Source organism: Shewanella xiamenensis, from assembly GCF_024971755.1.
GTDB classification, from domain to species: domain Bacteria; phylum Pseudomonadota; class Gammaproteobacteria; order Enterobacterales; family Shewanellaceae; genus Shewanella; species Shewanella xiamenensis.
In genome coordinates this window covers 749,730-807,400 of the sequence record NZ_CP079718.1, presented here as the reverse complement: position 1 = coordinate 807,400, position 57,671 = coordinate 749,730, and the positions used below count along the sequence as shown (strand labels likewise).

The 57,671-nt window shown below is 44.9% G+C and carries 57 protein-coding genes (1 of these 57 only partly in view); 25 read left to right on the top strand and 32 right to left on the bottom strand.

The annotated features are described in order from the left end of the window. On the bottom strand, nucleotides 1-677 hold the start of the coding sequence (gene leuA, locus KXJ80_RS04635; protein ID WP_047534488.1) for a 2-isopropylmalate synthase. The gene continues 892 nt to the left of window position 1, outside the view; 677 of the gene's 1,569 nt are visible here — the first part of the coding sequence; its start codon is at nucleotides 675-677; the stop codon falls past the left edge of the window. Between the two features lie 495 nt (nucleotides 678-1,172). On the opposite strand from leuA, the gene KXJ80_RS04630 reads away from it, so the two are divergent. Beyond that, complete coding sequence (locus KXJ80_RS04630) at nucleotides 1,173-2,960, top strand: diguanylate cyclase domain-containing protein (protein ID WP_218737918.1); 1,788 nt, start codon at nucleotides 1,173-1,175, stop codon at nucleotides 2,958-2,960. On the opposite strand, the gene recQ is transcribed toward KXJ80_RS04630, so the two are convergent. Continuing rightward, nucleotides 2,942-4,765, bottom strand: a complete 1,824-nt coding sequence (gene recQ / locus KXJ80_RS04625) for a DNA helicase RecQ (protein ID WP_047534485.1) — start codon at nucleotides 4,763-4,765, stop codon at nucleotides 2,942-2,944. The genes KXJ80_RS04630 and recQ overlap by 19 nt on opposite strands. Before the next feature lie 275 nt (nucleotides 4,766-5,040). Between recQ and KXJ80_RS04620 the strand changes: the two genes are divergently transcribed. Continuing rightward, nucleotides 5,041-5,505, top strand: coding sequence for a thioesterase family protein (locus tag KXJ80_RS04620; protein ID WP_218737917.1), 465 nt, complete (start codon nucleotides 5,041-5,043; stop codon nucleotides 5,503-5,505). A 216-nt stretch (nucleotides 5,506-5,721) separates the two neighbouring features. Further along, nucleotides 5,722-6,609, top strand: a complete 888-nt coding sequence (gene rarD, locus KXJ80_RS04615) for an EamA family transporter RarD (RefSeq protein ID WP_037422891.1) — start codon at nucleotides 5,722-5,724, stop codon at nucleotides 6,607-6,609. A 52-nt stretch (nucleotides 6,610-6,661) separates the two neighbouring features. Here rarD and KXJ80_RS04610 read toward each other — a convergent pair whose 3' ends face one another. The 5 genes from KXJ80_RS04610 to radC (KXJ80_RS04590) form a co-directional block, all read right to left on the bottom strand. Further along, complete coding sequence (locus KXJ80_RS04610) at nucleotides 6,662-7,180, bottom strand: PH domain-containing protein (RefSeq protein WP_047534474.1); 519 nt, start codon at nucleotides 7,178-7,180, stop codon at nucleotides 6,662-6,664. Nucleotides 7,181-7,283: 103 nt separating this feature from the next. Continuing rightward, the gene (gene argA, locus KXJ80_RS04605; RefSeq protein WP_055647679.1) at nucleotides 7,284-8,603 is read right to left on the bottom strand and encodes an amino-acid N-acetyltransferase; all 1,320 of its coding nucleotides are present in this window, start codon (nucleotides 8,601-8,603) and stop codon (nucleotides 7,284-7,286) included. 313 nt (nucleotides 8,604-8,916) lie between these two features. Continuing rightward, nucleotides 8,917-9,090: a 50S ribosomal protein L33 gene (rpmG, locus tag KXJ80_RS04600; RefSeq protein ID WP_006079871.1), complete on the bottom strand. Its 174-nt coding sequence runs from the start codon at nucleotides 9,088-9,090 to the stop codon at nucleotides 8,917-8,919. 6 nt (nucleotides 9,091-9,096) lie between these two features. After that, nucleotides 9,097-9,333, bottom strand: a complete 237-nt coding sequence (gene rpmB / locus KXJ80_RS04595) for a 50S ribosomal protein L28 (protein WP_006079870.1) — start codon at nucleotides 9,331-9,333, stop codon at nucleotides 9,097-9,099. A gap of 121 nt (nucleotides 9,334-9,454) precedes the next feature. Continuing rightward, the gene (radC, locus tag KXJ80_RS04590) at nucleotides 9,455-10,132 is read right to left on the bottom strand and encodes a RadC family protein (protein ID WP_011073923.1); all 678 of its coding nucleotides are present in this window, start codon (nucleotides 10,130-10,132) and stop codon (nucleotides 9,455-9,457) included. Between the two features lie 119 nt (nucleotides 10,133-10,251). On the opposite strand from radC (KXJ80_RS04590), the gene coaBC reads away from it, so the two are divergent. From coaBC to folE, 5 genes are all read left to right on the top strand, one after another. After that, complete coding sequence (coaBC, locus tag KXJ80_RS04585) at nucleotides 10,252-11,484, top strand: bifunctional phosphopantothenoylcysteine decarboxylase/phosphopantothenate--cysteine ligase CoaBC (RefSeq protein ID WP_203433707.1); 1,233 nt, start codon at nucleotides 10,252-10,254, stop codon at nucleotides 11,482-11,484. Beyond that, nucleotides 11,481-11,939: a dUTP diphosphatase gene (dut, locus tag KXJ80_RS04580; protein ID WP_011624324.1), complete on the top strand. Its 459-nt coding sequence runs from the start codon at nucleotides 11,481-11,483 to the stop codon at nucleotides 11,937-11,939. Before coaBC ends, dut begins: the two co-directional genes overlap by 4 nt. A gap of 31 nt (nucleotides 11,940-11,970) precedes the next feature. Further along, nucleotides 11,971-12,564 (top strand): nucleoid occlusion factor SlmA, encoded by a 594-nt coding sequence (gene slmA / locus KXJ80_RS04575; RefSeq protein WP_011073926.1) that lies wholly within the window; start codon nucleotides 11,971-11,973, stop codon nucleotides 12,562-12,564. Between the two features lie 134 nt (nucleotides 12,565-12,698). Further along, nucleotides 12,699-14,684, top strand: coding sequence for a S9 family peptidase (locus tag KXJ80_RS04570; RefSeq protein ID WP_218737916.1), 1,986 nt, complete (start codon nucleotides 12,699-12,701; stop codon nucleotides 14,682-14,684). 550 nt (nucleotides 14,685-15,234) lie between these two features. Beyond that, nucleotides 15,235-15,885, top strand: a complete 651-nt coding sequence (gene folE / locus KXJ80_RS04565) for a GTP cyclohydrolase I FolE (protein ID WP_037422910.1) — start codon at nucleotides 15,235-15,237, stop codon at nucleotides 15,883-15,885. Nucleotides 15,886-15,971: 86 nt separating this feature from the next. Here folE and pyrE read toward each other — a convergent pair whose 3' ends face one another. Beyond that, the gene (gene pyrE, locus KXJ80_RS04560) at nucleotides 15,972-16,619 is read right to left on the bottom strand and encodes an orotate phosphoribosyltransferase (RefSeq protein ID WP_218737915.1); all 648 of its coding nucleotides are present in this window, start codon (nucleotides 16,617-16,619) and stop codon (nucleotides 15,972-15,974) included. Between the two features lie 96 nt (nucleotides 16,620-16,715). Next, complete coding sequence (gene rph / locus KXJ80_RS04555; protein ID WP_011073930.1) at nucleotides 16,716-17,429, bottom strand: ribonuclease PH; 714 nt, start codon at nucleotides 17,427-17,429, stop codon at nucleotides 16,716-16,718. 209 nt (nucleotides 17,430-17,638) lie between these two features. On the opposite strand from rph, the gene KXJ80_RS04550 reads away from it, so the two are divergent. The 3 genes from KXJ80_RS04550 to KXJ80_RS04540 all read left to right on the top strand — a co-directional run bounded on the left by KXJ80_RS04550 (nucleotide 17,639) and on the right by KXJ80_RS04540 (nucleotide 20,335). Then, entirely contained in the window at nucleotides 17,639-18,502 is an 864-nt protein-coding gene (locus tag KXJ80_RS04550; protein ID WP_218737914.1) for a YicC/YloC family endoribonuclease, read from the top strand. A gap of 210 nt (nucleotides 18,503-18,712) precedes the next feature. Further along, nucleotides 18,713-19,942 (top strand): tyrosine-type recombinase/integrase, encoded by a 1,230-nt coding sequence (locus KXJ80_RS04545; protein ID WP_218678261.1) that lies wholly within the window; start codon nucleotides 18,713-18,715, stop codon nucleotides 19,940-19,942. A gap of 105 nt (nucleotides 19,943-20,047) precedes the next feature. Continuing rightward, on the top strand, nucleotides 20,048-20,335 hold the full coding sequence (locus KXJ80_RS04540) for a hypothetical protein (RefSeq protein ID WP_218678260.1): 288 nt from the start codon (nucleotides 20,048-20,050) through the stop codon (nucleotides 20,333-20,335). 105 nt (nucleotides 20,336-20,440) lie between these two features. On the opposite strand, the gene KXJ80_RS22485 is transcribed toward KXJ80_RS04540, so the two are convergent. The 13 genes from KXJ80_RS22485 to KXJ80_RS04485 all read right to left on the bottom strand — a co-directional run bounded on the left by KXJ80_RS22485 (nucleotide 20,441) and on the right by KXJ80_RS04485 (nucleotide 34,883). Further along, nucleotides 20,441-20,707, bottom strand: coding sequence for a YkgJ family cysteine cluster protein (locus tag KXJ80_RS22485; RefSeq protein ID WP_218678259.1), 267 nt, complete (start codon nucleotides 20,705-20,707; stop codon nucleotides 20,441-20,443). Further along, complete coding sequence (locus KXJ80_RS04535; protein WP_218678258.1) at nucleotides 20,704-22,275, bottom strand: hypothetical protein; 1,572 nt, start codon at nucleotides 22,273-22,275, stop codon at nucleotides 20,704-20,706. The genes KXJ80_RS22485 and KXJ80_RS04535 overlap by 4 nt, the downstream gene beginning before the upstream one ends. Nucleotides 22,276-22,329: 54 nt before the next feature. After that, complete coding sequence (locus KXJ80_RS04530; RefSeq protein ID WP_218678257.1) at nucleotides 22,330-23,403, bottom strand: hypothetical protein; 1,074 nt, start codon at nucleotides 23,401-23,403, stop codon at nucleotides 22,330-22,332. A 21-nt stretch (nucleotides 23,404-23,424) separates the two neighbouring features. Beyond that, nucleotides 23,425-24,330, bottom strand: coding sequence for a helix-turn-helix transcriptional regulator (locus KXJ80_RS04525; protein ID WP_218678256.1), 906 nt, complete (start codon nucleotides 24,328-24,330; stop codon nucleotides 23,425-23,427). A 356-nt stretch (nucleotides 24,331-24,686) separates the two neighbouring features. Next, complete coding sequence (gene darG, locus KXJ80_RS04520; RefSeq protein ID WP_218678255.1) at nucleotides 24,687-25,727, bottom strand: type II toxin-antitoxin system antitoxin DNA ADP-ribosyl glycohydrolase DarG; 1,041 nt, start codon at nucleotides 25,725-25,727, stop codon at nucleotides 24,687-24,689. 13 nt (nucleotides 25,728-25,740) lie between these two features. Continuing rightward, on the bottom strand, nucleotides 25,741-26,379 hold the full coding sequence (gene darT, locus KXJ80_RS04515; protein WP_218678254.1) for a type II toxin-antitoxin system toxin DNA ADP-ribosyl transferase DarT: 639 nt from the start codon (nucleotides 26,377-26,379) through the stop codon (nucleotides 25,741-25,743). A 3-nt stretch (nucleotides 26,380-26,382) separates the two neighbouring features. Continuing rightward, nucleotides 26,383-27,219: an ATP F0F1 synthase synthase gene (locus KXJ80_RS04510; protein WP_218678253.1), complete on the bottom strand. Its 837-nt coding sequence runs from the start codon at nucleotides 27,217-27,219 to the stop codon at nucleotides 26,383-26,385. A gap of 2 nt (nucleotides 27,220-27,221) precedes the next feature. Beyond that, nucleotides 27,222-27,779, bottom strand: coding sequence for a KwaA family protein (locus tag KXJ80_RS04505; protein ID WP_218678252.1), 558 nt, complete (start codon nucleotides 27,777-27,779; stop codon nucleotides 27,222-27,224). Then, nucleotides 27,776-28,957, bottom strand: coding sequence for a restriction endonuclease subunit S (locus KXJ80_RS04500; protein ID WP_218678251.1), 1,182 nt, complete (start codon nucleotides 28,955-28,957; stop codon nucleotides 27,776-27,778). Before KXJ80_RS04500 ends, KXJ80_RS04505 begins: the two co-directional genes overlap by 4 nt. Next, nucleotides 28,950-30,584: an HsdM family class I SAM-dependent methyltransferase gene (locus tag KXJ80_RS04495; protein WP_218678250.1), complete on the bottom strand. Its 1,635-nt coding sequence runs from the start codon at nucleotides 30,582-30,584 to the stop codon at nucleotides 28,950-28,952. Before KXJ80_RS04495 ends, KXJ80_RS04500 begins: the two co-directional genes overlap by 8 nt. A gap of 61 nt (nucleotides 30,585-30,645) precedes the next feature. Next, nucleotides 30,646-33,747, bottom strand: a complete 3,102-nt coding sequence (locus tag KXJ80_RS04490) for a type I restriction endonuclease subunit R (protein WP_218678249.1) — start codon at nucleotides 33,745-33,747, stop codon at nucleotides 30,646-30,648. A gap of 220 nt (nucleotides 33,748-33,967) precedes the next feature. Next, the gene (locus KXJ80_RS22480) at nucleotides 33,968-34,102 is read right to left on the bottom strand and encodes an AlpA family phage regulatory protein (protein ID WP_374915489.1); all 135 of its coding nucleotides are present in this window, start codon (nucleotides 34,100-34,102) and stop codon (nucleotides 33,968-33,970) included. A gap of 583 nt (nucleotides 34,103-34,685) precedes the next feature. Further along, nucleotides 34,686-34,883 (bottom strand): helix-turn-helix transcriptional regulator, encoded by a 198-nt coding sequence (locus tag KXJ80_RS04485; RefSeq protein ID WP_037459496.1) that lies wholly within the window; start codon nucleotides 34,881-34,883, stop codon nucleotides 34,686-34,688. Nucleotides 34,884-35,015: 132 nt separating this feature from the next. Here KXJ80_RS04485 and radC (KXJ80_RS04480) point away from each other — a divergent pair, with 132 nt between their 5' ends. From radC (KXJ80_RS04480) to KXJ80_RS04455, 6 genes are all read left to right on the top strand, one after another. Continuing rightward, a complete protein-coding gene (gene radC, locus KXJ80_RS04480; RefSeq protein ID WP_256929835.1) occupies nucleotides 35,016-35,522 on the top strand; it encodes a RadC family protein in 507 nt (168 codons plus the stop codon). A gap of 43 nt (nucleotides 35,523-35,565) precedes the next feature. Further along, nucleotides 35,566-35,928 carry a hypothetical protein gene (locus tag KXJ80_RS04475; RefSeq protein WP_218678248.1) on the top strand — a complete coding sequence of 121 codons (363 nt, stop codon included), beginning with the start codon at nucleotides 35,566-35,568 and terminating at the stop codon, nucleotides 35,926-35,928. Nucleotides 35,929-35,990: 62 nt separating this feature from the next. Beyond that, entirely contained in the window at nucleotides 35,991-36,371 is a 381-nt protein-coding gene (locus KXJ80_RS04470) for a type IV toxin-antitoxin system YeeU family antitoxin (protein ID WP_218678247.1), read from the top strand. 144 nt (nucleotides 36,372-36,515) lie between these two features. After that, a complete protein-coding gene (locus tag KXJ80_RS04465) occupies nucleotides 36,516-36,929 on the top strand; it encodes a DUF2787 domain-containing protein (protein WP_218678246.1) in 414 nt (137 codons plus the stop codon). A gap of 122 nt (nucleotides 36,930-37,051) precedes the next feature. Continuing rightward, nucleotides 37,052-37,612, top strand: a complete 561-nt coding sequence (locus KXJ80_RS04460; RefSeq protein ID WP_218678245.1) for a tyrosine-type recombinase/integrase — start codon at nucleotides 37,052-37,054, stop codon at nucleotides 37,610-37,612. A 144-nt stretch (nucleotides 37,613-37,756) separates the two neighbouring features. Continuing rightward, complete coding sequence (locus KXJ80_RS04455; RefSeq protein WP_218678244.1) at nucleotides 37,757-38,479, top strand: lecithin retinol acyltransferase family protein; 723 nt, start codon at nucleotides 37,757-37,759, stop codon at nucleotides 38,477-38,479. A 143-nt stretch (nucleotides 38,480-38,622) separates the two neighbouring features. On the opposite strand, the gene KXJ80_RS04450 is transcribed toward KXJ80_RS04455, so the two are convergent. Further along, on the bottom strand, nucleotides 38,623-39,291 hold the full coding sequence (locus KXJ80_RS04450) for an inovirus Gp2 family protein (protein WP_218678243.1): 669 nt from the start codon (nucleotides 39,289-39,291) through the stop codon (nucleotides 38,623-38,625). 312 nt (nucleotides 39,292-39,603) lie between these two features. Then, nucleotides 39,604-41,037: a hypothetical protein gene (locus KXJ80_RS04445; RefSeq protein ID WP_218678242.1), complete on the bottom strand. Its 1,434-nt coding sequence runs from the start codon at nucleotides 41,035-41,037 to the stop codon at nucleotides 39,604-39,606. Nucleotides 41,038-41,203: 166 nt separating this feature from the next. Between KXJ80_RS04445 and KXJ80_RS04440 the strand changes: the two genes are divergently transcribed. The 3 genes from KXJ80_RS04440 (at nucleotide 41,204) to KXJ80_RS04430 (ending at nucleotide 44,973) form a co-directional block, all read left to right on the top strand. Next, nucleotides 41,204-43,123 (top strand): transposase, encoded by a 1,920-nt coding sequence (locus KXJ80_RS04440; protein WP_218678241.1) that lies wholly within the window; start codon nucleotides 41,204-41,206, stop codon nucleotides 43,121-43,123. Nucleotides 43,124-43,624: 501 nt separating this feature from the next. Beyond that, nucleotides 43,625-44,371 carry an iron-sulfur cluster repair di-iron protein gene (ric, locus tag KXJ80_RS04435; RefSeq protein WP_099457349.1) on the top strand — a complete coding sequence of 249 codons (747 nt, stop codon included), beginning with the start codon at nucleotides 43,625-43,627 and terminating at the stop codon, nucleotides 44,369-44,371. Nucleotides 44,372-44,469: 98 nt separating this feature from the next. Beyond that, the gene (locus KXJ80_RS04430; RefSeq protein ID WP_099457348.1) at nucleotides 44,470-44,973 is read left to right on the top strand and encodes an AlbA family DNA-binding domain-containing protein; all 504 of its coding nucleotides are present in this window, start codon (nucleotides 44,470-44,472) and stop codon (nucleotides 44,971-44,973) included. 8 nt (nucleotides 44,974-44,981) lie between these two features. Here KXJ80_RS04430 and KXJ80_RS04425 read toward each other — a convergent pair whose 3' ends face one another. From KXJ80_RS04425 to lptM, 7 genes are all read right to left on the bottom strand, one after another. Next, complete coding sequence (locus KXJ80_RS04425; RefSeq protein ID WP_099457347.1) at nucleotides 44,982-45,560, bottom strand: HupE/UreJ family protein; 579 nt, start codon at nucleotides 45,558-45,560, stop codon at nucleotides 44,982-44,984. A gap of 114 nt (nucleotides 45,561-45,674) precedes the next feature. Beyond that, nucleotides 45,675-46,397 carry an HAD-IA family hydrolase gene (locus KXJ80_RS04420; protein WP_099457346.1) on the bottom strand — a complete coding sequence of 241 codons (723 nt, stop codon included), beginning with the start codon at nucleotides 46,395-46,397 and terminating at the stop codon, nucleotides 45,675-45,677. Continuing rightward, a complete protein-coding gene (gene xerC, locus KXJ80_RS04415) occupies nucleotides 46,397-47,296 on the bottom strand; it encodes a tyrosine recombinase XerC (RefSeq protein ID WP_161808790.1) in 900 nt (299 codons plus the stop codon). Before xerC ends, KXJ80_RS04420 begins: the two co-directional genes overlap by 1 nt. 41 nt (nucleotides 47,297-47,337) lie before the next feature. Further along, nucleotides 47,338-47,973, bottom strand: coding sequence for a DUF484 family protein (locus KXJ80_RS04410; protein WP_037430216.1), 636 nt, complete (start codon nucleotides 47,971-47,973; stop codon nucleotides 47,338-47,340). Beyond that, the gene (dapF, locus tag KXJ80_RS04405) at nucleotides 47,970-48,797 is read right to left on the bottom strand and encodes a diaminopimelate epimerase (RefSeq protein ID WP_069454111.1); all 828 of its coding nucleotides are present in this window, start codon (nucleotides 48,795-48,797) and stop codon (nucleotides 47,970-47,972) included. The genes KXJ80_RS04410 and dapF overlap by 4 nt, the downstream gene beginning before the upstream one ends. Nucleotides 48,798-48,866: 69 nt before the next feature. Beyond that, nucleotides 48,867-50,111 carry a diaminopimelate decarboxylase gene (gene lysA / locus KXJ80_RS04400; protein ID WP_099457344.1) on the bottom strand — a complete coding sequence of 415 codons (1,245 nt, stop codon included), beginning with the start codon at nucleotides 50,109-50,111 and terminating at the stop codon, nucleotides 48,867-48,869. A 42-nt stretch (nucleotides 50,112-50,153) separates the two neighbouring features. Then, on the bottom strand, nucleotides 50,154-50,348 hold the full coding sequence (lptM, locus tag KXJ80_RS04395; RefSeq protein WP_037422991.1) for an LPS translocon maturation chaperone LptM: 195 nt from the start codon (nucleotides 50,346-50,348) through the stop codon (nucleotides 50,154-50,156). A gap of 67 nt (nucleotides 50,349-50,415) precedes the next feature. Between lptM and cyaY the strand changes: the two genes are divergently transcribed. After that, nucleotides 50,416-50,748: an iron donor protein CyaY gene (gene cyaY / locus KXJ80_RS04390; RefSeq protein ID WP_037422994.1), complete on the top strand. Its 333-nt coding sequence runs from the start codon at nucleotides 50,416-50,418 to the stop codon at nucleotides 50,746-50,748. 36 nt (nucleotides 50,749-50,784) lie between these two features. On the opposite strand, the gene KXJ80_RS04385 is transcribed toward cyaY, so the two are convergent. Further along, nucleotides 50,785-53,199 carry a class I adenylate cyclase gene (locus KXJ80_RS04385; RefSeq protein ID WP_218737913.1) on the bottom strand — a complete coding sequence of 805 codons (2,415 nt, stop codon included), beginning with the start codon at nucleotides 53,197-53,199 and terminating at the stop codon, nucleotides 50,785-50,787. Between the two features lie 202 nt (nucleotides 53,200-53,401). Here KXJ80_RS04385 and hemC point away from each other — a divergent pair, with 202 nt between their 5' ends. The 4 genes from hemC to KXJ80_RS04365 are packed head-to-tail and all read left to right on the top strand — an operon-like array spanning nucleotide 53,402 to nucleotide 57,532. After that, on the top strand, nucleotides 53,402-54,334 hold the full coding sequence (hemC, locus tag KXJ80_RS04380) for a hydroxymethylbilane synthase (protein WP_037430190.1): 933 nt from the start codon (nucleotides 53,402-53,404) through the stop codon (nucleotides 54,332-54,334). Between the two features lie 4 nt (nucleotides 54,335-54,338). Beyond that, on the top strand, nucleotides 54,339-55,079 hold the full coding sequence (locus KXJ80_RS04375) for a uroporphyrinogen-III synthase (RefSeq protein WP_037423004.1): 741 nt from the start codon (nucleotides 54,339-54,341) through the stop codon (nucleotides 55,077-55,079). A gap of 60 nt (nucleotides 55,080-55,139) precedes the next feature. After that, on the top strand, nucleotides 55,140-56,369 hold the full coding sequence (locus KXJ80_RS04370) for a uroporphyrinogen-III C-methyltransferase (protein WP_099457342.1): 1,230 nt from the start codon (nucleotides 55,140-55,142) through the stop codon (nucleotides 56,367-56,369). Then, nucleotides 56,366-57,532, top strand: coding sequence for a heme biosynthesis HemY N-terminal domain-containing protein (locus KXJ80_RS04365; protein ID WP_099457341.1), 1,167 nt, complete (start codon nucleotides 56,366-56,368; stop codon nucleotides 57,530-57,532). Before KXJ80_RS04370 ends, KXJ80_RS04365 begins: the two co-directional genes overlap by 4 nt. The last annotated feature ends 139 nt before the right edge of the window (nucleotides 57,533-57,671 follow it).

Here is a 57,671-nt window from a genome sequence, read left to right as displayed (position 1 = left end):
TCGATTTGGCGCGCGCCATGCTGCACAGCAGTAATCGAATTGGCGACCGACAGACCTAAGTCATCGTGGCAGTGAACCGAAATAATGGCTTGGTCGATATTCGGTACGCGATTAAACAGGGTTTGAATAATGCCACCAAACTCGCTTGGCACTGTGTAACCCACGGTATCTGGGATATTGATAGTGCGAGCCCCCGCATGAATCGCCGCTTCCACCATACGGCACAAATTATCAATCGGTGTACGCCCCGCATCTTCGCATGAAAATTCAACATCATCGGTAAAACGACGGGCATATTTCACTGCACCGACCGCCATTTCCAACACTTGCTCGAATGAACGTTTTAATTTGCTCTCAACATGGATGGTCGAGGTGGAGATAAACGTATGAATGCGGAACTGATCAGCCACCGATAATGCTTGAGCGGCGGCATCAATATCTTTTTCCAAGGCGCGGGATAATGCGCACACTCGGCTATTTTTAATGGTGCGAGCAATGGTTTGCACCGACTCAAAATCACCGGGGGAAGATACGGGAAATCCCACTTCCATGACGTCAACACCAAGACGTTCCAGCGCCATGGCGATCTGTAACTTTTCTTTGACTGACAAGCTAGCGGCTAATGCCTGCTCGCCATCACGTAACGTGGTATCAAATATAATGACTCTGTTAGACATCGGGTTTCTCCATGGAACGTCACCGTTCATTATTTAACTTTTGCTGTATTCAGATACAAAAAACCCCGCAACATCGGTGCGGGGTTTATGAGTGTTTTGCCTATCTATCGAGCGAGCAACACTAAGACCTCCGCGTTTGTGGCGCGAGAGATAGAAGGAGGAGGTCGAGTTTGCTGCTAATTCTATTCATTTAAATTAAATATTTATTCTGTTGATTGAATATTGCTTTGGTTAATATTTAACTTGCTTGGCTAAATGTGTCAACCCCAATTTTTTTCATGTTCCTTAATATATCTGCTGCAAAATGGCAGAAACAGATATGTTTGTCTCAAGGTTGTATTGTTAATCCCTTGCAATACAAGATAAATAAATTAAATGCTGCACCTCAAACTTTTAACAAAAAAATCATTTTTTATGCAAAAATAACCTGAGACACGTTATAATCCTCGCCCGAAGTTACGGATACTAGAATAAATGCACGGTATGGAGCAAAAAATGGATTTTCGCGTCTTAGCGCTGAGCCTATTATTGTGGCTTGTGCCATTATGGGCTTGCGCTAATGAGCAGTTAGATAAATTGACATGGGAAGTTTATCAGTATCCAACAAAGGCTTTGGCACAAATTACCGCATTAGAAAAACTGCAATCCACTCAATCCACTGATAATAAAAACGATATCGATAGGCTCCGCCTCAGTATATTGAAGTGTCAAAACCTGTTACAACTCGGTGAAAATGAAGCGGCGATTAATCTTGCGCAAATGGGTGAAGCCCATGCTAAACAGCTTAAATTAGATCAAGCACGCCCCTATTTTTTGAATTGTCAGGCCGATGCCTATCTAAATTACGACAATATTAAAGATGCATTACCCATACTGGACTCCGCAATCACTCTTGCTAGACGCTACCAGCAACCCCAAGCCCTTATCGATGCACTCCGCTTAAGAGGGCAACTGGATACCAATACGGAGAATTTTTCCTCCGCAATTGAAGATTTACGCATCGCTATTGATATCTATCCCGATATCCATACTCAAACGCAAAATTGGGTCTGGCCGCCAGAGGGATATGTCTATGCTGCGATGGGGAATTTACTCTATGCCACCGAAGATTTACCCCAAGCCATGTATTACGCCAAGCTCGCGCTAAAAAGCGCTGATGCCCAAGGAAAAGTCCGGCATATATTACTGCGAAATGCCGCGCGGATTGCACTAGATAATGGTGAGCGTGAATACAGCGATCAACTAGAAAAACAAGCCAAAACTTTACTACCAGAAATAGGCTCCCCACTTGAACTCGCCTACAGCTATGCCATTCTGGCTTCAATTTCCCTTGATAAAGGCAAAATTGATACAGCCGAAGAGTATATCTCCATTGCAATGAACACTTTTAAGCAGCAAAAGCAACAGGTTGCCATGATGCGTTCGACTCGTTTACTCGCTCAAGTACGATTTGCACAACATAGGGATGAAGCAGCGCTAACACTCATGCACTCTGCCATTGAACAAGGCGAAACGCTTAAGCAATATACTGATCTTAAATGGTTTTATGGTATATTGAGTGATTATTACCACACTCAAGATAACTACAAACTCGCCTACGAATTTTTACAAAAGCGCTTCGATGCCGCAGAACTGGCTAACGAATCAATAAACAACATGCGAATTTTGCAGTTTAAAGCCAGATTAAATCAGCAGGGATTACAGCAACTCAGCGCAGATGATCCACAGAGCAATCCCACCTTAATGGATGAGCTGAATGTAGATTGGGCCTTTAGTACCTTGTTTTTAGTGAGCATGACACTCTTAGGTGGCGCCATTTGGTACTTTATTGATAAGCAAAATAAACATGCCCCATCACCTGACACCAAATCCAAGCGCCTTGCACCTATTCAGCAGCTTGAGCTCACCCTGCATAGTGCCAAACAGGGCGCTTATCCACTGACATTATTACTTTTTAATGCTAGCCAAATTCGCCAAGTCGATCTGCCAACCTTGATCGATAAATTACAAGATAAACTCCGTGAGCAAGACATACTATTACGGTATTCGATGGATGAAATTGTGATAGTGCTACCTTACACCTCCGCCCGCGGCGCACAACGAGTCGTCAACCAATTAACGCCCACAATTCAAACATCACAAGGATCAAGCAAGGTCAATATCGGGATTGCAGTGATGCAACAGTTTGATACTTTGGATTCTTTAGTGAAACGTGCCAATATCAATCAACTCAGCAAACTCAAGGTGACCGATACACAAAGCGACTACTCCCCCGCTAAATAAGCCGCGATTTCATCAAGGAACTCACCGCCAAATCGACTGAGTTTACGTTCCCCCACGCCATTAACTGCCAGCATTTCCCCAGGGCTTGTCGGCATCATAGCCGCCATTTCCGCTAAAGTAGCATCGTTAAACACCAGATAAGGCGGCACATCCTGCTCTTCGGCAATGGTGCGGCGCAGTGTTTTAAGGCGGGCAAATAACTTGCGATCATAGTTAAGCGGCACTCTCGACTGTGTCGTTTTACGCTTTATGCTGGTGAGTTGGATACGCGGCTCAGCCAACATCAACGCCACCTCTCCCTTCAATATTGGCCTTGCAGAGGGATTTAAGGTGATGGATGAGCCACGAGTAATATCTTGACTCGCTAAGCCTAAATGGATCAGTTGGCGAATAACACTCAGCCAATACTCATGGCTCTTATCTTTACCAATCCCCCATGTACTGAGCTTATCGTGGCCACGGTCAACAATCGCGGCCCCCTTGGAGCCACGCAACACTTCAATCAAATGATTAATACCAAAGCGTTGCCCGAGACGATAGATGCAAGAAAGCACCTTCTGCGCATCTTCGGTGCCGTTATAACGCTTAGGCGGGTCAAGACAAATATCACAGTTACCACAGGGTTCTAATGCGCTTTCATCGAAGTAATGCAACAGCACTTGGCGCCGACAGGTTTGCGCCTCGGCAAAGGCGGCCATGGTATTGAGTTTATGGAAATCCACCTGCTGCTGCGGCCCTGGCTCCGATTGCTCGATAAGATGGCGCACTCGACCAATATCAGCGGGATCGAACAGCATAAAGGCTTCGGCCTCGAGTCCATCACGGCCCGCTCGGCCAGTTTCTTGATAATAAGCTTCGATACTCTTCGGGATATCGTAATGCACCACAAAGCGCACGTTGGATTTGTTAATCCCCATACCAAAGGCGACGGTCGCAACGACAATATCAATTTGATCTTTAAGGAAGCTATCCTGCACTTCGCCGCGCTCTTCTGCCGTCATGCCCGCATGGTAAGCCTTAGCATGAAACCCTTGCAGGGTGAGCCTTTCTGCCACCTCATCCACGCGGCGTCGACTGCTACAGTAGACAATGCCGCTACTGCCATTTTGTTGCAGTAAAAACTGTCGTAATTGATTCGCGGCATTGAGTTTTTCGGCAACCGTATAGCGAATATTGGGCCGATCGAAACTCGATAGTAATTTAAAGGGATTAATCCCTAGGCGCTCGCAAATATTTTGTCGCGTCGCCTGATCCGCGGTGGCGGTGAGCGCCATCATTGGCACATGGGGAAAAAGCTGCTTTAACTGCCCAAGGGCGGCATATTCGGGTCTAAAATCATGCCCCCACTGGCTGATGCAGTGCGCCTCGTCAATAGCAAACATCGACAGCGGCAGTGACTGCATGCGCTCGATAAAATCAGCCGTTAGCAACCGCTCGGGGGACACATACAGCAGTTTGAGCTCGCCGCGATGCAACTGCCTAAGCACCTCTACACTCTGCTCCCGCGGCTGCGATGAGTTTAAATAAGCGGCATTAACCCCCGTCTGTAACAGGCTGTCGACCTGATCTTTCATCAATGAAATCAGTGGTGAAACCACGATAGTGATGCCAGGCATCAGCAGTGCGGGCAACTGGTAACACAGACTCTTACCGCCGCCGGTGGGCATGATCACCAGGCAGTCCTCACCACTGCATACACGTTCGATAATCTCGCGTTGACCGTCCCTAAAGTCACGGTAACCAAACACCTGCGCTAGGCGTTGGGACAGCGGATCATCATGTATGTCGAGTAACTGAGTTTCCATGGATCTTCTAGCTAAAAAGTAAGGGCGCCTATTCTAAAGGACAGAATCGCTCCTGTCTTGCGCCATCTTGCCCAAACTGACCCACGCTAACAACCAGAGGATAGACTTAGCCTACTTCCACTGCTCATCACAACACCGAAGACGATTTGCCAGCACAGCGGCTTAAGTTGCATTAGGCATAGGCTTAGCGGTAGATTAATTGCTCTAAGTCGAATGCCATTACGCACACTTCGACCCTATTCTAAGAAGCCCTACAGCCTACAAGGACGAACTGCATGACAAACCCAATTCAAGCCGAAGTACTCAAACGTGTTGCCGAAGTGTTTGACCAGCACGTGCCGTTTCATAATTTATTGGGTCTGGATATCAAGCGCTACGACATAGATGGCGTTGAAGTGGTGATCAATATGAAGCCAGAGCTCATTGGCAATATTCATCAACAAATTCTCCACGGTGGTGTCACCGCCACAGTGCTTGATGTCGTAGGAGGGCTCACCGCCTTTGCAGGACTGGTCGCTAGCCGTGATGATTGGACGCTTGAAGAGTTACAGCAACGGCTGCAAACCTTAGGCACTATTGATATGCGTGTCGATTACCTGCGCCCCGGGCGTGGACAGATTTTCACTGGCACTGGCAGTGTGATCCGAGCTGGCAATCGCGTCTCGGTCTGCCGAATGGAGTTACACAACGAGCAAGGAACCCATATCGCCTTCGGCACTGGCACTTATATGGTGGGATAGTCCGTTGTCACCCATGGTTTTTCAAGATTTCTTTATCGCATTCAACATCAATAAACAAAAGGGAAACACCTTGATTATTCAGGTTTTTCCCCTATTCTTTTTGTTGAGCACTCGCCATTAGAGACATCCTGTAACGAAAAAGGCGGCTGTACACACCTTGAGTCAATTCCCATAGCCTCCTACAATCGCCGTCCTGTTGTCCTTCGAAGATGTCTCATGCCTGATACCGAATACCGCAAAGGGATCCTACTTGCCGTCAGTGCTTACTGTATGTGGGGATTTGCGCCCTTATATTTCAAACTACTCCACCATGTTTCGGCGACCGAAATTTTACTGCATCGGGTGATCTGGTCATTTGTATTTATGGTGATCATCATGCTGTTTATCGGTGGCTTTGGAAAACTGCGCCAGCTGTTTAAACAGCCAAAACAGCTACTCGTACTCACCATCACCTCCCTATTAATTGCAGGTAACTGGTTGATTTTTATCTGGGCAGTGAATAATGATCATATGCTCGATGCTAGCCTAGGCTATTTTATTAACCCATTACTCAATGTGCTGCTCGGCATGCTGTTTTTAGGGGAAAGATTACGTAAGTTGCAATGGTTTGCTGTCGCGCTGGCGAGTACTGGCGTGCTGATCCAATTAGTCTCATTCGGCTCAATCCCCATTGTCTCCCTCGCCTTAGCGGGCACCTTCGGGGTATATGCTCTGCTACGTAAAAAGGTCAACGTGGATGCTAAATCGGGTCTGCTAGTCGAAACCGCCATTCTGCTACCGGTCGCATTGGTTTATCTGGTTGCGACCTTAGATAGCGCCACGGCGAATATGCTCACCAACGATTGGCACCTTAATTTATTGTTGATGGCAGCCGGGATTGTTACCACGATTCCACTATTGTGTTTTGCTGGTGCAGCGGTACGCATTCCATTGTCTATGCTCGGCTTTTTCCAATATATCGGCCCGAGTATTATGTTTATTCTCGCAGTAACCTTATTCAATGAACCCTTCGATGCAGAGAAGAGCATCACCTTTGGTTTTATCTGGAGCGCCCTGCTGGTGTTCACCTTCGATATGGCCTATAAACGCAAAACGGCGCGATAATATCGCGCTGTAGCCAATGGTTACAAAAGTAGTGGTAAGTGTACTGGACCTGCTACTTTTGTAGTTGGGCTAAAAATTTCTCGCCCTCGGGTACAGATAAGAGCAGATTGTAGCCTCGCGTCGTTGGCACTAACACTAGCTCGGATTTATCCGTCACTGCCACAAATGCCTTGCCCTTCCCCTTCAAATTAAACCAGCCGAGTTGAAACCCTGGCATACCGATACCATTGGTTTTAAAGCTGGGTACCAAATCCGCCTCCAGCTTCAAGTCGATAAGACGCGCCTGCTCGACTAACAGTTCGGAACGCGCTAATTGCACTTTATAGAAGGGAATATCGAGTTTTAGCTCGGTGTCGGTTAGCGCGATTTCAGCATTATGGGATTGATAAAACACCCAAGAAAATCCGCCAATCATTACTAACAAGATGCCTAAGCTCGCAGATTTAGCCACTTTCGGCATAGGTTTAACCCACAACATCCACAGTACGCCAGCTAAACCTAACAGCAAGATAATAAAGCTTAAAATTGAAGTTTGAGTCAGAGGCGCGAGGGAGAAAAACTGAGTCACCATGGTGGGCAGTCCTTAAGGAAGAAAAGCTTAATCTGCCAACAAAGACATATTATGTCAACAAAAATGCCAGCGCTAGGCTGGCATCTTATCAAGCGTAAAAAGCTTACAGATCAAGGGCGAGAATTTTAGAGCGGCGCTGATAGTTATACAGCTGCTTTTTCTTCTGTGGCAATGCATCAACATCTTCGATCACAAAGCCATGTTCTAAGAACCAGTGAATGCTGCGGGTAGTCAAGGCAAACAAACGGGAATAACCCCGATGACGCGCCTGACCTATGATGTTTTTCAGCAGCAGACTGCCCCTATCCGCATCACGATAATCAGGGTGCACCACAAGGCAAGCAAACTCACCGGCATTATCTTCTTCGAACGGATACAGAGCCGCGCAGCCAATCACTAAGCCGTCTCGCTCAATCAACATAAACTGCTCGATCTCAATCTCAAGCTGCTCACGACTCCGGCGCACCAAAATCCCTTGCTCTTCCAGAGGACGGATTAAATTCAATATGCCGCCAATATCGCTAATCGATGCGCGGCGCAGGCGCTCAGCGCTCTCTGTTACGATTTGCGTACCTATGCCTTCGCGGGAGAACAACTCCTGCAGCAAGGCACCATCATCAAGATAGCTAACCAAATGACAACGGGGCACCCCATTACGGCACGCATCAATACTTGCCTTGAGGAAAGCCATCGTGCCCACACAGGCAGAACCTTGCTCAGCAAGCTTAGTCAGAATATTTTGCGCATCATTTGGCATTAATTCAGCAATCACATCACCATTGCGATCGAGAATGCCGTTTTGCGAACTAAAGCCAATCATCTTGTCAGCCTTCAGCTTGATAGCAACCTGAGTGGCAATCTCTTCAGCCGTGAGGTTAAAGCTTTCGCCAGTGACGGATGCAGCAATCGGCCCCATCAACACGATACAGTGGTTATCGAGCTGACGCTTAAGCCCTTGAGTATCGATACGGCGCACTTTGCCGCTTAGACAAAAATCCACACCATTATCGACGCCCAGTGGCTGAGCAATCACAAAGTTACCGCTGACTAAGTTAATTTGCGCACCTTGCATCGGCGTATTGCTTAAACTCATCGATAAACGCGCGGTAATATCAAACTGTAATGCACCCGCGACTTGCTTAATGACTTTGAGTGAGTCTTCATCCGTGATACGTACACCTTCGTGGTAGGCAGGTTCAATCCCATTGGCGGCTAACGCTGCATCGATTTGCGGCCTCGCGCCATACACCAACACCACTTTAATACCCAAACTGTGTAACAACGCCACGTCATTCAAAATGCCGCGAAATTGATTTTGTGCTAAAGCCTCGCCACCCAACATCACCACAAAGGTTTTCCCTCTATGGGCATTAACGTAAGGGGCGGAATGACGAAATCCATCAACCAGTTCAGTGGTACGCACGCGTTGTTTACACCTCATATTTAAGCTGGTAACCCCAAAATGGCTTACCAGGAGTGAATAACGAAAACCCGCGTATAGTATTGCATTTTAATTCACCAATAAAGAATTTATTCTCATTAAAATGCAGTTTTAATACAATAAAGTGCTTATATTTTCAAAAAATTGCACTTTTGATAAATGATCACATTTTTTTAACTAGATATGCTTTAGTCGCACTCGCCAAGTATGGGACAGATTTATCTCATCTTGATGACGAAAAGCCAAAAAAAAAGCCCCTTAGATAAGGGGCTTTTCTCGAAACACTAAACAAGGATTACTTGATTTTTGCTTCTTTGTAGATAACGTGCTGACGAATAACTGGATCAAATTTTTTGATTTCCATTTTTTCTGGCATGTTACGCTTGTTTTTTTCAGTTGTGTAGAAGTGACCAGTTTTAGCTGTAGAAACTAATTTGATCTTCTCACGATTACCTTTAGCTTTAGCCATGATCTATTACACCTTCTCGCCACGGGCACGAAGTTCAGCAACAACAACTTCAATACCTTTCTTATCGATCAGACGGATACCTTTAGTAGATACACGTAACTGTACGAAACGTTTTTCTTCTTCTAACCAAAAACGGTGGTTTTGTAGGTTAGGTAAAAAACGACGACGGGTCGCGTTTTTTGCGTGCGAACGGTTGTTACCAACCATCGGCTTCTTGCCAGTAACTTGGCATACTCTTGACATGTCAATCTTCTCCAAAAACAATTTTAACGCTCGAGCATTAATGTGCCTCGTATGGCCGTCGCCCGAGGCACAAAGAGGGCGCATTTTATACACGATCACAGAGTGAAGATCAAGTGTTAGATTAATTAATCCAGCCTCGTTCCGCGAAGGAAACTATCTCTCGATCACCAACAACCATATGATCCAACAGGGATACATCTATGGTTGCCAACGCATTTTTTAATCGCTCAGTTATTCGTCTGTCAGCCTGACTGGGCTCGGCAATACCAGACGGATGATTGTGACACACTATGACGGCAGCAGCCTTTTTCTCCAGCACTAAGCTCACCACTTCACGTGGGTACACTGAGGCTGAATCTATTGTTCCGCGGAATAATTCGACGAACTGAATCACTCTATGCTGGCTATCCAGCAGCAAAATTGCGAACACTTCATAGGAGCGGTCAGCTAATTGTCTCATTAAATAATCCCGAGTTAAATCGGGATTTGTCAAAACCTGACCTCTCTGCAGGTTTTCTTGTGCCACACGCCTCGCTAATTCAGCCGCGGCTTGAAGCTGGGCGTATTTTACAGGTCCCACGCCAGGAAGTCGACACACCTGATGCTTTGGTGCACAAAGTAAGCTTCTTAAACCACCAAATTCTTGAATAAGTGAGCGGGCAAGGTCTACGGCATTCAGCCCAGACAGGCCATTACGCAACAACACCGCCAGTAATTCGGCATCCGAGAGATGACTAGCGCCTTTTAGCAATAACTTATCCCGCGGCCCTTCGCCCTCTGGCCAATCCTTAATCGCCATGTGACCTCCTGTCGTCGCATATTTTTACTTTAGCAAGTATGGACGAGATTTTTTGAACTGGGACAGTCACGCCAATTCATCGCTTTGTGGTATGGTTGGCGACATTATTTCAATCTCGGATGATGTCTGTGAGCCTGATAACGAAAAACGTCCTGCTGGGTATTGGTGGCGGCATTGCGGCCTACAAAAGTGCGGATTTAGTGCGCCGCTTAAAAGAACGCGGCTTTGATGTACGTGTGGTCATGAGCCAAAGTGCGATGGAATTTATTACCCCACTCACACTGCAAGCCTTATCAGGACATCCTGTATCATCGAGCTTACTCGATCCCGCTGCCGAAGCGGCGATGGGGCATATTGAACTGGCGCGCTGGGCCGATTTAGTCATTATCGCCCCTGCAACGGCGAATTTACTGGCCCGTATCAATGCAGGCATGGCGGATGAGCTTATCACCACCACTTGTCTTGCCACTGAAGCGCCAATTGCGCTCTGCCCTGCGATGAATCAGCAGATGTATCGTAATCTCGCCACTCAAGCCAATTTAGCCAGTTTACAAAGCCGTGGTTACACCCTTTGGGGACCGGCAAGTGGCAGTCAAGCCTGCGGTGAAGTGGGCCCAGGCCGCATGCTCGAACCGCTCGAAATTGCCGAACTTGCGAGTCGCTTTTTTGCAACAAAAGATGTCTATGCTGAACAGGAATCACAACCGCTAGCAGGCCAATCGGTACTGATCACCGCAGGCCCAACCCGCGAAGCCATCGACCCTGTACGCTATATCTCTAATCACAGCTCTGGCAAGATGGGCTTTGCCTTAGCGAAGGCCGCGGCCGATATGGGCGCCGATGTGACCTTGGTCGCAGGACCCGTAAATTTAGCCACGCCTGAAGGGGTGAGGCGCATCAATGTCGAATCGGCACAGAATATGCTCGATGCTGTGATGGAGAATGTTGATAATAAAGATATTTTTATCGGCTGTGCGGCGGTTGCTGACTACCGAGTCAGCGATATTGCCACCAGTAAAATCAAAAAGTCAGCGGAAGAAATGCAACTTGCGCTGGTGAGGAATCCTGATATCTTAGCGACGGTCGCAAGCTTGGCAAACCGTCCTTTTATGGTGGGATTTGCCGCAGAAACCCATGATGTAGAGACCTACGCCCGCGATAAACTCAAACGTAAAAATTTGAATATGATCGCGGCAAACGATGTATCCGTTGCTGGTCTAGGCTTTAACGCCGATGCCAATGCCCTGCGCGTATTCTGGCCACAGGGTAGTCAAGATTTGCCTGCTACCGATAAACTCACGTTGGCTCGCCAATTACTTTCGTTGATAGTGAAAGAAAAACAACACAAATGAAAACACCGATTGAATTAAAGATCCTCGATTCCCGTATTGGCTCTGAATTCCCGCTGCCTGCCTATGCCACACCAGGCAGCGCAGGCATGGATCTTCGCGCCATGATAGATACCACAATGACCATAGCCCCAGGTGAGACGCAGTTAATCCCCACAGGTATCGCCATCCACGTAGCCGATCCAGGCCTTGCCGCCGTGATCCTGCCCCGTTCAGGCCTTGGCCACAAACACGGTATCGTCCTTGGAAATCTGGTTGGGCTTATCGATTCGGATTATCAAGGTCCCTTAATGGTCTCTTGTTGGAACCGCAGCGATACCCCATTTACCTTAGAAATCGGTGATCGTCTCGCACAACTGGTGTTTGTCCCTGTGGTACAAGCACAATTCAAACTCGTTGATGAGTTCGATAGCTCAGACCGTGGTGAAGGTGGATTTGGCCATTCTGGCACTAAATAACCTGAATCGTTATTGAGCGAAGGATACTGCAATGGCTGTAAGCCCAAAAATTAATCGTCGTGAACACATACTGCAATGCCTAGCACAAATGCTAGAAACCAGCCCAGGACAACGTATTACCACCGCTAAACTCGCCTCAGAAGTCGGCGTATCGGAAGCGGCACTCTATCGGCACTTCCCGAGTAAAGCGCGGATGTTTGAAGGGTTAATTGAGTTTATTGAAGAATCATTACTCTCCCGTATCAACATCATCATGGATGATGAAAAAGACACCATGAAACGCTGTCAATTAGTACTACAGTTGTTATTGATTTTCGCCGAACGTAATCCAGGGATCTCGCGCGTCCTCAATGGTGATGCGCTTTTAGGTGAAAATGAGCGTCTGCGTAGCCGCATTAGTACGCTATTTGCAAAAATAGAAACTCAACTTAAGCAAATTTTGCGGGAAAAGACCCTGCGAGAAGGCAAAGGCTTTAATTTAGATGAGGCTATTTTAGCTAATTTGCTGTTAGCCTTCGCTGAGGGACGAATTGCTCAATTTGTCCGCAGCGAGTTTAAACTCAAACCGACTCAGCACTTCGATGAACAATGGCGCTTTATTCAGCATCAGCTGTTACAAAGCTAATGATTTATCAACATAAAGGACGGTAATCACCGTCCTTTCTTTTATCCCGACTTCTTGTATCAGTAGTGCTTTTGCTTTAATCTTGTTTACACATTGTTAAAACTAAAACCACAATAATATTACAAGGATGTCAGATGAAATATTTGCCATTTGCTGCATTGGCCGTAATTTGCTTACCCATCATGCCAATCAACACATTCGCGGCTGAAACATCGGCCAAGAATGCATTATCACAATCACAATTATTCAGTCGCGGTGATGAGTACGCTGATGTGAAAATATCACCTACCGGCAAATACTTAAGTGCAATTACCAGTGTTGAGGGTAAAAATGTACTCATAGTATTAGATGCTCAAACCAAAAAACTGCTGAATGCGATTCGCTTCCCAAGCAACGCCCAGGTAGGCACCTATGAATGGGCCAATAGCGAGCGTATTGTACTGGCAAAAGAATACCTTAAGGGCTGGAGCGATGTGCCCCAATACTACGGCGAATTAATGGCGGTCAACGCCGATGGTTCTCGCCCTAAATATCTCTTTGGATATAACAGCGGTGAGCAACAGACAGGTTCAAATATCAAGAAAAACACAGCCATAAATGCCACAGCATTCATTCTGGATCCTCTTCCGGATGATGAACGCTATATGCTGGTCAATGCGCTCCCATGGACTGGTGCCCCAGACTTGAGTGAAACGCCTCAGGATGTCTACCGCGTTGACCTTTTTAGCGGGGTGCGTAAACGCATCACAGGCTCTCCCATAGGCCAAGCTCGCTTTATGACCGACCATGATGGTGAAGTCCGCTTTGTGGCAGGAAAAGACAGCAAAAACATCACTAAAGTGTTTTACCGCAAAGATGGCGAGTGGATAAATACCGATAAACTCAACCTTGGCTTAAGTGATTTTACACCGATCTCCTTCGCTGATAATAAAAATACCATCTATGCTGCGGGTCGAGTAGGCACTGAAACCTTAGGCGTCTATCGCATCAACCTCGAAACAGGCGAGAAGGCCGAGATCATTCAAGATGAGGTCGTTGATCCCAATAACTTCTGGATCAACGGTACCAATAAGCAGCTTTATGCCGTTGAGTTTGAAAATGGCTATCCAAGCTATGCCTTTGTGGATAACAACGACAGCCACGCCAAACTACTTAAGGATTTAATTGCTGCCCTACCTGGGCATCAAGTACGGATTGTCAGCGAAACCCGTAATGGTGAGCAATTGGTGGTGATTGCATTTAATGACCGCAATCCCGGTGATTACTATGTGTTTGATACGAAAAAGCTCAAGCTAGAGTATCTATCCGCCGCCCGTAAATGGCTCGACCCAGAGCAAATGGCGGAGGTCAAACCTATTAGCTTCACTAACCGCGATGGCCAGAAAATACATGGCTATTTAACCTTACCCTTCGGCAAAGAAGCCAAAAATTTACCCTTTGTCGTTAATCCCCATGGCGGTCCCCATGGCATTCGTGACTGGTGGGGATTTGATCCACAAAATCAATTACTTGCTCAAAACGGCATGGCGGTGTTGCAGGTTAACTTCCGCGGCTCAGGTGGTTATGGTGAGGCCTTCCAGCAAGCTGGCTATCGAAAATGGGGCTCCGATATTCAGCACGACATAATAGACGCAACTCAATACGTCATTGACCAAGGCTTTGCCGATAAGGAACGGGTATGTATCGCTGGCGGTAGCTTTGGCGGCTATAGCGCACTACAAAGCGCGGTATTGGCGCCCGATATGTTTAAATGCGCGGTAGGGGTTGCCGGTGTGTATGATCTGGAGTTGATGTTTAATGAAGGTGACATCGCCAGAACACGTTCAGGAACAAGCTATCTTAAGGACGTACTTGGCCAAGATAAAGCCACCCTAAAAGCCATGTCTCCCTCTGAAAACGTTGCTAAATTAAAAGCGAACCTCTTACTCGTTCACGGTGGTGAAGATGAGCGAGCGCCAATTGAACAGTTGGAATCACTCGAAAAAGCCCTCAAAGCCCATAATTATCCCTACCAAAAACTGGTGATGGATAGCGAAGGTCATGGTTTTTATAACGATACTCATAGAGCCAAGTATTACGATCAGATGCTGAGCTTCTTAAAAACTAACCTAAAACTTTAGTACTCACTAAAATAACTAGGGCGTGTTGACGTTTCGAGATTAAATTTTGTTCGTTCTGGCAAGCACGTGCTCGCGAAACGAGGAATGATGTGTAGTTATTCTACTCAAATGACGAGCGGCTCTTATGACTGAAAGTAAGAGCAAGGGCTTGCCAGACGAACCCTTCGGGCAGCATTTGGCTGGCTTTTCTGCCGCGTTATCGTCCGTTTATGTAGAATAACTACACTGCACGGACTTTGCCTTGCATAAAAGCCAGCCACATTGCTGCAAAAATAACCCTGAAACGTCAACACGCCCTTCTATCTTCATCAAGATAATGATGTTTTAGCGCCCCAAGGAGCCGATAATCGATAAGGACTATCGGCTTTTTCATCTTCAGCGTAAGCGTTTTTTGGTATGAATTATCCGCAATTCGCGCTATTCTGCCCCACCTTGTTCTTGTCCAAGTGACAACGAATCGATTTATACCCTAGCGCGCCTGATTGCTGATATTCAGCGACCAGTGCTAGGTTTTCAGTGATAGCCGCTACTGAAGTAGTGGAGGATAAAAATGTCATTAAGTGAAGCAGCAGTAAAAGTACAGGCCGCCCTACAAGAGCGCGGACTTGAAACCCCCATGCTCCCCAGTGTGTTTACTCCTGAAGAGCGTAAGGACAAGATTGAACACCATATGAAGGAAATTCTGACGCTCATGTCACTGGATCTTTCTGATGACAGTCTTGCCGATACCCCACGCCGCATCGCCAAAATGTATGTCGACGAAATCTTCTCCGGTCTAGATTATGCGAACTTCCCGAAGATCACTGTGATTGATAACAAAATGGGCTTTGATGAAATGGTGCGCGTACAGGATATTAGCCTGACCAGTACCTGTGAACATCACCTTGTCACTATTGATGGCACGGCAACCATTGCGTATCTTCCACGTAAAAAAATTATTGGTTTATCAAAGATTAACCGCATTGTACGTTTCTTTGCCCAACGTCCTCAGGTACAAGAGCGTTTGACTCAGCAAGTGTTAGTCGCGCTGCAGACCTTGCTCGAAACTAAAGATGTTGCGGTTAAAATGGATGCGGTGCATTACTGCGTAAAATCCCGCGGCGTAATGGACTCCACCAGCTCAACCACCACTACGGCCTTAGGTGGCATTTTTAAATCCAACCCCGCGACCCGCGCCGAGTTTTTACACCAGTCGAAGTAAGACCTTACTTTGTGTGAGATATAAGAAAACGCTGCGACAGGATCGCAGCGTTTCTGTTTTAGCGGTTTATAACACGCTAAGCCTTATTAGGCCTCGATGCCATACTGCTCACGGTACTGGCTTACCGCTGCTAGTTGCGCTTCCATACCTGGTTTTTCAGATAAAAAGCTGATCAGATCCGCAAGCTTGATAATCGCCACAATACCACAGCCAAAATCACGCTCAACCTCTTGGATGGCCGACAATTCGCCCTTGCCCTTTTCTTGTCTATCCAGCGCAATTAATACGCCAGCGAGCTGCGCTTGATGAGCTTCGATGATTTCCATCGACTCACGGATCGCCGTTCCCGCAGTGATCACATCATCCACCAGCATCACCCGACCTTTAAGCTCGCTACCGACTAAGCTACCGCCCTCACCGTGATCTTTTTTCTCTTTACGGTTAAAGCAGTAAGGAATATCGATATTGTGATGTTCGCACAAAGCCACCGCTGTCGTGGTCGCAATCGGAATACCTTTGTAAGCTGGGCCAAACAACAGATCGTACTCTATGCCAGAATCCACTAACGCCGCCGCATAAAAACGCCCTAAACGCGCTAAATCACGGCCAGTATTGAATAGGCCAGCATTAAAGAAGTAAGGACTGATACGGCCCGATTTAAGGGTAAACTCGCCGAATCGCAACACCTGACGCTCAAGGGCAAATTCAATAAACTCACGTTGATAGGCTTTCACAATCTCTCCTTACGACTTTAACGTTCTATTTTTATTGGGTTATAGCAATATTGATTTAATAAAAAGCCCCATAACGGGGCTTTTTATCAATAACAATTAATTTAATGCGGCTTTCTGCACATCGACGATTTCGCGAATACTGTTCTTCGCTAAACCAAGTAGCTCAATCAACTCTTCGTGAGTAAACGGCTCACCTTCGGCAGTGCCTTGAATTTCGATAATCTTACCGGTTTCTGTCATTACCACGTTCATATCGGTTTCGGCAGCGCTGTCTTCAACATACTCTAGGTCGCTTATCGCTTCACCGTTGTAGATACCCACGCTGACCGCAGCGATTAAGAACTTAAGCGGGTTAGATTTAATAATGCCTTTACCACGAGCCCAGTTAAGCGCATCCACTAAGGCGACACAAGCACCAGTGATTGACGCGGTGCGAGTACCGCCATCAGCTTGGATCACATCACAATCGATGACAATGGTGTTTTCACCCAGCGCTTTCATATCCACACAGGCACGCAACGCACGGCCGATAAGACGTTGAATTTCTTGCGTGCGGCCAGATTGCTTGCCGCGAGCGGCTTCACGGTCCATACGACTATGGGTTGAGCGTGGCAACATGCCGTATTCCGCCGTCACCCAGCCTTGACCCTGACCTTTAAGGAAACGCGGTACACCTTCAGTAAAACTGGCGGTACAAAGCACTTTAGTTTCGCCAAATTCGACTAACACAGAACCTTCGGCATGGGCCGTAAATTGGCGAGTGATAGTAATGGGGCGTGTTTGTGCTGGCGTTCTGTTACTTGGACGCATGCGAAATTCCTGTATTCTGAGTCATTGACCGATTTTGGCTGCATATTATAGGGTTTTGTGCCTATAGATGCCATGCTTAGGGTGATTCTCTAGCAAACTCGTCACACAAACACCTAATCCCACTCGCTATTGGTGGTATGCCTTTAATCCTACAGCCATTGACTCTATAATCGCCTCTCATTATGACGATTAAACCACTAGGACAACCCATGATCCAAAGCATGACAGCCTACGCTCGCATTGAGCACAAAGCACAATGGGGCACTGCCTCTTGGGAAATTCGCTCAGTCAACCAGCGTTATCTCGAAACTTACCTACGTCTGCCAGAACAATTCCGCAGCTTCGAGCCCGTTTTGCGCGACCGCCTGCGTAAACGCTTAAGCCGCGGTAAAGTCGAGGTCAATTTACGCTACGAATTAGCCGATAACAGCAATAACGAACTTAAATTAAACCAAGGGTTAGCCAAGCAGCTACTCGACGCCGCCAGTTGGCTAAAGCAAGAAGCTGGACAGGGCGAAGTCAACCTCACCGATATTTTGCGCTGGCCAGGAGTACTTTCTAGTGCAGAGCAGGATATGGACGCAGTTGGTGCCGATTTAATGACCGCCTTCGACTTAGCTATCGACCAATTCATTGAAGCCCGTGGCCGTGAAGGCGCAGCCATCAAAGACATGCTCTTAAGCCGTTTAGACGGCGTGAGCGAGCAAATCGGTGTCGTGCGCGAGCACATGCCTAAAGTCATGGAATATCAGCGCGATAAACTCACCAATCGTCTCGCCGAAATCAAAGGTGAACTCGATCCCGCCCGCATCGAGCAGGAGATGATCTTATTAGCGCAAAAACAAGATGTGGCTGAGGAAATGGACAGGCTCGAAGCCCATGTTAACGAAGCCCGCCGCATCCTCAAAAAAGGCGGCAGCGAAGGTCGCCGTTTAGATTTTATGATGCAAGAATTTAACCGCGAATCGAACACCCTCGCCTCTAAATCCATCAGCACCGAAATCACCGCCGCCGCCGTCGAGCTCAAAGTGCTCATCGAACAAATGCGCGAGCAGATCCAAAACGTTGAATGATATCCACAACCATCCATTTAGCATCATTAACCATTGTTTTTAATCAATTTTAGCATATAAACTGTCTACTAACATCCATCTATACCCACCACTACCCACCACCATATGGTGGGTATATTGGTGGGTATGCTACAATAATCCCGATCGTCAGTGGTGGGTATTATTGGCTTTCATAAAAGCAACCTTAAGGTCATGATGGGGAAAGGATTTATGGGAAACCTGACAGTAAAAGAGATTGAGTCCAAGGCAAAAGGAGAGCAAGGCCGGTATGCAGATGGAAACGGTCTGTATTTTGTTGTCCCAAAACTTGGCGTTCCATATTGGATGCTCCGTTACACGGCACAATCTAAACGCAAAGAAATGACCTTAGCAAAATACAGTGATATGTCTCTTGCTGATGCGCGTGCAGAAGCTGCTACCAAAATGAAACAGTTTCGCGATGGTCTCGACCCGCTCGTAGCTAAAAAACGTGCAGAGCAATCTCAAATCAAAACTGTTGATGATCTCTTTGCCGATTGGCATTTAGGTAACGTTAAAAGACTCAAGCACCACGAAATCCCCGAACGTATCTACCGTAAAGACATTGCTCCCCATATAGGCAGCTTCAACGTCGATAGCGTCACAGCCAGAGACATAAAGGCTGTATTACAAGCCATTGCAGCCACTAACCGCCCAGCAATAGCTAACGATGCTCTAATGTACTGCAAGCAGCTTTTTAATCACGGCATAAAGCTGGATCTGCTTGGCGCAAATCCCGCAAGTGCATTTTCTATATCAGATGCTGGTGGCTTAGAAAAAAGTAAAGACCGCGCTTTAACGTTAGAGGAAGTCACCACGTTTTTTAAAATCGCTAGGGAAAATAGTAACAGCTTTAGCCGTGACAACTATCTAGCCTGTGCACTACTGATTACATTGGGAGTACGTAAGTCTGAGTTGGCTGAAGCGCCTTGGAAGGAGTTTAATCTTGATGAAAAGGTGTGGAATCTGTCCAAAGACAGAAGCAAATCAGGTGTGGGTATTGCAATTCCATTGCCTCCCATAGTGATGGGATGGTTATATGAGTTAAAAATTAGAGCACATGACTCCGAGTATGTCTTCCCAAGCAGACGCTCCAGTAAAAATCCCCATATGGGCCCTGATACGCTAAACCGAGCAATCACTAAACTATTTGGCCACGAAGCTGGTAAGAAAAAACAGCCCACAAACTTAATGGGTGATATGCCCCACTTCACTGTGCACGATCTACGTCGTACCTGCCGCACCCTGCTTGCAAAACAAGGAACGCCAGGGCACGTTGCAGAGCGTTGCCTTAACCACAAACTAAAGGGTGTTGAAGGGATTTATAACCAGCATGATTATTTCGATGAGCGAAGGGAAGCGTTAGAAAAACTGTCGCAATATTTGAATAACATTATAAATAATCCGATTATTGGGAATTAACTATGCTAAATCATTGCAATATTATTGAGTTTCATATTATAGTCTTAACGGATTTTTTAAAGAATTACAATTAATCAATACAGTACTAATAATTAAGGATGAAATATGTACGATCGTAAACGCGTATACTTTAAAAGTAGCGAAAAACAGTTATTTAACTCATGCCTAGATGCTGTGAAAAATTTAGGTTACTCTGCAAAAGTTCTTCCAGGCAATCTTTTAGAAATTAATGCTGGAGGGTTATTTTCAAAGAAAAAAATGATAATTGATATTGATAAAATTGAAAATGAAAATGCATATGTACTCCCACAATATATAGATACAGATGAGAGCGTTTATCTTGATAATGCATTTGAAAAAATAATTAATAAAATGAGACAAACAACGGGCTAATCTAATATTAACTTGATAACACATTAATGATGATGGTGTTAAAATCACCTTAAATAAAATGTATTCAGCACCATCATCAAATTATCAAGTTCATTTAGCCTTGCTTTATAACCTTTCCAGAATTAAACAAGCTTCACGATTTAGTTCAATAAACTCCAGCCAACTATATTGTGTCTTATAATTCAGCAGATATTGTTTATTAATCTGACAAATCAGAGGGCGTGATTCATATATTGTGCATAATTTTGATTCTGTATGATAGTACTGACAAATGCCGTCACCTCGATCGAGAAACTGTGTTTCAATTGCGCTGCCTACGTTACGACAGCAGGCTCCACACTGATTACAGGGAAATTCAGGACTTAAAGTCATAGCTTACTTAGCCAATTGCGTACGGAATCGATATTCCCTGATTCAAATGGGAGCGTGATATTGCGACGCTTAACTTCAGCATGTAGTAATAGGCCACGTTCAATTTCACAATTTACGGCCTCCAGATGTTGGGTAAAATGTTCCAACTCAGACACATCAATAGTAAATTCAAGAGCATAAAGCTCCGATAAATAACGATCCAGTTCTGCGTTAATCTGTTGATAATACTCCAGTGCCAGCTGGTATTTACTTTTAAAGTTATCCAAAAATGCCCAAACTTTTTTCATTAACTCACTATGTTCAAGAAAATATCCCATTACCAAAGTTAACAAACCTGTGGCCAACGCACTACAAAAAGCAGCAAGTTCTGGACCGAAAGGGAAAATGAAAATTTTTGCCAACATTTCATTAATTATCACCCCCACAGCTACAGCAACACCAGCGGCTAGAAGCTTACATACCGCTTTAGTTAATTGCCCAGGTGATAAATCATCTGGGTTAAATACTATAATTTTTAAAGCCTGTACTAAGTTATTCCACATTTCGCGAATCAACCGCACAATCATCTTCTTCGTGGTAAAAATAATATTGAAAAGCGTTGTTGTGACACTAGATAATATGCCGCCTATTGCTCCATCTTTAAACGAAATTAGAAAGGAGCTAAATTTTGCTTGTATCCGCTGCCAAATAGCATGAAATGCCTCTTTAATTTCAGCTAGAAAATCTCCCGCATCAAAAGCTTTACGGTGTTTTTCGAATATCACAGGGATTCGTTCGCGCAATTCAAACCACAACTCCGCCAAAACTAGCCCCAACATTTGTCGTGTTCCCATGCGAACCGCATTATTTAATGTGGCACTAGTAACTTCTTTAGCGAACTTACTGCTAGTGTAATATTCTTTATTGATAATTGAATTATATTGATCGCGAGCCTTTTTATCAGCTTCTTTCATTTTTTCAAAGTCAGCAGCAGCTTTATTTTCTAGCTTATTAAGGTGTTTTTTCTCTTCATCCGTTAATGTAGGTTGACTACGTAACTGTGCAATGCCTTTTTCTGTTTCAGCATATTGCTCTTGTAACACATGGATAAAAGAGTCCATTGTTTTCGCTTTTTTTGCCTTATTTAATGATTCATTAGTGAAGACAAGATTAGAAGAGTTATTAGCAAGATTTGCACCATTACACTCAGCAAGAATTCGACCTGAATCATTGTGGATCTCATTCGCGGAAATAATGTGGTCAAGGTTCTTTTTGCCATTAGCAACAAAATACTCGCCAGTATAGTGATCACGCAGCGTACCCTCCGCGTGTGCCGTTTTTCCAACTCGGTTGGTGGCAATGTAGTTTTCGTGGCTATGGTAATGATGCGAATTATATCCCTCACGTTGCTCATAGCGTTCGCGTTCTACATCAGTTGCATATACTCCTTGGCGCACATTTTGAATGGTATTAACATCACCACCATCCTTATCGTTCAGTAGAAGAAAATCCAAACCAAATGAGGTAGTCAGGCTTTTCACTACTGTCTGATGCAACTCTTCAGTCCAATCAAATTTAGTGGCATTCATTTCATTCTGTCCGATTTATAGCAACGCAGGGCTTAGACGCCCTGCTAAGATTAATTAAATACTAAACTTTCTGAATTTAGTGGCTGACACTCTCAACTCCTCATCTAGAACCTCTTTATTTAGCATCTTCATACCGTTGCTATCAGTTTGTTCTTGGATTTCTCCGTCTGTAATAACAATCTCGCCATTTTCTTGTATTACTGGTTTGAACAGTGGTTTCGTAACAATATCGGTTATGATTGCAGCTAACTCATAGCCATCCATAACTAATCTTAAAATGTCATCAGCCACATTATTTGCTTGACCTTTTATGCTTTCAGCATGCATGAATTTCAAAGGCTCAAAATAATGATTAACGAAAACTGCACATATTTCTCTAACGTGTAGATTAAGGCGATCCACATATTCCTTGATTTCATTCAGACGAGATTCTGCTGAAGTCATTTTTTCTACCACAGAGTCCACCTCAAGGGTGGTTTGACAGGCGCTATCGAACGCCTTTTCAGCGTGGCTATTGTAAGCCCAACCAGCAATAAGCAGAATTGGAGCAGCAACTGCAGTACCTAGTACCAAAGATCCACCCGCCATACCTAAACCACCAGTTGCTAGAGAGCCACCACCAAGCGCAGCCATGGTGGCATTGTATGCTGCAGCACCAGAGAGCGATGTAATAGCCGTTCCTGTAGAAGCAGCCCCTAAAGTCATAACTCCACCATAAGTAGCAAAACCAGCTGCCACTCCAACAGCCCCTGCACCAGTCATGGTTCCTAAATATTCGACCGCGGATATACTTAAATCCTGAATTTTATTAATACTATGCTGCGGAATTCCTATATTCAGAGCCTTTTTCTGATCTTCTTTCAGACGAGGAATCAGATCTTTGACTATTCTCTCAAACTCACCGAAATCCTTGCCGATACTCAATTTGGTATAACCATAGTTATTTAAACTTTTCAGCATATCTGACTCAGTCTTATCAAAGCTTTCTTTGTGCCGTTTATACAAATGCCTCGCGTCTTCTAATATATCTTCGGCTTGCGATTTTTTTTCGTAACCGTCATAGGCTTTTTTTGCCCCCAAAGCAGCAGCGGCAGCTGCTGCCCCCCAAATAATGAAAGGTAATGCCATGATCCATATCTCCTTGTTCAACTATTTATCGAGTTGTAGTTCACAAATGTAATCATTTTTTACAGCCAAGTAACTACGCAACATATTTAAAAAATCCATTTTTAGCCATTCAGGTTTCAGTATTTCGATATTCGGCAACCAAAATAAAATTAAGGGCATTATTTGACTCTTATGTGCCGCTCTACATCGCCAAGTTTCGCCACTTTCATCTTTAAATAAGAGTTCTTGTTGTGGCAATAAATCTCGTCTAGTAAAGTAATCAGAAATACTGTGATTAATACGGAATTGTACTTCAAACGTTTCCTCACTAACCCAAGGGTCTTGATATTCATTAATTAAAGAAAGTATCGAATTATTAACCGTAAAGTGTTCATTTTTTTTCGCCAACCAATTTATTTTACTTAAAGAAAACGACTTTAATTTTCCACTTTCTGTAGCCATCAAGTACCAAATACTTTTCTGGTTGACGAGCTTGTATGGATGCACAATACGAGTTGTATTTTTATAAAAAATGTCGCACACACAATTTTTTTGAATAGCATCCTCGATTAAATTTAAGTACCTTCGTAAGTCGTTTTTTGCCGAATGTTCAGCGGGAAGGTGCAAAACACGAATATGCTCATCTGAGGCTCGTTTCTCCAATCGTTTCCAAAAAAGTTCATTTCTGTCAGGAAAAAATGCATCAGCATCTAGCAGTTTAGCCAATGGGTTATGTAGAAGAGGAGATTTTGGATGAGTAAGCCGATATTCACCAGCTCCGCAGCGTTCGATAAATGAAGAGAGCATATTTAAATCACGATAGGCCGTACGCTCCGTGATATTGAATTTCTCCATTAAATGGAAACGATTGACTGTCCCATGTGTTTGTAATTCAATAAGAATATCAACTAAACGCTCTGCCGAACGGCTCCGTGTTAAATCAGCCATAAGAATTCACTATTCCTTTTCATCTTATACGCACTATAAATAAAGAACTGACATCCTTTGTCAGTAAATAGACTGATATGAATTTTTATATTTTATTTGTTCATCCGATTTCATATCCTTAAACAAAAACTCGAGATGAAATTTGAATTGCATCACACTAAATCTGGAAGGTATAAGCATGGTAATCCTTACGCAAGCTTGAATTTGTTACATGCTACACGATAAGAATTAACCTATGCCAGCCACTAAGATCATATTTTTAGTAAAAATTATACAAAACCATTAGTCCTGCACACCTCATCCAAAAAAACGCACAAAAAAGCCTCAACAAAGAGGCTTAATGTTGTTTAGTACTTTCAAGCTCTCAGCCAATCTTGTCTAGCAAGCACTTTTTCAGCGATAGTGATTTGTCTAGCCGTAAACTGCTGCTTTCTCGTATTCCAAGAGTGAAAACTTTCAATGACTTGTTCAGTGCTTCTTGCGTGCTCATACTTGTTTAGCCAGTGAACGGTTGCAAGAAGTTCTAAGCCTAGTGGTGATTCAAACCCTTCTACTAGCTCAGATACTTTTGTAAATCTTTCACGCGTATCAGGATGTTGCTCCAGGAACTCTTGTGCTTCTTTGACAGCTCCAGGAACGAGTTGAAGCTCTTTTTCAGGCTTATCACCACCGTCCGCATAGCCAGATATGAAGTGCCCTTCAATAGCATTAAGTACATGACGTAGATTCTGAGCATAAGGCCCATAATGCGCCTTTTGATAGTTCAAACGTAACGGCTCTCCAGCTTCCTGCATAAAATACAAAAGCTTATGTACTTCAAGTAATGATACCGTTGGGTCAAGTAAACCTTTCAGGTAACGCTGCATCAACTCTATTAATACCGCTCTGCCTGCCGTCATCTTCGGCACTTCTTTTTGCTTTGCTATTCTATCGTTTTGTGGAGCGCCTGATGGTTCATAAAGCAAAACTTTAACATCAATTAATGGCAGCATTGCTGTTTCGATTTTTTCACGTACCACCAGCCAATCTAATCCACCTAAACCAGCTCCTAATGGAGGGATGGCAATAGACTTAATGCCAAGCCTTTGAATATCTTCAACGAGAGCAAGTAAACCTGACTCGATATCCTCAATTCGACTTGCACCTCGCCAATGACGCTTTGTTGGAAAGTTAACGATAAAGCGAGGATTTGCAAGTTGCCCAGTTTCAAAGATAAACATTTTGCCAGGTTGCACATTTTTACTGTTACAAGCTGCTGCGTAAGCTTTAAAGTTATCAGGCCAAGCTTTCTTAAACTGCAAAGCGATACCACGGCCCATAACGCCAACACAGTTAACTGTATTTACGATTGCTTCTGTATCAGCACGTAAAATATCACCATGAGTAATTTCAATCATATTTACGGCCTCCTCAGTAATACCAATTGGGGTTAATTCGAACAGGTGGTCTGTGTGCAACTCTTTGCAACGTATTGACTACCTGCTGATGAATGATTGGTGATTGTACAACAATTTCCTCCACTAAATGCCAAGGAAAACTATGTTCCATCAAAAACTCAGCTTGCTTGCCTTCTTTGCAACCTTGCCATTGTCTTGCTTCAATCGCTTGCCAATCTAGCTCATTTAGCCGAGCGAGATCATTTCTATCTTCAAAATAGTATGAGCCAGCATTTGAAAGTGTAAACGCCCATCTACGCCTTTGCTGCTGAGCCCATTGAACCGTAGCGTGCAAATCTGCTTGAAGATGGATAATCGGCCCTTGACCACCTCGGTAAACTAACTCAGCATTATCAGCCCTATGAATCACGTATAACATGATCGAACGCGGGCAGAAATAAAATGGTACACATTGCCCAACATACAAATCAGGGTAACTATCCAACGTTAGCTCATTGAGACGGCGCTGTTTGATAGTGTTCATACCTATCGTAGTACCTGCGGCCTGTTGGGCAATTATCTGAGCATCACAAAGCAGCGCATTCGAAGCCAGAATGGAAGCTAAGCGATCGACATGAACAATATGATAAATTTTAGGCTGTGCAGGTACCATTTTTCACCCCATGGCCGTTACAGAATTAGCTAACCGCTTTTCGTGACCAAACGGTGTGGTATAAAAACGTTGTTCAATGCCGTAAAGCAGCAGTTTTAACTCGTCGTCATTGGATATTTCGAACTTTTGATTTTCTTTATCAAACCTTAATTTTTGCTCACCACAATAGCCATCGATGTAATCGAGCATATTGGTTTTATCATCGTCAGACATAGCCTCAAGCGTCGCCATGGCAAGGCCAATACGTTTTCGGTTAGGTTTTGAAACGGTTTCGACATTGTAGTCGTTACTCAGTTCAATGAACGACTTATCCAAAAACTGTTCAACCTCTTCTTTTGTCGCTTCTTTGTATAGCTCATCGATGCCTTTAAAAATGCTCGATATCGTAGCAAGGCTTTTGAATATCAAGGTATCGGCTGCCTTGAAGTACAAGGCATCCGGCAAGGCGTTTATCACCAAGCGGGTTTGGCTTTGTTCAAGGGTTGCTGCTTCGCCAAACACCAATGTTTTGCGCTTAACAAACAGGCTTGGAGTAATTTTTTGAAAATAAAAATCCTCACCCTGAACAGCAAATAAATAGCCAATATTTGAGAAGTTTTCTTTGGTTAAATCATCATAGTCTTTTGAATCGTAGTCTTTTTTCAAAAGGTCAATACAGTACGCTTGGTTGCTAAATCCTTCAATTTTAAACCATGTATCTTCATCGAGGTTATGGTCTGGGTTATATGGCACACAGGCAGTTAAATCGACGGTAACTAAATCAAAAAGAGATTGATCCGAAACCAATTTGAAAATACGTTTTTTTGCTCTTGTTTTTATGTGTGCCAGTATATGGTCCATCACTATTCTCGCTCGATAAAGGTGTAATTGTTAATGCGGTAAGCCAAGGGTATTTGAATGTCGCCTGGCTTTTTATAGCGCGCTTTGCTAATCAGAAAAATAGCCGTGCCATTGCGAGTGGTGATGTTGTAAAACTCATAATCAAATAATAAAAACAACGGGTTAAAGTAGAGCGCCTGCGAAAGGTAAGTAAACACAAATAACACCCCATAGACAAACCACAGGGTTTCCGTGTTACTAATGCTCAGCGCAACAAAAAAGTAGCCCAAATAACTGGGTAAAAAACTGTTATTGGCATGCTCAATACTGGCGACTTCACCCGCTTTAAACTCGTCTTTGCCCAAGTATTTACTTAGCCAAATACTCAAACCCGTTGATAGAATTGGTATTGCTAAGTAAAACAAATAAGACACTGCGTTCGGAAGTGCTGCTGTCCATCCTAAATAAGTCAAACCACCCAGAAAATAGCCGAGTGTAATGCCTTTTTGCACCAAAAAGATAATCACCAGCAGCGAAGTGGCATTGAACGTCAGTAAAACCCGAAACGCAGCGTTGATCATTTCACCGTTACCTGACCGTTCATTAGCATGGGGAGTAGCCAGTAGCGGAGCGAAGCTAGCTTTGTATTTTCTCGCTGATTTACAATCAGTTGCTTTAATATTGGTTCTAAATGTTGTCCGAGTTTTTCAGCGACTTTCAAGTTAAATGGTTGATCAAATCGCATCATCACGTTTGGATTTACACGCTTATGGCTATTTGATGTACCTGTCGCCGATTGAGTGCAATGCGCAATAAATTGCGGGGATGTTGCTATCATATACATAAAGTTTTTGATAGAGGCATTCGGACAACGCCAAACAACAAATTCAGTTGAGCAAATCTGTTCAGGCTCTGCCATTGCATACACAACCCTGTTAAACCAAGGGTTTAGTTTTGATACGAGCAAGTCGGTATCTTCAACAGTGAATTTGTTACTTCCAATAGTATCTCCCCGCTCAACACCGAAAGTATTTGTTGCATCAAATACGGGGATACTGAAATGCTTAAATAGTTTTTCGGGGTAGTCTGCGGGATTAATAGACTCGTTGCTTACTCTAGTAATTGAAGATAAAGGCGCAACCTCCCACCCCTCCGGTATTTCGCGCTTTAGGGTTGGGTTGTAGACCATTTTGCCGCCGGAGGTTTTGTAGGGTTTGCCTTGGCCTTGTGGTGAGTCATCGGGGAAGTCGAACTGTACAAACCAGTAGTCGTACAGAGTTTTAGCCATGGCTTCCAGCTCGACGTTGATACGGTTGTTGAGTTCGATTTTTTTATCAAGTGATCGTAAAACGTTAGAGATCTTCTTTTGCTCATCCGGCTTAGGGACTTTAATCTTCACAGGATAAATATAATTTCTGTTAAGTGATGGCTGTGCACTACCAGAGTTGAGTCGATTGAAATCAAGGTTTTTCAGCAGATAATAGGTAAAGTACTTATCGTTTCCTTTGTAATCAGTAACGTACATGGAAGTGTTATGCGGCCAAAAGTCCAGCTCTGACAAGTATACTTGTCCAAAAGAACTACCACTTCGACCGATAACGACGCCAGGGCCACTTGCTTTTGAAGTACCATGAGTGCCGTTTTGACCTCCAGCCCCCATTACGGGAATATTGCCATCGGTTCTTTGGTCTGCTGTGAGGTCATAGCCTCGCTGAAGTGCAAGAAACTGACCTAAGGTCTTTGCTTCCCAGTTACTCATACTTCAATCCCGCCAACTGCTTTTTAATCTCAGTTTCCAATTCACGAGATTGACTAAACAGGTTATCTAAATTACTGGTAAAGCCCTGCATTTTTTCGGCGAACTGCTTTGGCGTTATATCCATATATTCGATTTTCACATCAAAATACTGACCCGCACTAAACGAGTAGTTTTTGGCTTCGATGTCGTCATAACTCACCACAACAGAGAAATCTTCCTCCACATCTTTGAAGTTGAATACATCGACAATGCGCTGCTCTTCATCAGCGCTAAGAACAGTCTTTTGGTTTTTGCCGTCTTTGATTTTCTCGCCTAGGTCGGAAGCGTCAATCAGCACCACCTTTCCTTTATTACTGGCGTCAATAAATAGAATGGACACGTTAGTGCCTGTGGTGGCAAAGATATTGGATGGCATAGACACCACTCCCGCGAGCATTTTATTTTTCACTAAATGTTCGCGGATGCCTTTATCGATACCCGATTGGGCGGTAATAAAACCTGTTGGCACAACCACAGCGGCTTTGCCGTTTGGCTTAAGTGAGGCAATAATGTGCTGTAAAAACAGCGAGTAGATCGCCATTTTGTCTTTATCTTTAGGTGGAGCCTTGGGTATACCCGCAAAGAAGCGTTCCTTGTTTACTTTACTGTCGAGTTCATCCCTATAGTCGCTAAAATCGAGCTTAAATGGTGGGTTAGAGACAATATAGTCAAAGCGTTTAAGTTCTTTTCCGTCTTTATGATAGGGATGTAATACCGTATTACCTTGGATCACATTGGGAATAGAATGCACCAAGTTATTTAAGATCAAGTTTAAACGCAGCAGGTTGGATGATTTTTGCGAAATATCTTGGGTGTAAATGCTACAGCGGTTTTCACCAATGGCATGGGCCACGTTCATAAGCAAAGTACCTGATCCCGCCGATGGGTCGTAACAGGCAACATTTCGTACTGTGCCTCGCTCAGCTTGTGGCACTAAAATTTCCGCCATAATGCGTGCTACCGCATGGGGAGTGAAATATTCGGCGTATTTACCGCCGGCGTTGCTGTTGTAGTCTTTGATCAAGTATTCAAAGATGGTGGCGTAGAAGTCGAATTTTTGGGTGAAGATACGCTCAAAGCTGAATTCCACCAGTTTATTGATAATCGCACGGCAGAATGCATCGCGCTTTGAATCATCAGCAATGTATTGGCTGATACGGTCGAACAGCACCACTTTTGCGCCGCCATCGGTTTTTACTGCGAACACCTCGTTATTGGTGATGGCAATGTCGATAAGGGTATCGTCAAACAGTTTGGCAAAGTCGGGCGCGTTTTGTTGGCTAAACAAGTAGCTAATAAAGTGCTGTGGCTTTAGCCGTGCGGTGTCGCCGCCCATTTGCAGTTGCAGCATGTCGAGGTCGTCTTCGCTCATGGCCGCTAGCGCTTCTTCCCACTTGTCGGCTTTGGCGATGGTGTCGTCGAGCTTTTTGGCTTCAAAGGCAAACTTGTCGTTTAAAAACTTGTACAAGAAGATTTGGGTAATGATTTTAAATTCGTTACCGTCGTTACCTAACCCATAGTTAGCACAAATGCTTTTTAAGCTATCAATGAGGGTTTTGGTTTTTTGCTGAAATTCTAATTCAACCATGGTGTTTCTATTTCCTAATGGGTGTAACCGGCGCTATTTGTCAGTAGCGACTAAGCAAGCATTACCACGCTTGGCTGCCAGTATTAAATTCTTTTAAATATTCCGCGACGACGAGGTGATTTATGTAACGCGAGGCGTCGGCGTTGAGTTTGATTTGCTGCTCTTTCATAAAGCGACCAATCACCAGCGGCATCATTTGGCGTTCAAAGTAACTTTCGTTATCCAGCACTTGGCTGTTGTTGAGCACTTGCTCGTCGGCGTCTTGCTTTACGCCCGCCAGTGCCTCAAAAATTTTACGCTCTGACTCGCTGATGTCGCTTTGGCTTTGCTGGCGCTCTTGCAAGCGTTTGTGAATACGGGTGTATTTGGCATCGCCTAGGTACTTTTGCTTTAGCTGGTTGTTTTGGCGGTTAAGCTCTTTGACGCGGTCGTGAATTTTATTCAGCGCGTCGATATTGGCATTCATTTCATCTTGGGTCACTTCACTTAAGTTTTTCTTTTTAAACAGCCGCTCTAGCTCTTCTTTTAAGCTGACAAACTGCGGGTCCTGCTGGTCAAAATTGCTGGCTAATGCTTCGCGAGTTTGACGCAGGGTGTTTTTGAGCTTGTCGGCCAATACCAGCTCTTCTTCGCCGATTTTGGTGAATGTAAAAATTACATCCTCTAGAGCTCTATTGAGTAAGTTACCAATGTCAGCGCCATCTTGTATTGAGTTGGCAAGGTTCAGCATATCTAGTCTATCGCTGGTAACTCGAAATAGCACATTGAGCTTGGCAAAATCTAGCTCAGCCAGACTCTCATAATCACCTTGTAAGCGGATGAGATTATACAGGCTACGGGCGTCGGCTAGGGCTTTTTTTAATGCCAAGACGGTATCACGATCCTGAATTTGGCTGATCTGGTTGCAAAACTCTTCCATGTTGTCGGTATCAAAACGAAACAGTACGTCCTTGATGTGCTCAATTTCTTGCTTGATCTCTTCCTGCGATTTAAACAGCTGTGAGTAGTGCTCCATCTCATCGCCAAGCTCCGACTGTAACTCGTCGAAATAGGCTTTGTTGGTGGCATCGAACTCTTTACTGATGTCAGCAAAATCGACTACATAGCCGTAACGGAAATCTTTGTAAGTGCGGTTTACCCGCGTCAGTGCTTGCAGCAAGTTGTGTTTGCGGATCACTCGACCGAGGTAGAGTTTTTTCAGGCGCTTGGCATCAAAGCCGGTGAGCAACATGTTGTACACAAACAAAAAGTCGATTTTGCCTACTTTGAAGTCTTCTACCCAGTTTTTGCGCTCTTCTTTGCTGCCAATATCATGCAAGATCAGCGCGGCATTTTTTACCTTTTGCGCTTGTTTTACCGATTCGGCATAAGCCGTTGGCGGAGGTTCCGCAACTTCTAATGGTGTATTAATGCTTTGTGGTAAAACAGGCGTTTGGGCATACACTGCATTGAAAATCTCAAACATTTGCTTGGCTTGGTCTGAGCTATCGCAAATGACCATGCCGCCAATCGTTGCATCGTTTAGTGCACTACGGCTCTTTTCAAAGTCGGTCACAATGTAAGTCAGCATGGGCTCAACAAAGCTTGGGTGTGCATAGATTTTTTTACGATCGACATCGCCCATTTTCACTTCGGCTTCTTCTAGGGCTTTTTGCAGTTCGATTTTGTATTGGGTGCTGATTTCTTCACGAATTAAGCGCAAGGTATAGCCGTCGGCAATGGATGCGTTGTAGTAGTACTTGTGAATGTAATCACCAAACAAAGCGCGGGAGTTGTAGTCATCCCCCAATAACGGCGTACCGGTTAAGCCGATTTTAATGGCGTTGGTGTCTGACTGACTTAAATTGGCTAAGAAGCTACCTTTGGGGTTGTAGCTGCGGTGCACTTCGTCCAAAAAGTACACTCGCTGAATCGCAACGTTGTAGTCTTTGGTGCTAACTACATCAGGATCATCTTCAAATTTTTGGATATTCACTACTGTGATTTCTGGCTTACCAGAATGATTGTGGATGACTTGCGTCGCTTTGATATCGCGTGCAAATTCTTCCCGTGAATTCACTGTATATACCGTAAGACCGCGAGCTGTAAATTCACGTAGTGCTTGTTGTAACAAGTCTAACCTATCGACGATAAAGTAAAACTTAGGGATCACCTGTTGGCGTTGGAAGTAGTCAGTTAAAAATCGCACGTTGTAAAATGTGAGTGCAGTTTTCCCACTGCCCTGGGTGTGCCAAATAATGCCTTTTTTAACACCTGTGTTGAGCTTATCTTCAATCGCTTTGGTGGCAAACAACTGCGGGTAACGCATAATGTGCTTTTGTAAACCGTCGGACTCAGACACATACGTCAGTGCATAGCGAAGAATAAAGGCTAAGCGATCACGACTGACCAAAGAACTACAGATACGATTGGTTGGACGTTCGGGCTGTTTGTTCGTTTGAAATTCAGGATTACTGCGGATCACTTCTAGGTTATTGTCTTTTAATACTCTTAGCTCATCTTCATCCGATATAGGCTTCAATAATGCAGTGAGGTTTAACACCTCTTCTTCGCGGAAGTAATTGAATACAGGTTTGTGGTATGAACTGCTAGCGTAAAAGGCTCCTTGTATAGGTTCTGGTTCGCCCTCATCGTACTCCATGTTATTGGAGAAAATCATAAACTGGGTGATATTGGCAAAGCGCTTAAACTTAGAGTTCTGAAAGCGTTTATTGATACGGTCTCGTTCAGCCAAAATCCCCTCTCGGTTATTCGGCTTTTTCACCTCAATAAATACCAACGGCATACCGTTAATCAACAAAGTAATATCTGGGCGAAACTCTTCATCACCGTTCTTACAAGTCAGTTCTGTGACCACATGGAAACTATTGTTATTGAAGTTCTCAAAATCGATAAGCTTGATATTTGAACGCTCTGAAAGGCGCTCGAAAAAGGCGCGACCTAAATCTTCGTTATCCAGTAGCAACTTAGCATCGTTGAGCAGACGTCTTGCTTCGTCTTCTTCGATGCCTTGGTTTATCTTGGAAATTGCTTTTTTAAATAACTCGGGAAAGATGTTGGTATCCAGGTCCCAAGAGTGATCTTTTAGCGATAAGTACTGATAACCCAGGCGCATAAGGTGAAGTATGGTAGGGATTTTAACGCGAGAATCTTCATTGAACACTGGACAATCCTTGTTTGTAAGTAATCAGACGGGCCTAGTATAACTCCTTAATTTTACAGAGTCTTGTCTGTACCTCGATTACTGTGAACCAGTTAATTGTGTTAATTAACAGCTTTAGTTTTCTTTTATCTTTAGTACCTTGCGAAATCTGAAAAATAAACTCAATTAGCTTTGATTAGGTGAAGGCTGGTGTCTGCCTTCACCTTTTTTATGCTGTTTATTAAAGGCATTCTGTTACCACACCATCCCTCTGCGCAACCCTTTCCAAAATCCCCTCTTGTACTTCACTTTCTACCCAAGCGGCCGCACGACTACCAAGTGACAATGCCTTGAATAGAAGAGTTGCATTGTGCATAAGCTGTCACGCTGTTTGTTAGCGGTATTCCATAAATCATCTTCAAAGCTTTTGCTGATTTTCATTGTGGGTACTTTAACTAGTGCTGCTTGGGCGGGTTCTGTGGCCATGTAAATGCGTTCTCTTCGCCGTTTGAAACATAACTGGAGTTAAACGCTTTGAAGGCGAAGAACTAAGGGTTGGATGTCTCAACCCTTTGTGTTGATCATTAGGGCGACAAGACAGGCGCATGCCGGTGAGAGCGATGCGCTTGTCTATACGTCAGTTAGTGCCCTGTTTGAATAGTCGTTGCCATTCCAGTGCTTAATGCATCGTGGCTGTTAGGCAGGTAGTGTATTGCAATAGTAACTAAGCAAGTACTGTAAGCTCTGAATGTTGTCCTTACCCTAGCTTGTTTTCGGTGGTCCCTTGGTTTATTTAGGTTTTTTTAGTTATTGCTCATAGGCTTACTTATAGAGGGATTAAGCCAAAAAAAAACATTTCAATCTAGTAATGGAGGACACTCTTAGCCTTTGAAGGCGGGAGGTTGTAAGGGATATTCTGAAGTTAATTAATGTGCTGTAAAACGGATGTTGGTAAGGGCTTAAACGGTTGCACTTTGGGCATCTCGCTCCTCTATTCTTGTTAAAATCCATTCTTGCACTTCACTTTCTACCCAAGCGGCAGCTCGGCTACCGAGTGACACCGGTCTGGGAAATGTTCCTTCTGCGATGTACTTGTAGATAGTGGAGCGTGCTAGACCTGTGTAATCCATAACTTTAGTAAGGCGAATTAGTTTCATGATGAGTTTCTCGGTTATTGTCTCATCACATATGTCCTTCGAGTAATTTTTAACTTTTTCCTTATTTCCAAATATTTTCAGATATATATCACTCCTGTGCATAAGCCCTCTAACGCTTTCAAGGAGCCTGATATGTCAACAAAAGCGATGCACACTAAAACTGAACCTAACAACTCAATAGACCAACCTATAAACCAGTGGCCGCAAACTGCCGAAGAGGTCCTCGCCTCTGCCGCCAATATCATTGCCGAACGCTATGTGAAGAAAGATGCTTATACCAACCCTCAGGCCACTAAGGATTTTTTAACTTACAAACTCGGCGGTTATGAGCGGGAGGTGTTTGCGGTGATGCTGCTCGATAATCAACATCAATTACTTGAATTTAAAGAGCTGTTCTTTGGCACCTTAGATGCTGCCAGTGTTTATCCACGAGAAGTGGTTAAGGCTGTGTTGGCCGTTAATGCGGCGGCTGTCATCTTTGCCCACAACCATCCATCCGGCGAGTCTGAACCTTCGGCTGCAGATAAAAACATCACTAAACGGTTAACCGATGCACTGGCGCTGATTGACGTGCAGGTGCTTGACCATATTGTGGTGGGTCGTACACCGGTGTCCTTTGCTGAACGCGGCTTACTCTAGTCCCGCCGTCACACCGCTTTTCATCCTTATCAAGGAGTCCACCATGATTGAATTTACCGACAGCTTTTCACAGGCCTGTGTCGCCGAGGCCTGCGCCGCTTTTCCTGAGCTGCGTAACCGTTTGGCGGTTGAACTGATTTTGCCAATGTTTGTGCGGCCGCTTAATGCCATGGGCCAAGTGATTGGCAAGCCAATTGTGGCACCGAATCCAAAGCTGCATAAAACCGTATTAAGTGTGTTTCACCGTGATGTGGTTGAACACTTACCCAAGGAGATTGCCTTCTGCCGCTATGTTTGCCCCTGTGACAGTTATGGAGTCCCTACTGGTGAATGGCAACGGGTGATTAACGGTGTGTACTTTAACCATGGCAGCAACGAGAAGCCTAATTGGAGTGTGCATACCTAAAGACCGTATAGCCCGATAACGATCACTCCTTACATTTCACCCTTCTAACCATAGAGGTTCCTATGACAACCCTAAAGCTTTTCGATATTGAGCACGCCTGGGGTCTGCCCCGTAAAGTATCTCCCCGCTTTGGTGCGAGACTGATTTTGCGTGGTATGCATTTGGATTATCTCAATGACAGAGCAAGTTTTGTCGGTGAGTTTTCTCCTGAAGTACGCAAACGCTTCAATCACGCTTTCCCAAAATTAGTTAAACAACTTGAGCGATTAGTCGTCACCGGTGAGATAGATGCAAGAGAGCAGCACAGCGTCACCATTGAGTACGATGACTTTACCTGTGAGGCCGATACCTTAGGCAGCCATGGTTATTTGTATATTGCTGTCTATCAATCCGCAGACAAACCACTACCCACATTAACACTAGCCCCTTCGATAACCTTGTAACACCAAAGCGCATCCTGATACCTCATCACACTCCATCAGACTCGTTTCACTCAATCTTTACCCCACCAGCAAACATAGCAAGAGCCCAGGAGTTGTAGCTCCTAGGCTCTTGCGTGTGCGCGTAAATCAAAGAAGGAATATCCCATGACATTAACCATCAAGCGTAACCAACAGCCAGCGATACCAGATCGTTTTTACCAAGTGATTGAAAAGGAACTGGCTAACGTCGATCCAAAAGATGCCAATGCGATCACGCTCAATTTTAGAGATCCAGATTACAGCGCCGAAGATGGTGGCTTTCATCCTGTCGAAGTCCGGCTTGAGAAACAGCAAGAGCACTGGCGTTTAGTCTACGTCACCGACTTTGCTTTTCGCGGTCATCCCTTCCCTGAACTCGTCAAAGACATCGATATCTGCTTTAACAGTAAGCAGGTCTATAGCTTGTTTAGTGGCTGGATTGGCGAGCGGGAATGCAGAGCATTAATCGATTTATTTACCCAAAACTTTGCCACTTATTTCGATATGGGCGTTTACAAGGTGAAGGTCAGTTTGGATTAAACCACTTAGCCAAATGAAGTTCCCAGAATCCTAAAACGGGAACACTCAAACCCTTGCCCCATGCGGCTCTCAACAACGCATGTGCCCAAAAACACGCTATAGCAAAAAAGAGGAACATGACCATGCCTGAAGTTCAAGCCGTTAAAGATCAAGACACCGTTAAGCTTATCAGCTACCTACTGGAAAGACAGTTTAGCCAGCAACTGGCCGATGTGTGGAATATCGGCCTTAATCTCGCCCTGCGGATCTCCGACTTACTCTCGATTAAGTTCAGCGATATCCAGGGCGATAGGCTCATCATTAAGGAATCCAAAACCGGCAAAATCGCCAATATCAAGCTCAACTCAAAAACGATGGAACGGATACAGCGAATTGCGCGTGAGCATCCGAATCACATTTACCTGTTTCAGTCTTACCGCAATCAACGAGCGAAAAACATCAAACCCGCGCCTTTGTCACGCCGCTATATTTGCCGCGCCCTAGCGATGATTGGTGAAGAGCTCAAAATTGCCTTAGGCACCCATTCAATGCGCAAGACCCGAGGTTATCTGCTGTATCAACAAACCAAAGATATTGGCCGAGTGATGAAAATGCTCAGACACAGCGCCGAAGAAACAACCCTCCGGTATATCGGTATTGAGCAGGACGATATCGATAAGGACTTTGTCGAGCTAGAAATCTAACCCGCGCTTATCGCTTACTCGATAGCGCCTCATTTACAATCCTCACACAGCCAACGGACTATCAACGCGAACACCTGCAACTAACCTCAGTCTGCATGTCGTAATGGCGCGTCACAATGATGCCCCCTGGCTAAGGAAACATTTATGCAAGCATTACAACCTGGCGATCACCTCGTTACCAATATCGACGTTCTCGGCTTAACCGAACACCATGGCCTCTATGTGGGCAATGGAAATGTTATTCACTTATCTAAACAGGGCATGATTGAAGAAATCGACCTGCAGCGATTTGCTGGTGGCCATAAGATCAGAGTGAAAAAGTCCAGCCTGTTTCCCCATCAAGCTATTGAGCTTGCACGCAGTCAACTGGGTTATACCTCATACGGCGTTGCTACGAACAATTGTGAGCAGTTCGTCAACGAATGCTTAGAAAGAACCAGCACCTCCAATCAAGTCAGTAATCTCACTCACGTTGCCCTGCAAGGCTCTGCCAGAGCAGGCTTACTGGGAAGTACTGCTTCAAAGCTGGCCACGGGAACCGTCGCAAACGTCGTGTTAGCCTCTACCGCAGTAAAAATGACTGGCGAATACCTAGGGCTACCCGATAACCTCAACACGCTCCTAGGGACGCCAGGGGATCTTGTTGCTAAGCCTGCCGAATGCCTACTAAAAGGCACCACGCAAACCCTGGGTGAGAGTTATGATTGCTTAAGCCAAGGTGAGATAGCCGATGCAGGGATCAAACTCGTCACAGGCAGTTTAGAAACCGGCTTAAACACCATGCTGATGACAGCAGAAGTGGGCATCAATGGCGTAAAAGCCGGTGCAGAGCTAATAGCCGATGCATGGCACTGGCTAAGGTCATAAGTATTGAAGTCAACTCTTTAACAACGAAGCGGCCCTCAAGCCGCTATCGTTGACACACTTAAGGACCAATACAGCTCAGGTCCCACAGCTAAGCACCTTTATTTTTTAGCTTAAACCTTAAGAAGCTAACTCTGTCACCACGCTTAAATACGACTACAACCGAATGAACGTGTTTTATCGCCATAATGCTTAGTCTCTAGCTTGGCAAAATAGCTCAAGCGGAAGAAAGCACTCGCAAAGGTTTGAGGATAATTCGGTGCATTACGATTGAGATAGTAAACAGGTGTATCCTCAGGGAAATGGACTAAATGCCGAGTACTGTAATCATCTAATCCCAAGGCACTGGCCCAGGCTTCAACAATCTTAGTACTCAGGTTTTGTCCACTTCGATTGTAATTACCGAGATGGTTATAGGCATCGTTATTGAGGAAGATAGCGATATGGTAATGGTCTGTATCGGCATCAGCTCGCTCCCTTGCCCAAATATAACGCAGAGTACAAGGATGCACCCGCTTACCCTCACGGCCCTTGATAAGCCTATCATGCTGGATTTTAGCACTCAGAGATTTAAAGAATTTGCTGATTACCGTTGAATCATAAACTATAGGTGAGTCACGAAAATTGAGCTGTGGTAGATGCAAATCAAACCGCACCATAAAGGTACGAGGGTGCTCAGTCAGAGCAGCTTGTAAGGTCTGTAGAATGGCGCTTAAGTATTCAGCGCTGAGTGGCCTAGGATAAACATTGAGGCCTTGGTATTGGCCATTGCTGATGACGGTAAGGTTAGTGTTTGAGGTGTGACGTGAGTACATATTGATATCCCATATTGGTTAAGTTACATAACGTATGGGGTTTGTGTAATTTATAACTCAAAAGACAAACAGTGATTGATATCACTTGTAAAAGTTAGCTCATCTATGGATGACAGCTAACTCTGTATGTTCATGGGAGGTAGTGTTAGAGATACTGATGAAGGAATACTATTGAGTAGTAGGTATGACTACAGACTAATAGTATTAACAAACAGGCAATCGCAATAACTGAAATCCCCGTCAATCATTGAGCGGTAGATCGGGCGAGCAAGGGCGATGGGATCTCACATCGCTCGACAATTAAACGACCATTTAGTCACAACCGAAGCGCATTTTGTGAACTTTGATTTCATTGACCTTTACAATATTTGGAGAATTCACCAAATTCCATCCTTGGTAAGCCAAGATCTGATCACCCAGCGCCATGCTATCTTTGACCTTAGCTGAGGTAGGTAACCATAGTTGCAAGACAAAAGTGGTAAACTCACGCTCCTCTCTACTCTGCTGTTCACTGCTTACATCATCGCCTACCAGAGCTTCAGTTTGCTCACTTTTCTTCTCAACCTTTGCAAGCTTTATCGTTCGGGTTGAATGCATAAAATGTCCAGGCAACCACCCAACAAAATTTGGAAATAGCTTATATTCACGAACGAATAATCTTAGAAATGGTGCAAACTCAGCAATTTTAAACATCAACTCATCCGTTAGAGCTTTGAGGACAAAATCAATCAAATGAGCAGTATCGTTTTCAGTTGGTTGCTGAACATTACAATCGTTCGAATGTAGGCCTTTGGCTGAAATGACTAAACTTTCGGGCATGCACAAACCATATTCCAAGGCCGATCTGATAAACCGTTGTAGTGTTTCATTCTTCAAAATGTCATGAGAAGTATCAAGCACCTTCTCATGCGATAACCCTAACAGCACCGTAGATACGCATAGATGGTGAATGTAAACGCGTAGTCTGGGATCAAGAAAACCTTTAGCCATAGCTAAATACGACTTGTCATCGAGAACACTATTTTGCAATGGGATCTGCTGCTGTTTCTTTTGTTGCTGGAACTTACTATTGAAGCTGATAACCTCCCTTAAAAAGTTAAATTCCTGCAAATGGTTTTGCTGTACAGGCACGCCAAAATTTACGCAATTTAAGGCTGCACTGCGGAGTTCGAGCTTATACATTGTGGGTAAAGCCACAAAAAAATCACTGTTTTTAACTTCTTTGGCTACCAAAGAGATTGCACCAGCTTTCACCAAAAAGTTCCAATTTTGTTCCAATTGCTTGTCCGATAAACCCGACCATTTTTTTAAAGTTTCAGTCGAATATCCAATGGCATAGCCAGCCTTATTAGCCAATAACACTAAACATGCCCATTGCAAGCGAATGCCTTGCCTAGGCAACTTCAGGTCCGTAGCAAACAGCACATCTCTTAACTCTTCTTGGAAGTCACAAGTAGCGAGTGTGTTTTTACAGCGCCGATACCCTTCACTGGTCAATTGAAAGTGGAAACGTGAGCGTGGCTTATCGGGTGAAGGACTCACATCAAGGTTTGGGAATTTTAACATATACCCTTCTTGCACTAAATAGTGCAAGCCAGCTGCGATAGTTCTCTTTGGCATTTTGAACAATTTACTTAAATCCTGAATGTCACCACCAATAAAAAGACCGCCTTGTAAGGTGGACCATTGGAGCAGCAACAATCTAGTTTCAGGCGGTGCATCCGTCATTGATTCAAGTACGTTCACTATTAATGTCCTTTGTATTCCATACGTGTTTACCAATAATACACATTATTGCTAAGAAAACCCTAGTATAATTGGTCACAAACAATTAATGTCGTTACTTGTAACGTTACATTGTAACGTCGTAAAAATTTCTAATATTTTTAAATATGCAAAAACGGAAAATTAGATGATTCTAATGCATGGTGATGTAATAAAGCTTTTCAGTTTTCTGAATTCTGAGACTCCAGACAGTATCAAATGGATCAGAGAGCATCTGTATAAGAAAGGGTTCTATATTCCATCTGAATATATCGACACCAATACCATCGTCCGTTCACTCGCAGATCAAATGGTACAGCGAGGCTACACATTAGAATCAACAACAGTCATTGCAAAAACGATGGGGGGGACCTGGAGAACAAAAAAATGTAGAAAGAATTCGAAGGGTAAAGTCTCCTTCACTGTGACAATCGACAGTGCTACTTTTAATAAATTGGAAAAAATCAGTAAAAACAGTAAAAAATCTGAATTCATCTCGGAAATGATACAGGAATGGAACCCGTCATTGATTAAAAATGAATTAGTCAAAACAAGTAGTAAGAAGCAAAAAATCAATAGAACCATAGAGGATAAAGACATTGTTTTTCAAAAAGAACTAGCTCTTCAAAAAAAGCAGGCCTCAAGCAAGAAACAAGCCCAACAAAGCGGGGCAAAGCCAGCTGGTGAGAATGTCATTGACTTCGAACATGAAAAAAAATCGAGAGAGAAAGGTTTAAAAAATGATCATGGAAACAAAAATAAATTTGCTGCTTCCGACATTATCGACGGGCACGAAGATTTAGATCAGCAAACCAAAGACAAAATAGAGGACAGCACTCCTACAGCTCACGAACACCTCAATGCTAACCCAACGGCCACAACAAATACAATTAGTCAAATAAACAAAGAGTTGCTGTCAAACAGAACCAAGCAAGGTGAGTTAATAGAACCAGAAGTCTTAAATGAGCACAAAGACACTATGAAATGCGACAGAGCATCATCTCTGCCATCGATGAAGCAAAGTGAAACGACTCTTCCGGCTGAAGACCACAAGGTTATAGGCAATAGTGAGCAAAGTAACACGATTAAAAATTCGCCTGAACATGACAGTGTCGCCCATCCACACAACATAACTGATACCGCGACTGTCAAGGAACAAATCCCAATATCAAACGACATGCCTGAAGGCGAAGAACCTCATTCATCAGTCATTAAAGACCAACCCAGAGCTAACCGTAGTGTACCAATAGTTAAATCCGTTAATAAGGCTGGTATCGTTAACGCTAATTATAGCAAATTACCCCTAGAGATCAAAAATAGACGAAAACGCGAATTAAATTCAAGATATCCAGTGATTTGGATCATTCAGAATCATCATGAAACAAAAGAAAAAGATCTCATTGTGAGTACCGTTTGCGTGCTCAATGAGGCTGGTAGCATTGAATTATTAGATTTATATCTATCTGATAATATAGAAAATAATCATAGTTTGGCACACATACTCAACGACTTTAAAAAACGTGGGGTTAAAGAGATCCTAACTATCTGTTCAGATACTAGCCATAAGGATTCTATAGCTGCGCTGAAAACCCTATATCCTCAAACAGAGCTACAACTATGTATCTTAGGAAAAATTAGAAACTCGACTGAATCGGTACTACTCGAAGACCAAAAAAACTTTAATGATGATTTACTAAAAATCAAGATGGCACAGAGCATAACTGAAGCAGAATTAGTGTTATCTGAAGTAAGAGTTATTTGGGGAGACAAATATCCCGATGTGATAAATTCTTGGTACAAAGAATGGGAATATTTTGCTAAATACTTCACGTATCCTGTGGCTATACGTGAAACCATTTACACAATGAAAGCAGTTGAACTAATGAAAAAACTCCTCAAAAATACGAGTGAGTTTAACAAAAATGAGTCCGCACAAAGCTTAATCACTCGACTTTACGAAAACATATTTACCAAGATAGAACGCTGGGGGACTCCATTTGTAATGTTGGACGACATTAAGCCACTTTTGCACCATCACTTCGAAGAGCGTCTAAAAGGCCTCACCTGAACAAACTGACGCATTCTGTTGAAGTGTCTTCTATAGAATTCCAACTGGTGGGTATATCGGTGGGTATCAATGCGAATTACCACAAAATAAAACATGCTATCCATTGTTAAATAATGGTTTTATTACAAATAAAAATATTCAGATCCAGAACGTCGAATAATCTCCTCATTCCTTCAGCAATCTGCTTTTAATGCCCTACTCTTAGGGCATTGAAAGCATCTTTGTAGTTTCATTTATTATCAAATACTTAATATTCGATGAGCCTTAGATGATACGCAAAGAATGGTAAATTCAATACGCTACAAAGTTCCAAAAAAATACTAATTAGATAAAACGTCGACTCGTCTTCATCAGCCTCTACCCCCTACTCCTTTGGGAATAATTCAGGCAATTTAATGTGACAGCCGCAGCAAATCCTGACTAAATTAGTCAAGATTTATTGCATCACAATAAAGCTGTAAATAATATGCATGTAAATTATTTGTGCTTTGGAGTGTTGCAATGTCATCAACTAGCTTTTCGTCAGCGTCTCACGTTGAACAACCATCAGCCCCTTTATCCCCATGGCTTGAGCGTAAAGTAGGCGAGCTGGTCGCGGAGGATTTTCGCCGCGCCCATGTGTTTAGCCAATTTGGTATCGATTTCTGCTGTGGCGGTGGTCGAGCACTGATCAGTGCCTGTGAGCGAGCGCAAGCCGACCCAAATAAAGTCGCCGCCGCATTAGAGTACATGACATATTCAGGTGCTAAAGAAGATGAACTTAATCAACTACCACTTGAGCAACTAATTGATTATATTGAGCGTACACACCACCAATATGTCCGCGCTAAAGCACCGTTATTGCTGGAATACTCAGAAAAGATGGTACGCGCCCATGGCGAGCATTATGCTGAAATTGTTCCATTTGCAGGTTGGGTTCGTGCGTTGATAGAAGATTTAATGCCGCATTTGATGAAGGAAGAAAATATCCTCTTTCCTGCGATTCGGGCGATGAGTCAAGGCGAGCAAGTGCAGGGTTGTTTTGGTCATATAGGTAACCCTATCAATGCAATGCAACACGAGCACGAAGAAGCAGGATTGATTTTACAAAAGCTACATGAGTTAACCAACGACTTTACGCCTCCCGAATATGCCTGTACTACTTGGCGGGTTTGTTATGCAACGCTCGCAGAATTTGAGGCAGACCTGCATAGACACATTCATTTAGAAAACAACATTCTCTTCCCTAAGGCGCTGCAACTCGCCTAATAAACAAGATTGATTAACCACCAAGGTCAGCACAACTGCTGGCCTTTGTGATTTTGGCGTGTTACAAAAAGTGGTGTGCCTTGCAAGGATAAGCCGCCATGACATACCCAACATTCGCACTCGATGATATTGCTTCTCTACACGAATCAGCCCAAGTAGAATTTAAACTCGCAAGAGGCCGTGATGGTCAAGGTCAATTACCTGAAGATATTTGGGCAACCTATAGCTCCTTCGCCAACACCTTAGGCGGAGAGATTATTCTTGGGGTACGCGAAGATCGTGGCCATTTCACCATTGAAGGCATCCCTAATCCGCTACCCGTATTACAGGAATTTTGGGAAATCCTCGATGACCCTAGCCGGATAAGCTGTAATATTTTAGCGATATCTGATGTGCAGCTGATTGAAATTATGAATAAAAAGCTGATAAGGATTCGCGTGCCACTCGCGCCAGAGCACCTAAAGCCAGTATTTATAGGCACCGATGCTTATATGGGGACTTATTTTCGGGTTGGAGATGCCGACATGCATGCCAGCCGGAGACAGGTTACACAAATGCTACGCCGCGCCCATCACTGCAATAAGCTGATAAAGGCGCGGTAGTGCTTTTTCTAAAAACCAGCGAGTAAATAGCCTCCCATGGCGGCAATTGCCACGCCAGATACGCGCATTAAGCTGCGTTGCCCAGTGACGCGCTGCATGCCTAGCCCTAGCATAACGCCACCTAAATGGATAACCGCAGTACCAAATAAGAAACCAAAGGCGTAAAGAACTGGGCTGGCAAGTTCAGGCATTTCCATGCCGTGGGCATGACCGTGGAAAATCGCAAACACGCCGACAAATGCCATAGCAAACAACAGCGGTAATTGGCGGTCAAAGGCAATCGCTAACCCAAGCAACAGTACTGACAAAGCAATGCCAATTTCAACAAAGGGCACCGGAATGGCATAAAGCCCCAGTATTCCACCAACCAACATAAAACACACAAAGGCTAAGGGCACAGTCCAAATCGCGCGACCACCGAGCTGCGTACTGAGCATGCCCACACTTAACATGGCAAGGAGATGGTCAAAACCTAAAACGGGATGATTAAAGCCCGCCATAAAACCACCACCGGAGTGGATTTCGTGCGCCGACGCAGGGGCTATAAACGATAGACTCAAGAGGAGCAACAGACATAAACGCACCATAGCAGTTCCTTGTTAGTGAGGGCGTAACAACTGAGTTAAACAAATGCTAATACTCTACGGCAAAACGATATGCCAATCCTTGATCCCTATCACTTTAAATAGGCTGCTATTCTTTTAAGGCAATAACATTTCCTGTAATGAATCGAGAGTGGCAATCTCCATATGGGGTAAGAGTGCAGCAATCGGTAACGATGCCACACGGCCAAAACTGGGATTTAACCAGACAGACTGACATCCCGCTAAACGCGCACCGCGAACATCGGCATTCATACTATCGCCAACGTGCAGCAGTTGATCTAAGCCGATATCTAACCTTTCACAGGCCTGTGAAAACATATCTTTAGCAGGCTTCATCCTTACACCACTACCAGGATGCAGCACAAATTCAAACACATTACTTAAGCCGATACGCTGTGCGTCCACATTACCATTAGTGATGCCAATCAGCCTAAAATGGACCGATAAACGCGTGAGCAGCGCCAAGACGTCGTCTGAAACCTGAAAATGGCTTCGATGAAAATAAAAACAAGCTAAACCTTCCTGCGCGCCACGTTTTGCCTCAGGCTCACTATAACCGAGCAGTAAAAGGCCTTTATGCAGAGTCGCAATTCGCGCCGCCGAGGTGTCATGGGCGAGGGCCGGATTTTGCTGTAGTAGTTGTAACTTGAGCAGTCGCCATTGCTGCGGTTGCCAAGCTTGAGTCAGCGGATAAGCCTGATGCAAAAACTGCATTAACTCAGCTTCGGCATTGAGAATGTGGGGTTCGTTATCGTATAGGGTATCGTCGAGATCGAAGCTAATCGCACGAATATTCTGGGGTCTAAGATAACAACGCATTATTTATCCTGTTGTTTTTTCGCTCTAGGATGGGCGTTATCATACACCTTAGCTAAGTGTTGGAAATCTAAACTGGTATAAATTTGCGTGGTCGACAGGTTTTCGTGGCCTAATAATTCCTGCACCGCCCGTAAATCGGCACTGGATTCCAGCATATGTGTGGCAAAAGAATGGCGCAGCTTATGGGGATGCACCCGCATAGAAAGTGCCTGTTCCTGCCCCCATTTGCTCATGCGCGCCTGAATGCTGCGATGGGATAAACGCTTGCCCTTTTCGGTGACAAATAATGCGTTATCTTCACAGGGGATTTGCCTGCGGCACTCAAGCCAAGCGCCTAAGGCATCAATAGCATAACGACCAACGGGGACGATACGCTCCTTGTTGCCCTTACCTAATACCCGCACTTCACGCTGATCATATTGCACACTGGATAAATCGAGCGCTGCGAGTTCTGCTAAACGTAACCCGCTGGAATAGCATAGCTCCATAATGGCTTTATCACGCAGTGTTAGCGGATCATTGCCTTCAATCTCAAGTAAATGTGTGAGGGAATCGACATCGATATTTTTCGGTAAAGGCTTAGCTTGCTTGGGCGCACTCAGTCCCTTAGCAGGATTGAGTTCTATCACGCCTGCGCGCAGTAAAAACTCTCCCCACTGTTTTACTGCCGATAACCATAATGACAGCGAGCGCGGACTCAGTCCCTTGCGGTGCAACTTAGCAAGCACTTGTTGCCAATGCTCACGCCCAACATTAAGCAGATCAACACCTTCGGGCAGTAACTCGCTTCCCCGCTGCAACTCGTACATATAATTGCGAACCGTATGCGCCGATAACTGACGTTCAGACTGCATATAGGTTTCAAATTGCTGTAAATAGGAGTGACAACGCGCGGGCATATCATTAGCTGGCGAGTTCATATTGGACTCCTCATCGGGGCTTAGAGTTTGGCGAGCATATGTGCCAGCAATCGCCGAAGTTGCTCGAGCAGCATATTGTCCATATCGGGATGAAAATGGGTGGCATCGTGGCTGGCAACTGCAAAAATGACAGGAATATCATCAGCTAATTTAACTAATGCCACCGAGCCGACCTCACTGCCAAATAAGCGTTTCGCCTCTTGTTGTGTCAGACGACCAAAATAGTAATTCTTGCGTAAACGCTGCGCCCAAATCGCCTTCATCTCAATATCGGCCTCTAACACACTGATAAGACGCACATGGGTAAAATTAAACTGCGCCTTTAAATTATCAGCCAGCACTTCTTTAAGGGATTCTAAGTTAACGCAATTGAGTAGCTTAAAAGACAGTTCAGTATTAAATCGGAATATCTTTTCATTACGTGCAGCCATGGCCAGTAAACTGGTGATTTCTTCTTCGAGTTGCCCAACCCGCAGGCGCAACAACTCTTGACGTCGTTCGACTAAGGAAATAGCACCACGCTCCAAATGGGGTAAACGCATCGCCAATAACAGCTCGGGATACCGATTAAAAAAGTCAGGATTATCGAGTAGATATTCGCGAATAATCAACTCATCAAAGGGAAGATTGGTCTGCGGCATCAAAGGCTCGGTCATAACTGAATTTGTCCATCATAAACGTGCTGCGCTGGGCCCGTCATCCACAGCGGTTTGCCTTCACCTTCCCAATTGATGGTTAAGCTGCCGCCCGGTAAATCCACTTGTACTTGTTGATCGAGTTTACCTTGAATTTGTCCGACTACCACGGCAGCACAAGCACCTGTGCCGCAGGCTAAAGTCTCAGCCGCACCACGTTCGTAAACTCTAAGCTTGATATGACCCGAGTTCACCACCTGCATAAAACCAACGTTTACCCCGCGCGGGAATCGCTCATGCTTGGTGAGTAGCGCCCCGATTTCGGCAACATTAGCGCTGGCAACATCTTCCACATCGAGCACGCAATGGGGATTGCCCATGGAGGCCGCGCCACACAAAAAGGTTTGTTGCGGTGTTTGCAGTAGATAGGTTTTTTCGGCCTTTTTGGCTTTAAAGGGGATTTGGCTAGGTTCGAGCACGGGCACGCCCATATTCACAGTGACAGTACCATCGCGCTCAAGGCGCAGAGTCATCTTACCCGCAGAGGTACTTACACGAATTTTATTCTTATTCGTCAGCCCTTTATTACGGACAAAGCGCGCAAAGCAACGGGCACCATTGCCGCAGTTTTCGACCTCACCACCGTCGGCATTAAAGATGCGATAGTGAAAGTCGAGGTCGGGATCATAGGGTGGCTCAACTAGCAAGAGTTGGTCGAAACCGATGCCAAAGTTACGGTCAGCTAAACGGCGGATCTGCTCAGGCGAAAAGAACACGTTCTGCGTGACACCATCGACCACCATAAAATCGTTGCCAAGTCCGTGCATCTTAGTGAATTGGATCAAGATACTTATCCTTTAAGCCTAGGCGCCGCGATAACTAGCCAAGCGCCTGAATCAATATAATTTTCTAGTTTACGGCAGGAGCTGCTCACCTTGCCAGAGCTGCGCTAATTTTTCTCGCTCTCGCACCAGATAAGCCTTATCGCCATCCACCATGACCTCGGCCGCACGCGGACGAGTATTATAGTTCGACGCCATGGCAAAACCGTAAGCACCACTGGAGCGCACAACCAGTAAATCCCCCGCCGCAATCGCGAGTTGTCTGTCCTTACCTAAAAAGTCACCGGTTTCGCACACTGGCCCTACAATATCAAATACTTGCGTATCTTCATCCCGTGGATTCACCGGAATGATATTTTGCCATGCACTATAGAGTGCGGGCCGAATTAAGTCGTTCATCGCGCCATCAACAATCGCAAAACGCTTATCGCTGTTTTCTTTAAGATACAGCACCTGAGTCACGAAAATCCCCGCATTGGCAGCAATCGCACGGCCCGGTTCGAAAATCAGTTTGAGCTTGCGATGACCTAAACGCTTGAGCAGTGCAGCGGCGTACACATCAGGATGCGGTGGCGTTTCATCATCATAGGTCACCCCTAAACCGCCACCGACATCAAAGTGCTCAATCACTATCCCTTGCTCGGCTAGGCGGTCAATGAGCGATAGCATTCTGTCCATTGCATCGAGAAACGGCTGAATTTCAGTGAGCTGTGAGCCGATATGGCAATCAACCCCTTTTACCTGCAAATGCGGCAGCGCATGGGCGCGAGCAAATACAACTTCGGCCTCATCCATGGCGATACCGAATTTATTTTCTTTAAGACCCGTCGAAATATAAGGATGCGTACCGGCATCGACATCGGGATTCACCCGCAGTGACACTGGAGCAACTTTACCTAAGCGGCCGGCAACATCGTTAAGTTGTTCAAGCTCAGCGCTCGATTCAACGTTAAAGCAGTAGATACCAAGATTTAATGCCTGCTCCATTTCGGCAACGGTTTTACCCACGCCCGAAAACACCACTTTGGCAGGGTCACCACCGGCTTCAATCACCCGCGCTAACTCGCCGCCCGAGACAATATCAAAACCACTACCTAAACGAGCCAATACGTTCAGTACGGCTAAGTTCGAGTTGGCTTTCACCGCGTAACACACTATATGTGGATGGTCGGCAACTGCATTATTAAAGGCATGCCAGTGACGCTCGAGCGTCGCACGGGAATAGATATACAGTGGCGTGCCATACTGCTGGGCTAAATCATTGACCCGACAGCCTTCTGCGTACAGGGTATTATCTTGGTAGAGAAAGTGATCCAATGTCCGATTCCTTACTGCGCTTTGTAGTAATTATGCTGATTATTATTGTGTTTTTTCAGTTTCAGCTTGAGGCTCCGCGGCTTGTACAGGCGTAGCATCACGCTTAGCTGGCTTATTTTTTTTAGACTGAGTCGCCTCTACTGGAGAGGATTTATACAGGGGGCCTTTTTGACCACAGGCCGTAATGAATAGGCTACCAATCAATAACAATAAAAACAGTCTCATTTTTCTCAACATCTGTGCATCTAGTGTCTAATCGTCTTATAATCGCACCCATCTTGACGAAAGCAAAGGACAGAAATGCATGGCCATGACAGATACAGAATTTCACCAGCTCGCCGATGACATGTTCCAAGCGATAGAGACCGCTATCGAAACCGCAATTGATGAACAAGATGCCGATGTGGATATTGATGCCAGTGGTAACGTGTTACAGCTAGAATTTGTCGATGGTTCGAAAATCGTAATCAACAAACAGGAACCTTTGCATGAAATTTGGGTAGCAACGCGTTTTGGTGGCTATCACTTTGGCTATGTAGAGGGGAAATGGCTTGATGGTCGTAATGGCGGCGAGTTTATGCCCTTTGTGCAGGACTCGATTCTACGCCAAAGCGGTATCGAACTCAGCCTCTCCTAAGCCGCGGCTTTATTCCTAAGCGGGAGGTCGCTCCCGCTAAAACTCCACATTGGCGTTATTGATATCCACCCCAAAGGGCATCACGGTTAGCTCACCCGCCACCCGTACTAAATGGAAAAACTGCGGAATATTAAACCGTGCTTTTGATGCATAAAATTCATCAAACACATAGTGATGGCTCACTTTGTTGACCAGTTCGCTCATATCTGAACCAGACTGCACATAATGACTCAGCTGATTTTCCTCATCGAGAATAAACACATCTAAGCTATCGGTGCGTTGCCGCAGAAAATACTGGATCGCTCCCTTGGCGGCAAAGTTTTGAATGATTTTCGGCATACTCGAAAAAGGGTCATCCCCCAACTCTGGCCGAGGCAATTGTACTAAATGACTACGAGCAAGTTGCTGATAAAAAGATTTGGCATCACTCAAGTCCTGATAGGCCATCCCCAAAGGATTAAAAAAGATCCCGTAACGGGTATGACTAATCTGCAGCGGCTGTACTAAGGTGCTCGATTGTTGCACCTGTTGGCAGAGTCGCACCGTTTGTTTAAGCAAGTTTTTCACCGCTAACTTAAGTTGTGGCCTGAGCTTTTGCGAACAGCTAATCACATCCATATCCACGGGATGAGTCGCTCGCCTTAGCCCTGGTGTGACAAACGCGAGTGCCTGCAATACTGCGGTTTCGCCCTCAAAACGATGACACTGCCACTCCCCCCAACTATTAAGGCAAATAGCATCGAGGGCGCCGAGCATATTTTCCTGCTTACGACCCAATGAAAACACGTTGGCATTCATGACATCGACTATCATCTCTTGCCCTTGCCAATGGATAGTAGGATCACAGTCGAGGTTTAGGATAAAAATGAGTTTTCTAAAATGCCAAGGCTGACATAGGTCAAGCTTTGAGACCCGCCAATCATGATCGATAAAATTAAGTAATCGTTTTGAAGCGTCGGTCAACCTTCGGGATTTAATCTTACTCTGGCCAAACTCATACCATTTGGTTTCTGGCGTCGATACCCCATTTAAGCAAGCCCAAATCATCAGCGCTGACGGGCTTTTCCCTTTGCAAATAGCAGATTCACCTAACAGATTCTGCGGCTTTGGCCCCTGGCGGTAGAGGTAATATTGATTTTCCTTGTTACTGGACACCATGGTTACTTCAGATTCAGCAACCGAGTGGCTCCAGAGCAAATTCAGCTTGGCGATTTGGTCTTCATCTTGGCTAAAGTAAGTATGTAGTTTGCGAGTGAGCATCCCCAACTCTTCAATCCTGAGTCCTTCGTTTAGCTCATGGGTGGAGGCGAAACGCAGTAAGGTTTGATAACTCGCTAGCAGCAATTCATTAAGCTGCTCATTAAACCAATTGAGCTGGCCACTATGCCAATGCTCACAATCATCTAAGGTAGTAATTAAACTGTTGGGCCACTGCCACTCTTGCACCAACTTTTGCATTTTGGCATAGCGCCAATCTTTACCTTGGTCAGACACACTTAAGAACACGCCACATTTTAGATAAAAACAGCGGCGCACAATTTCCAGCCGACGACTATCATTCTGCTTTAATAAATAGGCTTCAATCGCCTCATAAATTGCATAATAAGCATCGTTAGCAGTAGAAAAATCCCCTGCTAAGGTCTTTTGCCAAAGCCGGTCACACAGTAACTGAGAATGGGGATACTCACTGGCATAAGCCTCAAGCAAAAGTACTTTAATCAACGCTTTATGCGGCTTATTTAAGCCTTTATAAAGCTGCCAAAGCGAGGCACCAAAATACTCGCTTGCCGGTAACTCGTGCACATTACCAAGATATAGCAATTCAGGATTGAGCTTAGCATCAGGCCACCATGCAATAGTTTTACCCGCCAAGCGAATTTGGCTGCGATAAAACTCCTCAAGCAACAGCCAATGCTGCGTACTGCCACTGTGCTCATGAGCCATAGAAGACTGGCAACCGGTACGCTGTGAGATATCACCACAAAATTGCAGTGGATGAACCAAGTAAAAATTCACCTCAAACTGATACTCTGCAAACCAAGCGGTTAGTCGTTCCGTTTTTAATTTAACCAAGGCTAAGTCGTCATCACACAAATCCTCATGATGGACTAGCCACACATCCACATCACTTTTTGCATTCTGACCAAAGCTAGCTGTACTGCCCATGGCATATATCCCTTCGAAGGCATAACAATCCATGTCATTAGGTATAAAAGGCAGCGTAAACACATCACAAGCCTGGGCTTCTATTGAGCCCGCTTTGTAACCATAAATACCGCAAGGCGTATTAGGATCAACGTATCCTGGATACTGAACGCTATTCTGTTGAAGTAAAAAGGGGATCAAACGGAACAAATGCTTTTGCAACGGAGACAACAAGGCTAAGGCCCGTGCAATACGAACCTGATTAAGTCTTTCTGCAATATCAGGAAACTGGCCTTGCTGATCCATCCTAGAACACGACACTTAAGCACAATTGAGAAGTGTGCTCATGTTAACACTTTTGCAAAGCTGAGCAACCAAATGAGATGTCCATCACACTTTTGTACTATTTAGAACACCGCCGACTTCAAAGAATCGATACGGCTTCCTTACATTCGCGAATAGCCAATGTTAGCATTGGCGCAACTAAGATCTCGGATGGAAACTAGGCATGTCTGAAAACCGCATACGTATCGCTACCCGCAAGAGTCCGCTGGCCATGTGGCAAGCTGAATTTGTTAAAGCAGAATTAGAACGCGTTCACCCAGGAATTGTGGTGGAGCTATTGCCAATGAGCACTAAGGGCGATGTTATCTTAGACACGCCATTAGCGAAAGTTGGTGGTAAAGGCTTGTTTGTGAAAGAACTCGAAGTCGCTATGCTCGAAGACCAAGCCGATATCGCCGTACACTCGATGAAAGACGTGCCAGTAGATTTCCCCGAAGGCTTAGGGTTGGAAGTGATTTGTGAACGCGAAGATCCACGCGATGCCTTTGTGTCTAACCTTTATAAGTCAATCAGTGAGCTGCCACTCGGTGCCACGGTAGGCACCTCAAGCCTACGCCGTCAGTGCCAACTGCGCGCCTCACGCCCAGACCTGATTATCAAAGATCTGCGTGGCAACGTGGGTACTCGCCTCGCGAAACTCGATAACGGCGAATACGATGCGATTATCCTGGCTGCGGCGGGTTTAATTCGCCTGAAATTATCAGAACGTATTGCCAGCTTTATTTCTGCGGAAGAATCCTTACCCGCAAACGGTCAAGGTGCTGTCGGTATTGAATGCCGCACTAACGATGAACGCGTTAAAGCATTATTGGCACCATTAGAACACTTAGAAACGCGCTACCGAGTCATCGCCGAGCGCGCCATGAATACTCGCCTCGAAGGTGGTTGCCAAGTTCCTATTGGCGCCTTTGCCGAAATAGATGGTGATGAGATGACACTGCGCGGCCTCGTTGGTAATCCAGATGGTAGCGAAATCATCGAAGGCGTGATCACAGGTCCAAAGACCGAAGCGACGCAACTCGGTGTTGCCCTTGCTGAAGAACTACTAAGCAAAGGCGCTAAAAGCATCCTCGACGCTGTTTACGCCAAAGCCTAAGACGATGAAAGTCTTACTGACGCGCCCCGAGGGGCGCAATCAGTCGATGGTCGATGCCTTGAATGAAAGAGGCATCGAACACTGCGTGACGCCACTGCTCTGCGTTGAGGCCACGCCCCCTCTGCCGCCAGACTCTTCGCATCCACTCGCTAATGTCGATATGGTTATCTGTATCAGCGCCAATGCCGTCAGCTTTGCTGATGCTGCGTTTAAAGTCGATACTGCCCAAGTTAAAGACTGGCCAAGCGTACCTTATTTCGCCGTAGGTCATGCGACTTGGGAAGCGCTGCAAGAGAAGGGAATTGAAGCTCTCGAAGCACCGGATGATTGTCAGCAAACAGAAGGCTTGCTGACATTGCCTGCACTGCAACATATCCAAGGCAAACATATCACTATCATTCGTGGTGTCGGTGGTCGTGAAGCCCTCGCTGAGCAACTGAGTGCCAGAGGCGCGAAGCTGCGCTATTGGGAAGTCTATCAACGCGCTTGCCCACCACTCGATGGCGCAGCGGTTAGCCAACACTGGCGAGACTTAGGGATAGATACTATTGTCGTGACGAGTGGTGAAGTACTGGATAATCTGATTAATCTAGTGCCAAAAGAGTTATTTGCATGGCTGCGCTCATGTCATATCATAGTCCCCAGTAACCGAGTAGAAGCTCAAGCTCATGCCTTTGGTATAACCCAAGTCACCAATGCCAATGCCGCCAACAGCAAAGCCGTGCTAAACGCCCTTAAACTCTAAGTGCTATTTAGCCCGATTTTACTCGAATTTCGGCAGTAGCATGATTTTAAGGACTGTTAAATGGATAACAACAAGCACGACGCCCAAAGCCCAGAGTCACAGGCTATCCCAGTTCTCGCCACATCGGTCAATACCGATGACGCTGCACCACACAACCAAGCTTCTGAGTCACAGGCAAGCAAGCCTGAAGAACAAGAAGTCAAACCTGCCGACACTAAGTCGCAAGCCAGCAAACCCAAATCGACCCAAGCTGCTCGCCAAGTGGTGCAAGTGAATCGTAGCTCATGGGCTATTCGTTTTGGTGTACTACTGGCCTTAGGCTTGACCGTTTGCACCATAGGTGGTGGCTATTTGCTGTATCAACAAATGCAGCAACAGCTTCAACTGCAAGAGACGAAAAATCTAGCCCTGCAAGATCAGTTGCAGCAGGCTTTACTCGTCCCAAATCAGCGTCTTGCACAACTTGAGCAACAACAACTCTCAGATGCAAAAACCTTCCAAGAGTTATCTAAGCTTGCCACAGATCAAAACCAGTTACAGGACAGACTAGAGAAACTGGCCCAGCGCAGCCCAACCCACTGGATGGCCTCAGAAGCCGAATATCTAGTAAACATGGCTGGACGTAAGCTTTGGCTCGAAAAAGATCCACGCACGGCAACCGATTTATTAAAATCCGCGGATGAAACTATTGCCGCGATGAACAACCCCGCATTACTGCCAATCCGTAAGGCATTGGCAAAGGATATTGCGGCGACCACCAATATTAAGAGTTTGGATATTGAAGGTGGTGTATTAGCACTCGATGCCTTAATCGACCAACTTGACAAATTGCCGCTAAATCGTGCCGATACTGAAGCAAGCACGGCTGAAGATACGACCATTTCCGGCGATCTTAACGATTGGCAAAGTAATCTGAGTAAAACCTGGAAGGCGTTGACTCAAGATTTTATTACTATTCGTCATCGCACCGCCGATGCGCCAGCCCTACTTGCTCCAGAGCAACAATGGTATTTGGTTGAGAATATCCGCCATAAACTGCTGCAATCACAACTGGCACTCTATCGCTATGATAGAGCCGCTTATCATCAATCACTGATGATGGCGCGCCAGTGGATCCAAACCTATTTTGATGTTCAAGCGCATCAAACTAGCGAGGCCATTGCCGAAATCGACAAGTTGGCAACACTCGATCTTGACCCTATTACGCTGAAATCCTTTGCCGCTAAACCGCTGTTATTACAGTTAACCAGCTATGGTGAACTCACCTCTGCAGAGGAACCGCAGCTATGATTAAGGCATTAATATTTCTTGGTATTATACTTTTAGGCCTGTGTATCAGCCCCTGGATTGTTGGCAATACTGGCTATGTGTATATTGCCGCGGGTGATTACCAGCTTGAGACCAGTTTAGTTTTTGGCATCGTCATGTTAATCGTGTTTTATGCGCTATTCCAAGTACTGGAATGGTTAGTGATCATTGTGATTAATCTGCTGCTTCGTAGCCGTTTTATCCCGCAGCATTGGCGTCGCCGGTCTGCCAAGAAACACACTTTGATGGGCGCACTCGCGATTGCCGAAGAAGATTGGCCAGCGGCAGAACGCGCCATGATTAAAGGGGCCGACAACGGTGAACTGCCAGCATTAAATTTGTTAGCCGCTGCACGTGCTGCTCAACATCAAAATAAAACTGCTGAGCGAGATCAATATCTTGCCCGCGCAGAAGCGCAGCCTATGACGGCCAATGCGGTAGCAACCACTCGTACCCGTTATTTACTCAAACAAGGTGAATTAGCCTTAGCCAGAGCCGAGCTCGATAAGTTAGCCCCAACTAGCAAGAGTAAAGCCCCTGTGCTGAAACTCGCCCTCGAGTTATATCGCGCCCAGGAAGATTGGGAAGCGCTTAAGCTATTGCTCCCAATACTGAAGAAACGCCAGATCTTAGAGGATGCAAAGTTAAATACGCTGAATGTTGAAACCCATTGCGCCCTATTAAAAGCGGCGAGTCTAAAAGGGGAAGAAGCCCTAGAACAATGCTGGCAATGGCTTTCACGCGATGAACGTAACCAGTCTGAGTTTTTAGCGATTTATGCCATGGGCTTATGCCGCTTCAATCGTAAAGACCAAGCGCTTAAATTACTCTCGAAAAAGCTACGTAGCTCGCCAGAGTCTGCACTGTTAGAAGTGATCCCACAGATCGTCACCGCCCATGACGAAGAGATCCGCAAGCAATTACTCAAGCATGAAATCACCCATGAGAACAATGCTGATTACCAACGGTGTTTAGCGCTACTCTACCAACAAACCCGGGATATGAAAGAAGCCAAAATCCGCTGGCAGAATGTTTGTCGTCTTGCTCCGAGTAAAGACTCTTGGCTGGCGTTAGCACGTATTCAAGAGCAACTTGGCGAACAAGGTCATGCTAACCAAAGCTATCGTCAGGCAGTAAACCTATAATTTCTATCAACCGCAATCCATTAGGCGGATTGCGGTCCCTCCTCATTCAACCTTGAACATACTTGCCGCACATCATTTATAAAATATTAAACCCGATCTTAAGAATAATTTGTTATTAATATGTTTATTTTGATAGTTA

Coding starts and splice junctions, on each gene's coding strand:
- KXJ80_RS04500 (WP_218678251.1), bottom strand. CDS start 28,957: ATGAGTAACTGGGAAGCAAAGACCTTAGGTCAGTTTCTTGCACTTCAG.
- KXJ80_RS04430 (WP_099457348.1), top strand. CDS start 44,470: ATGACATACCCAACATTCGCACTCGATGATATTGCTTCTCTACACGAA.
- rpmB (WP_006079870.1), bottom strand. CDS start 9,333: ATGTCAAGAGTATGCCAAGTTACTGGCAAGAAGCCGATGGTTGGTAAC.
- rpmG (WP_006079871.1), bottom strand. CDS start 9,090: ATGGCTAAAGCTAAAGGTAATCGTGAGAAGATCAAATTAGTTTCTACA.
- slmA (WP_011073926.1), top strand. CDS start 11,971: ATGGCTGTAAGCCCAAAAATTAATCGTCGTGAACACATACTGCAATGC.
- folE (WP_037422910.1), top strand. CDS start 15,235: ATGTCATTAAGTGAAGCAGCAGTAAAAGTACAGGCCGCCCTACAAGAG.
- radC (WP_256929835.1), top strand. CDS start 35,016: ATGTCAACAAAAGCGATGCACACTAAAACTGAACCTAACAACTCAATA.
- KXJ80_RS04460 (WP_218678245.1), top strand. CDS start 37,052: ATGCCTGAAGTTCAAGCCGTTAAAGATCAAGACACCGTTAAGCTTATC.
- KXJ80_RS04485 (WP_037459496.1), bottom strand. CDS start 34,883: ATGAAACTAATTCGCCTTACTAAAGTTATGGATTACACAGGTCTAGCA.
- KXJ80_RS04545 (WP_218678261.1), top strand. CDS start 18,713: ATGGGAAACCTGACAGTAAAAGAGATTGAGTCCAAGGCAAAAGGAGAG.
- KXJ80_RS04540 (WP_218678260.1), top strand. CDS start 20,048: ATGTACGATCGTAAACGCGTATACTTTAAAAGTAGCGAAAAACAGTTA.
- KXJ80_RS04530 (WP_218678257.1), bottom strand. CDS start 23,403: ATGGCATTACCTTTCATTATTTGGGGGGCAGCAGCTGCCGCTGCTGCT.
- KXJ80_RS04510 (WP_218678253.1), bottom strand. CDS start 27,219: ATGGACCATATACTGGCACACATAAAAACAAGAGCAAAAAAACGTATT.
- xerC (WP_161808790.1), bottom strand. CDS start 47,296: ATGCCCGCGCGTTGTCACTCCTATTTACAGCAATTTGAAACCTATATG.
- recQ (WP_047534485.1), bottom strand. CDS start 4,765: ATGGAAACTCAGTTACTCGACATACATGATGATCCGCTGTCCCAACGC.
- lptM (WP_037422991.1), bottom strand. CDS start 50,348: ATGTTGAGAAAAATGAGACTGTTTTTATTGTTATTGATTGGTAGCCTA.
- KXJ80_RS04455 (WP_218678244.1), top strand. CDS start 37,757: ATGCAAGCATTACAACCTGGCGATCACCTCGTTACCAATATCGACGTT.
- KXJ80_RS04505 (WP_218678252.1), bottom strand. CDS start 27,779: ATGATCAACGCTGCGTTTCGGGTTTTACTGACGTTCAATGCCACTTCG.
- KXJ80_RS04610 (WP_047534474.1), bottom strand. CDS start 7,180: ATGGTGACTCAGTTTTTCTCCCTCGCGCCTCTGACTCAAACTTCAATT.
- KXJ80_RS04420 (WP_099457346.1), bottom strand. CDS start 46,397: ATGCGTTGTTATCTTAGACCCCAGAATATTCGTGCGATTAGCTTCGAT.
- KXJ80_RS04550 (WP_218737914.1), top strand. CDS start 17,639: ATGATCCAAAGCATGACAGCCTACGCTCGCATTGAGCACAAAGCACAA.
- KXJ80_RS04630 (WP_218737918.1), top strand. CDS start 1,173: ATGGATTTTCGCGTCTTAGCGCTGAGCCTATTATTGTGGCTTGTGCCA.
- KXJ80_RS04525 (WP_218678256.1), bottom strand. CDS start 24,330: ATGGCTGATTTAACACGGAGCCGTTCGGCAGAGCGTTTAGTTGATATT.
- KXJ80_RS04495 (WP_218678250.1), bottom strand. CDS start 30,584: ATGGTTGAATTAGAATTTCAGCAAAAAACCAAAACCCTCATTGATAGC.
- hemC (WP_037430190.1), top strand. CDS start 53,402: ATGTCTGAAAACCGCATACGTATCGCTACCCGCAAGAGTCCGCTGGCC.
- KXJ80_RS04365 (WP_099457341.1), top strand. CDS start 56,366: ATGATTAAGGCATTAATATTTCTTGGTATTATACTTTTAGGCCTGTGT.
- dut (WP_011624324.1), top strand. CDS start 11,481: ATGAAAACACCGATTGAATTAAAGATCCTCGATTCCCGTATTGGCTCT.
- KXJ80_RS22480 (WP_374915489.1), bottom strand. CDS start 34,102: ATGCACAATGCAACTCTTCTATTCAAGGCATTGTCACTTGGTAGTCGT.
- KXJ80_RS04385 (WP_218737913.1), bottom strand. CDS start 53,199: ATGGATCAGCAAGGCCAGTTTCCTGATATTGCAGAAAGACTTAATCAG.
- KXJ80_RS04370 (WP_099457342.1), top strand. CDS start 55,140: ATGGATAACAACAAGCACGACGCCCAAAGCCCAGAGTCACAGGCTATC.
- KXJ80_RS04410 (WP_037430216.1), bottom strand. CDS start 47,973: ATGACCGAGCCTTTGATGCCGCAGACCAATCTTCCCTTTGATGAGTTG.
- KXJ80_RS22485 (WP_218678259.1), bottom strand. CDS start 20,707: ATGACTTTAAGTCCTGAATTTCCCTGTAATCAGTGTGGAGCCTGCTGT.
- KXJ80_RS04465 (WP_218678246.1), top strand. CDS start 36,516: ATGACATTAACCATCAAGCGTAACCAACAGCCAGCGATACCAGATCGT.
- KXJ80_RS04425 (WP_099457347.1), bottom strand. CDS start 45,560: ATGGTGCGTTTATGTCTGTTGCTCCTCTTGAGTCTATCGTTTATAGCC.
- KXJ80_RS04375 (WP_037423004.1), top strand. CDS start 54,339: ATGAAAGTCTTACTGACGCGCCCCGAGGGGCGCAATCAGTCGATGGTC.
- KXJ80_RS04440 (WP_218678241.1), top strand. CDS start 41,204: ATGATTCTAATGCATGGTGATGTAATAAAGCTTTTCAGTTTTCTGAAT.
- coaBC (WP_203433707.1), top strand. CDS start 10,252: ATGATGTCTGTGAGCCTGATAACGAAAAACGTCCTGCTGGGTATTGGT.
- KXJ80_RS04475 (WP_218678248.1), top strand. CDS start 35,566: ATGATTGAATTTACCGACAGCTTTTCACAGGCCTGTGTCGCCGAGGCC.
- darG (WP_218678255.1), bottom strand. CDS start 25,727: ATGATTGAAATTACTCATGGTGATATTTTACGTGCTGATACAGAAGCA.
- cyaY (WP_037422994.1), top strand. CDS start 50,416: ATGGCCATGACAGATACAGAATTTCACCAGCTCGCCGATGACATGTTC.
- rarD (WP_037422891.1), top strand. CDS start 5,722: ATGCCTGATACCGAATACCGCAAAGGGATCCTACTTGCCGTCAGTGCT.
- KXJ80_RS04620 (WP_218737917.1), top strand. CDS start 5,041: ATGACAAACCCAATTCAAGCCGAAGTACTCAAACGTGTTGCCGAAGTG.
- KXJ80_RS04450 (WP_218678243.1), bottom strand. CDS start 39,291: ATGTACTCACGTCACACCTCAAACACTAACCTTACCGTCATCAGCAAT.
- ric (WP_099457349.1), top strand. CDS start 43,625: ATGTCATCAACTAGCTTTTCGTCAGCGTCTCACGTTGAACAACCATCA.
- darT (WP_218678254.1), bottom strand. CDS start 26,379: ATGGTACCTGCACAGCCTAAAATTTATCATATTGTTCATGTCGATCGC.
- KXJ80_RS04535 (WP_218678258.1), bottom strand. CDS start 22,275: ATGAATGCCACTAAATTTGATTGGACTGAAGAGTTGCATCAGACAGTA.
- KXJ80_RS04470 (WP_218678247.1), top strand. CDS start 35,991: ATGACAACCCTAAAGCTTTTCGATATTGAGCACGCCTGGGGTCTGCCC.
- radC (WP_011073923.1), bottom strand. CDS start 10,132: ATGGCGATTAAGGATTGGCCAGAGGGCGAAGGGCCGCGGGATAAGTTA.
- rph (WP_011073930.1), bottom strand. CDS start 17,429: ATGCGTCCAAGTAACAGAACGCCAGCACAAACACGCCCCATTACTATC.
- KXJ80_RS04570 (WP_218737916.1), top strand. CDS start 12,699: ATGAAATATTTGCCATTTGCTGCATTGGCCGTAATTTGCTTACCCATC.